Raw genomic sequence first — 57,671 nt, forward strand, 5'->3', positions numbered from 1 at the left:
CGAGCCAGATCCTCGGCTCCATCAAGGCCGAGGGTCAGGTCTACGTCATCAACCGCAACGGCGTGATCTTCGGCGGCGCCAGCCAGGTGAACGTTGGGACGATCGTTGCGTCATCGCTCAGCCTGTCGAACCGCCAGTTTCTTGCGGGCATCAATGCGCCGCTTAGCGGCCGGATCGGTGGCGGCGCGGATGTAGATATGCTGCCGGCCTTTGGCGACATTCCCCTGACGTCGGATCCTGACGCGCCGGCCGCGGCGCCAGCCGGTAATGTGGAAGTACTGGCCGGGGCCCAGATCACCAGCGGCAAGCACGGGCTGATCGGCTTGTTCGGGACCAACGTGACCAACAGCGGCACGCTGGCGACCGACGCTGGCCAGGTGCTGCTGGCCGCCGGTGAGCAGGTGTGGCTCGTTCCGCAGAACGCCGATAGCGGCATGATCGGCATGCGGGCCTATGTCTCGGCGTTGCCCAACTACTTCACGCCCGGAATCGATGACCCGCTACTGTTCGAGAAGCTTGCCGCGCGCACGGCGCAGGTCGGCATGGTGGCCAGGAACGACGGCCTGATTACCGCCGACGCCGGCAACATCACGGTTGTCGGCTCGACGGTGAGGCAGAACGGCATCCTGCGCGCCGTCACCACCTTGGACTCGCCGGGCAGCATTATGATTGCCGGCGAGGATTCGGTGCTGTGGAGTACTTACGGCGCCATCAAGCGGCGTGGCGGGACCGTCGTCTTCGGCGAGGACAGCATAACGCAGATCGTCATTGATCCGAGCGGCGCCGTCGGCACCGGCGGGTCGGCCGGGAATTCGTCGGCCCTGCGTATCAGCGGCGCGATCGTCGAGCTGAATGGAAAAGCCGGCGCCGGCGGAAACGACCTCCAAGGCGCCTATCTCCAGGCGCAGGGCGGCAAGATCGACATCGATTTACGTGGCGTCGAGTATAGCTTCGCCGGCCTCAATGAAGGCTTCGGCGCGACGCCGGCGGGGCCCGCGGTCGGCACCCGTTTCCTGATGCATGCGGGTTCCGTTCTCGACGTGTCCGGTGTGGTCGATGTCGAGGTGCCGATGGAGCGCAACTCGGTGGCCGTCGAGGTGCGCGCCAACGAGCTGCGCGATTCGCCCCTGCAACGCGGCGGCATCCTGGTGGGAGAGACCGTCTATGTCGATCGGCGCGTCAGCGGCACGCGCGAGGACGGCACAGTCTGGTACGGCAGCGAGGTCATCGACGCCAACGAGTACATCGCCAACGCTCCGACCTCGATGGCCGAGCGCGCCGTCAAGGGCGGCAGCGTGACCATCCATGCCAACGAAGTCGTGGTCATGTCGGATGCGGAGATCAACATCGCCGGCGGCTCGCTGCGCTACCTCGACGGCTATATCAAGACGACGCAGCTTCTCGGTGCCGACGGCCGCCTCTACGATATCGGCAGTGCACGGGCCGACATGCGCTATGTCGCGATCGGCGGCGGCTTCGTGCGCGACCACGCGCGTTGGGGCGTCACCCAGGTCTGGGCACCTCTGCTCGGGGATGGAACAGCCGGACGGTTCGAGAAAGGCTACGTCGAAGGCGCACAGGCCGGGACGCTGGAGATCCACGCGCCCGCCCAGGTGCTGGATGGGAACATCTATGCCCATGCCATCAAGGGGGAGCGTCAGCTCACTGCGCCGCCCAAGGGCGGCACTTTGAAGATTGGCTCATTGTCGCTTCCGGACGGATATTTCAACGCCAACGACCTTCTGCTCCAGGCCCGGGTCGCGTCACTGCCGAGCGACTTTTCGCTCACCACCCCGCTGCCGGTGGACCGGTCCTCCACGTTGCAATTGTCCACCGACCGGTTCAACGAAAGCGGCTTGTCGACGGTCGAAGTCCACGTGAACGGCGACATTACTTTCGCCTCCGATGTCGACCTGCGCCTTCAACCCGGCAGCTTGCTGAGCGTTTACAGCGAGACCGGCGGCAATTCCGTCATCGTAGACGGCTCGATCCGTGTGGCCGGAGGCTCCGTCACTATCGGCAGCAAGGATACATTGACGGTCAAGGGAAGCGCCACGATCGACGTGAGCGGCCAGTGGACCAACGAATTGTCCTCGCTCAGCGCTGTACCGCGTGTCGTGAACGGCGGCGTTATCTCCCTCACAGCCGACAGCGGTCTGACGTTCGAGTCCGGGTCGGTCCTGGCCGCGGACGCAGGGGCAACGGTCGGCCTTAAAGGCGTCAAGGCCGGCACGGCGGGTTCGATCACGCTGGCAGGCGCGACCGTCGCCGGCCTGAACTCCGTCGCCATGAGCGCCTACGGTCTGGCAAGCTCCGACCAGGTGCCGCTTGCGCCGGCCGGAGGGATGCTCAACCTCGTCGGCCTGCCGGCGCTATGGATCGGTTCGGATGGTGCGACGCCGGGCGGCAACGCTCTCGGGTTGGATCCGTCCTTCTTCGACCGCGGCGGCTTCAGCCGGTTCGCATTCAAGCTCGCCGGTATCGAAGACGGTGTGACCTTCGCGCCCAAAGTGCGGACCAGAGTCCTGACGTCAGGCTACACGTCGCACGCATCTGCAGATTCCATCTCGGCCGTTGCCGCCCCGGCGATGCTCTTCCCGAGCCAGCGCCGCGGTGTCGAGCTCAGCATGGAGACCTCGGGCAACTTCGAACTTGGAGCCAATACCACCATCGCTCCCGGCATCGGTGGCAGCGTTATCCTCAATGGGACCGGCGACGTTGCGATTGCCGGCAAGATCGACACACCGGCCGGATCGATTTCGATCAACGGCAACAACGTCACGCTGGCCTCCACGGCGCAGTTGCTGGCGCGCGGCGCGACCCGCATCATCACAGGCACGCGCGGATTGCGCAGTGGCGAGGTGCTCGGCGGCGGCACTGTCGAGCTCAACGCGCAGGGCGAGGTCACCACGGAAGCCGGCTCGCTGATCGATGTCTCCGGCACCAGTGGTGTGATCGATATCCTCGAACCGCCCCAAGGCATGCCGGGGCCGATATATCGACCGCTGTCGCTCGCCAGCAACGGCGGATCGATCTCCATTACGGGCAGCCGCGGAAAGGTGGAAGGAACGCTGATCGGAAAGGCGGGCGGACCGGGCGCTTCGGGTGGAACGGTGAACTTCGGGATGCAGCCGTCGTCCGAGCTGGCACCGCTTGCGCAGCTGCAGGCAGTGCTCGGCGGGCTCGAGCCAAGTTGCTACGGACTTGGCAGCGGCACCTGTTCGGGCGATTTCAGCGATTGGCAGGAGGCCATCGGCTTCGATGTCGGGCTGATCCTGTTCAATCCTGACCCTGACGCCGGACAGGAATATATACCAATCGTTCTTACGCAAGCGCTTGTGGACGCCTTGTCGCCGAGCCCGGTCGGCAACATCATTCTTTCACGTACGGCAACCGGAGAGGGGCGTGCGATCAATCCCGCCGACTACGGTCTGAGCCCGGAGGCGCTCGTCCGCCTAGGTGACGCGTTCGGTATTGATTTTTCGCAGACCTTCGCGCCGATCAATTCGCTCGTGGTCCGACCGACGTCCTTTGAAACCGGTGGCTTCGCCAGCCTGGCGGCAAGAGGCACCAACGTCGAACTGGACGGCGTCAATGTTGCGCTGTCGAGATCCATCCAGGTCGAAGGCTCGCTGATCAACCGCAACGGCTCGACCTCGCGCCTTGCGGCGCCGCTTATCCAGATTGGAGGCTTGGGCATCCCTGGCCCGGCCGCAGCGCTGGCGGGGAAGCTCACGCTCGAGGCATCGCTAGTCGACATCGGCCAGGCCGGCATCCGTGGCTACGCGCAGACGAACATCGAGACGACGGATCTACGCATGGGCGGCAATTACACCACACCGTCGCGTCTCGATGTCGACGGCGATCTCGTCATCGCCGCCGGACAGGTCTATCCGACGACGCAGACCACCGCGACCATCACCGCCGGACAGTCCATCACCATCCTGCCCAACGGCAATCCGCCGCCACCGCTGTCGGCGGGCGGAACGCTGACGCTCAGCGCGCCGATCATCGATCAGCGCGGCACCTTGCGGGCGCCGTTCGGCGAGATCGTGCTCGACGCAACCGATACGCTGACACTCGGCGCCGGCAGCATCACCTCGGTATCGGGTGCCGGCCTGACCGTGCCGTACGGCTATATCGTCGACCAGACACTCTGGTACGCGGGCAATCCCAATGCCCCGATTACCTCGCCCCCCGAGAAGCGGGTCACGTTGAGGGCGCCGAACGTAGACATGCAGGCGGGCGCCGTCGTCGACCTGTCGGGCGGCGGCGACCTGCTCGTTTACCAGTTCATCCCGGGCTCGGGCGGCTCGTCAGATTACCTGACCTACGGCAACGCGATGGCCATCCTGCCAGTGAGCCAGGTCTCGGCCATCGCCGGCCAGCAGATCATTCACCTCGCCGGTGGCAATGGCGTGCCGGCCGGCGACTACGTCGTGCTGCCGGCGAGCTATGCACTGCTGCCCGGCGCCTACCGGCTACAGGCGATGGCAGGAAGCAACGGTCAGCCACTCTATGACTTCACTGGGAGCGCACGCTTGCCCGATGGCTCGGTGGTTGTCGCGGGCTGGGGCTCGATCGGCGGCACCGATGTCCGCGATCCCCGCACGCAGGCCTACAAGGTCTCGCCGTACGCGACCATCAGCCTCTATTCCGAGTACAAGGTCTGGACTGCCAACACGTATTTTGCGTCGACCGACTTCGTCGAAGCAATGCGCCGCCAGACCGGCCTCGAAGTGACGGCCGTTCCGCGCCTGCCGATGGACGCGGGCGCCCTGCAGATCGAGGCCACCCTTTCGGCGACGCTGAACGCGACGCTGCGCGGCTCGGCGGAAGCGGGAGGTCGCGGGGCGGCGGTCGATATTTCAGCGGCCAAGATTGCCGTCGTCGGCGGAGTCGACGCCTCGAGCTATCGCGCGGCCGACTATCTGGTGATCGATGCCGCAGCCCTATCGGCGCTCGGTGCCGAGAGCCTCTTGCTGGGCGGCAAGCGGCGGCAGACCGTGAGCGGTCTCGAAGTCGACGCCACTGCTGGCAGCATCGTGGTGGCGACCGACGGCACTGAGGCCAACGCGCTGACGGCGCCGGAGATCCTGCTCGCGTCCGAGGAATCTATCCATATCGCCGATGGCAGCTTGATCGAGGCGGGCGGCTCGGTCGGCACAGGATCGGGCAATATCCTGTTTACGCCCGCAATCGCGGCGGTGAAAGACGCCAGCGGCAACATCACCTCGCCGGCGCGCGACTATGGCGCCTTCGTGCGCGTGTCGAACGGCGAGGTGGTGGGCGTTATCCGCGACGGCGCGCAGCGCACCCAAGGCACGCTGGCGGTCGGTGCGGCAACCTTGCGCGGCAAGGCCATCATCCTCGATGCAACCGAGACGACCACCGTGTCGGGCAGCGCGGCGCTGCTCGGCCAGGTGCTCGACGTCTCGAGCGGTCGCATCAGCATTGGCACCCCAGCAGGCACCCCGGACGGCCTCGTCCTGTCCGGCGGCTCGCTCGCCGCCCTCATGAGCGCAACCGATCTGCGCCTGCGCAGCTATAGCTCGATCGACTTCTACGGCGACGTGGCACTGGGCGGTCGCAACGCCAATGGCGCCTTCACGCTCGCCAGCCTGCGTTTGGATGCTGCAGCACTGAACAGCAGCACCGGCTCCAGCGTCACCGTGGCGGCGGGCGAGGTCGTATTCACCAACACGCTGAGCGGCACCAACGCCAGTTTGGGCGGGACGGGCGGAATCCTTGGCATCGCGGCGGACACCCTTGCGCTCGGCACGGGCAGCAAGGTGATCACGGGGTTCGATACGATCCAAGTCTCGGCCAGCACGGCGATCGTCGGCCGCGGCACAGGCTCGATCGATTTCGGGACCGCCGATCTCGCTTTCAGCGCGCCTCGATTGACAGCCGAGAGCGGCGCGTCGCAGGACTGGACGACCACCGGCGCCTTCACGCTGACGGGCACGGCGGCGAGCGGTGGCTTCGAGACATTGGGCGCCCGCCTGGCGATCACCGCCGCATCGATAACGCAGAGCAGCCTGATCGACCTGGCGGCCGGATCGTTGACGTTGCGGGCGACGGCCGGGGACGTCACCCTGACGTCGGCTTCGGTGACGCGGGCACCGGGCTTCTCGCGTGTCTTCTACGATCAGCAAGCCGACATCGCCGGTGGCACCGTTGCACTGGTGGCCGACCAGGGGCGCGTGTGGGCGCAGGCAGGATCGCTGATCGACGTCTCGCGCAGCGGCAACGGTTCAGCCGGTACGCTGTCGATTACGACCCCGCAGCATGAAGCACGCCTCGATGGCGACCTGCGGGCGGGTAGCGGCGGCAACTTTACGCTCGATGCGAGCGCCGTCAGCGCCTTCGGCACGCTCAGCGCCAAGCTGAGGCAAGCCGGTTTCGACGGCGACCTGAGCCTGCGCCTGCGCGCCGGTGACGTGACCCTCGACGGCGATACGCATGCGCGCAGCTTTGCCCTGGCGACGGACGCCGGCAGCATCACCGTGACGGGGGTAATCGATGCCAGCGGCACGGGGGGCGGGACGATCCGGTTGTCGGCGAAGCAAGACCTGCAGGTCGCGAGCGGCGCGGTGCTTCGGGCGAACGCCAGCGACGCGCAGAAGACCTCAGGTCTCATCGAGCTCGTTGCGGCGGAAGGCAACATGAGCCTGCAAGCCGGCGCGATGATCGAGACGGTGGGCGGCCGCAACGGCAACGGCGAGATCCGGCTCCGCTTCCGGCGCGACGACACCGACGGCAGCGTCAAGCTGGTAAACGCGGCGGCGACGATGACGGCGGGGAAGATCCTTGCCGAGGCCTACCGAGCTTACGACACGACCTCGGTGGATGCCCAACTGCCGGGCGCGTTTGCCGATGCGGCGAGCTTCATGTCGACCTATGCGGCCGCAATCGAGGCGAGCCTCGGGCGCGGTGGCGACGCGACATTCCATCTGGTGCCCGGCATCGAGCTGTCCTCGAACGGCGATCTTACATTGACCTCCGCCGTCGATCTTCATGCGGCGCGCTACGATGGCGAGGCCGGCGTGCTGACGCTTCGGGCGGGCGGCAACCTGGTGCTCAACGCCAGCCTTTCGGACGGGTTCGGCAGCGCGGCGGCTGATGCTGCGGTTGGAAGCGATCCCGCCTCGTGGTCCTACCGCCTCGTCGGCGGCGCCGATCTGGCGGCCGCGAATCCGCTCGCAGTCCGCCCGATCGGGACGCTCGCTGGCGGAGCATCCGGCAATATCGGACTCGGCAGTGGGGCAATCGTGCGCACCGGCACCGGCTCGATCTCGCTCGCCGCAGGCAACGACGTGGTGCTGGCGGACAAGACATCGGTCATCTATACGGCGGGCGCGCGCATCGCCGATCCTTCGCTGGGGGGCACATATACGGGCAACGCGTACAATCCGGTGTTCACGCAGGGCGGCGGCGACGTGCGCGTCACCGCGCAGAACGACATCAAAACGCTGGTCGCGAGCGACCAGATGATCGTCGACTGGCTGTGGCGGGATGGCGCAGCCAATATCATGCCTCCCGGTGCAGACGGAAATAACGATGGCTCTTTCCTGGCCGATCGCCAGACCGCGTGGTGGATCAACTTCGGGGCGTTCCAGCAGGGCATAGCCGCGCTCGGCGGCGGCAGTGTCATGGTCGAGGCTGGGCGCGACATCGTCAACGTCTCGGCCTCGACTCCGACGCAAGGGCGCATCGGCGGCGGCCGCACGGCGGATGAGGCGAAAACCGTCGCCATCACCGGCGGCGGCGATCTTACCGTCAACGCCGGCCGCGACGTCGTCGGCGGCGTCTACTATGTCGATCACGGCACCGGCGCCATCACGGCCGGCGGTGCGATAACCTCGAATAGGACGGCAATCTATACTGATAACACCAGCATCACGCCCGTTGGCCGCAGTGTGCCCATTCGCACGGTCCTGGCCATGGGCGATGCCGCCCTGAAGGTCACGGCGGGCGGCACGATCGACATCGCGGCCGCGGGCAATCCGACATTGTGGGCGCAGTCCTACGATCAGGTCGGGGACGGCGAACGCAGCTACTTCTCGACCTATGGCCAGAACACGGATCTGGCTCTGCTGTCGGTCGGCGGCGACGTCAATCTCTGGAACACACCGCTCCATCTGCAGACCGCCACCCCAGCCTGGCGGAACTACGATTCGGCAGGCTACAGCGAGATCGAGAACGCGATGCGGCCGCTCGTGCACTACCCTGCGCACACCAAAGCGATTGCGGCTGCCGGGAGTATCAATGTCGAAGGCGGCATGGTGATCTATCCGTCCGCCACGGGGAACCTCGATCTCTGGGCGCAGGATTCGGTCAATCTCAAGCTCACCGGACCGGGCGGCGTCATGGCGGATGGCGCGGTCTATTGGAACCTGGTCATGTCTCCGGTGGATCCCGAGCTGATCGGGTCGGTGTCGCGGCCGCTCGCACGGATCATCGAAGGTTCGGTGCTGTGGGGAATTCCGTCCGACTATGGGAGCGGTGACCTGTGGGGGTACTACCCTGAAGGCAGAGGCGACTATCGCCCGCGCGGCCTGTTGCATGAAGCTGACGACGAACCGAGCCGCTTCTATGCCAATTCCGGGGATGTCACGGTCGGTCTTCCTGGAGCGGTCATCCGGGCGCAATACTATCCTGAGCCAATCAGGGTGCGGGCCGGCCGCGATATCAATAATTTGGAAGTCCGCGCGCAGAACAACCGTAGTTCTGACCTAACTCTGATCTCGGCTGGTCGGGACATCAATCTCGGCCGCGGTCGTGTCTCCATCGATGGACCGGGTTTCGTATTGGTCGAAGCAGGCCGGGACGTCTACCTCGGGAGTGGAGGCGGCATCGAGACGGCAGGCAACGGCGAGACGTCGGGTGGCGGGGCCCCGCCGTCATATTCCAACCCTGCGTTGCCGCGCGAGGGCGCCGACCTGCTCGTGCTCGCCGGCACGGCCGACGACCCGCGCTATGACGCGTTTGTCGCCGCCTACCTCGATCCCGCCAATGTCGCGGCGATGCCGTCCTACCTGGTTGCAAATGGCCAGCCAATCTACCTCGACGAGGTCGTCGCCTTCATGCGCCAGGTCACCGGCGATCCGATGCTGTCCAGCCCCGCCGCCTTCGCGGCATTGCAGGACCCGCGATATGGCGAGTACCGCAAGATCCTCATCGACCGGATTCTGTCGCGCGAGCTGCGTGCGGCAGGACGTGGATATCTTGCCGGCCTCGGCGATGCGGGCCTCGGCTTCGAACGCGGATACGCCGCCATAGCTACGCTGTTCCCAGGCGCGGAGCAGAAGGGCAACACTGCCTGGCAGGGCGATGTCATCATGGACCGGTCGATGATCCGCACCTATCGCGGCGGCAATGTCGACATTCTCGCACCGGGTGGCGGGCTGCAGGTGAGCGCGCTGTCCTCGAACGCCGTCGGCGACAAGAACGGCATTCTCACCATCAACGGTGGCGAGATCCGCATTATGACCGGCACCGGCACCATCATCAACAAGTCGCGCGTGCTCACCGCGCGCGGCGGGGACATCACGATCTGGTCGACCTTCGGGGACATCGACGCCGGCAAGGGTCGCAAGTCATCGCTCACCAACCCCGCGAGCACCTATCTGCTCTCGGCCGACGGCACCGTCGCCTATCGGATAAATCCGTCTTTCACCGGCAGCGGCATCTCTACCCAGAAGGGTGCTCCGGATGCGGCGATCTCCGATGTCGATCTCTACGCGCCGAACGGCATCATCAATGCCGGCGACGCCGGCATAAGCGTGAGCGGCAACATCTTTATCTGGGCGCCGGAGATCATCAACGGCGACAACATCCAGGCCGGCGGGGAGATTAAGGGGCTGCCAGAGCCGACGACGGCGGCAGCCACGCTGACGGTGGAGACGAAGAACGAGGGTGCTGAAGCCGCTGGGGATGCCACCCAAATGCCCCCCAACGACCAGCCGGCCATCATCATCGTCGAGGTCATCGGCTACGGCGGCGGCGATGAGCCGGACCAGGAGCGGAAACAAAAGATCAAGGATCAACGCAGCCGTCTCGACACCTACGATCCAAACAGCGCCGTGCACATGCTCGGCAACGGTACGCTGAGCGATGAGCAATCGCAGAAGCTCTCCGCTGAGGAGAGGGATCGATTGAACGCGTTAGCAGCGCAGTGAGAAGCGCGTCCTGCAGCGGACGTTCCGATGCTCAGGGATGTCCGGTCGTCCGATGGTGCCGTGGGCGTCGCCGGATCTGGCCGAGGCTGACGATAGCGAAGTGCGGTCAGAAGTCCGCTCACAGGTGCTGGGCCGACGTCGGCTGCGTCCGGCACCAAGTCTGCTTGTGGCCCTAAGCCGACATGCAGCGCGCTCATCGCGACATCAGCTTCTGTATACATGCGGACTTCAGCGCACGGCGGTTCGGCCGCAACGGGAGCCCACAGCGATCGCGCGTCCGATCACTCGCAAGTGCTGGCTCAGGTCGGACGCGAGGATAGACCGCACTCGACAAACGAGGGAGCTCTCGCATTCACGCGCTTGTGAATCCCGCCTATCTACGCCCACCTACGGCTGTCTACGACGGCCTCAATACCCTCAAAATCGAACCTAGAAATCCCAGACGCTCCATGCATTCTATCGACCGTGCAACGGCAATGAGAAAGCGGAGACAGCGGAGTAACGCCACACCATTCGGCACGTAGCCGAGAGGCTATTGGTGACATCGTCGGGAGCTAGGGAGAGCGCGTCAGCAGGCGCAGTCCGGGCTGGGGAACTCTGGAAGATTAGATCGGTGGTGGAGCCGAGGGGAATCGAACCCCTGACCTCTGCAGTGCGATTGCAGCGCTCTCCCATCTGAGCTACGGCCCCGGGCAGTTCGGCGGCATTTAGAGGGCCACCCCGAATCTTGTCAAGAAATGGCCTGTCCGCGGCTTGCCCAGCAGCTTGCCGCCCACCCCGGGCGACGCTACACGTCTGGTTTGCCACGCTGGATGGAGGCGAATTCCCATATGATCGAGCTACTCGTCTACTTGCTCACTTTCATCAGCTACCTGATCCAGCTTTACGTCTACGTGATCATCGCCAGCGTAATCCTGAGCTGGCTCATGGCCTTCGGCGTCGTCAACCCGTACAACCCGACTGTCCGGGCCATCTGGCAAGGGATTAACGCAGTCACCGAGCCGCTGTTGCGTCCCATCCGCAATACTCTGCCAAGCCTCGGCGCCATTGACATATCGCCCATCGTGCTGCTGCTCGCCTGCTTTTTCGTGCAGGGTCTGATCAGCCAGGTACTAATTCCGGTCATCGTAGGGGCGCCTTGACCATCGCCGAGCAACCGTGGCGGGCAGGAAAAGGGTGCGTCATCGTGCGCGTGCGCCTTACGCCGAAATCGTCGATAGAAGGCGTCGACGGCGTCATCCCGAGCGCGGAGGGGCAGGCGCTGGCCACCCGCGTCCGCGCGGTGCCGGCCGAGGGCGAGGCCAACGCGGCGGTGGAAAAGCTCATCGCCCGCTGGCTGGACGTGCCGAAGAGCTCGGTGCGCGTGACTGCGGGCGGAAAATCCCGCATCAAGTCGCTCACCATCAGTGGGGAAACGGATTGCCTCGAGCGGCGCCTCATGGCCAAGCTCGCCGGGGCTTCATGACTGCTGGCACAACGATCGATCCGAGGGAGGACGCTTTTCTATGACTGCTTACGCCATTGACGGCAAAGCCATCGCCGCCAAGGTGCGCGCCGATGTGGCCGCCGACGTCGCGCGCCTCAAGGCGCAGCACGGTTTCGTGCCCGGCCTCGCCGTGGTGCTGGTGGGCGAGGACCCGGCGAGCAAGGTCTACGTGCGCAACAAGGCGGCGCAGACCGTCGAGACGGGCATGCAGTCGTTCGAGCACAAGCTGGCCGAGGATACGCCGGAGCAGGTGGTGCTCGACCTCGTCGCCAAGCTCAACGCCGACCCCAACATCAACGGCATCCTGGTGCAGATGCCGCTGCCCAAACACATGGACTCAAACAAGGTGCTGGAGCTGATCGACCCGATGAAGGACGTCGACGGTTTCCATCCGATGAACGTCGGGCGCCTGTCGATCGGCGAGCGGGCGCTGGCGCCGTGCACGCCCGTCGGCTCGATCATCCTGGCGAAGTCGGTGAAGCACGACCTGTCTGGCCTCGACGCGGTGGTCGTCGGCCGCTCCAACATCGTCGGCAAGCCGATGGCGCAGCTTCTGCTGCGCGAGAACTGCACGGTGACCATCGCCCACTCGCGCACCAAGGATCTGCCTGACGTGGTGCGCCGCGCCGACCTCGTCGTCGCCGCCATCGGCAAGCCGGAGTTCGTGAAGGGCGACTGGATCAAGCCGGGTGCCATCGTCATCGACGTCGGCATCAACCGCATCGTCAAAGAGGACGGCAAGGGCAAGATCGTCGGCGATGTCGAATATGCGAGTGCCGCCAAGGTGGCGGGCGCGATCACGCCGGTGCCGGGCGGCGTCGGCCCGATGACCATCGCTTGCTTGCTGAAGAATACGGTCGAGGCGGCGCTGATGCAGCGTGGCCTGAAGGCGCTTGCCGCCTAAATCCAGGCAATAGGGCAGCAGGCAATGGGCACTAGTGGGGGCGGTATGCCATTCGGCGGCTGCCCTCTCTTTGTTCACTTAACCGTTGACCGCACCGACTTGATGAGCGCGTTGAGCATTTTTCCAACCCGCTCCGACTGTTCGAGTAAGCGAGCTGCCTGCTCACTGTCGAAGGCTCCAACTCTTTGTGCGAGCAGGATGTGCGTGTCGAGTTCGTTCAGCGAGCCGCGAGCGACCTTGAGAAATTGAACATAGGAGCCCGGGCTGTTCCGACCGTATCCTTCGGCGATGTTGGCTGGCACAGAAGCTGCCGCGCGAATCGCCTGATCCGCCAAAGCGAACCTCCAACGTGATGGCGCATCTGCGACGGTGCGGTATGTGGCCTCCGCCAATCCCATAGCCTCCTGCCAGACGCGCAAGTCGCGGTGAGATACGATCGTCTGCAGGCGATTGCCCAATGCCCACTACGCTGCGCTCCGCTGTCTCAGCGTCTCGCCGCGATAGCTCAGCGCCTCGGCGACGTGCATGCGGCCGATGCCTTCCTCGCCATCGAGATCGGCCAGCGTACGCGCCACGCGCAGCGTGCGGTGGAAGCCGCGCGCCGAAAGCTGCAGGGCATCCGCCGCCTGACGCAACAGCGCGGCGCCGTCCGCGTCCGGTTGAGCGACGTCTTCGAGCATGCGGCCCGCGCACTCCGCATTCGTGCGCATGCCCTTGGCGCCGAGCTTGAGGAACCGCGCCCGCTGCACCTCGCGCGCCCGGCTCACGCGGGCGCGCACCTCTGCACTCCCCTCTGTTGGTGACGGCAGGATGAGGTCTGCCGCGCTCACCGCCGGCACCTCGATCTGCAGATCGATGCGGTCGAGCAGCGGCCCGGAGATGCGCGCCTGGTACTCGGCGGCGCAGCGCTCGCCACGCCGGCAGGTGACCCCAGGGCCACCGCCGCCGCACTTGCACGGGTTCATCGCCGCGACGAGTTGGATGCGCGATGGGTATTGGATGCGATGGTTGGCGCGCGCGATCACCGTCTCGCCGGTCTCGAGCGGCTGGCGCAGCGCGTCGAGCACGCCCGGCTGGAACTCGGGGAGCTCGTCGAGGAACAGGACGCCCAGGTGCGCGAGGCTCACCTCCCCGGGGCGGGGGCGCGTGCCGCCGCCGACCAGTGCCGCCATGCTCGCCGAATGATGCGGCGCGCGGAACGGGCGCTCGGTGGCGAGCTTGCCGCCCATCAGCTCGCCGGCGAGGCTGTGCACCATCGAGACGTCAAGCATCTCCTCCGGTGTCAGCGGCGGCAGGATTGACGGCAGCCGCGCCGCCAGCATCGACTTGCCGGCGCCTGGAGGTCCGATCATCAAGAGGTTGTGTCCGCCGGCGGCGGCGACTTCGAGCGCTCGCCGGGCGCTTTCCTGTCCCTTGACGTCGGCGAGATCGGGACGCTGCGATGGCGTGGAATCGAGCGCCGCCTTCGGGCGCGCCAGCGTCTGCAGCCCTTTGAAGTGATTGACCAGCGACAGGAGGTGCGGCGCCGCCAGGATGTCGACGTCCTCGCCGGCCCATGCCGCTTCCGAGCCGCAGGCAGCCGGGCAGATGAGACCCTTGCCCATGGCGTTGGCGCCGATGGCGGCAGGCAACGCGCCCGGCACGGCGCGGATCGAGCCGTCAAGCGCCAGCTCGCCGATCGCCGCGTAGCCGGCGACCGCGTCAGGCGCCACCGCTTCCATCGCCACCATCATGGCGAGCAGGATCGGCAGATCGAACTGGCTACCTTCCTTCGGCAGGTCTGCGGGCGCCAGGTTCACCGTCACGTGCTTGTACGGAAGACCGAGGCCGACGGCGTGCAGGGCGTTGCGCACGCGCTCGGAGCTTTCCGCCACCGCTTTGTCGGGGAGGCCGACGATGACGAACGCGGCCTTGCCCGGCGTGATGCGCACCTGCACCTCGACGGGTCGCGCCTCGATGCCGACGAACGCGAGGGTGGAGATTTGGCCGTACATTGCCCGCCCATAAGGCCGCTACGGCCTATGCAACCTTAACGTTAGCCGGGCAAGCGTTCAAGAACATTATGGGAACACGAGGCGCTCCGGGCGAGCTACCTCCCGCACGTATGCAAACGCGACTTTCACCCATGCGACGTCGCGCACCGGCTCTGCAGGAGCGGCGCGAACCAATATCGGCCTCGGGGCGTTCGCCAGCTTGAGGAGGACCCCGCCAATGAAATCAGCACTCGCGATTGTGACCGCCTTGATGCTGCTCAGCGTTCCGGCTTCCGCCGATCCTCGGGACGAGGACGACCGCCACGGGCGCCGCGACTACCGCGTGCACGTCAGCGACGACGAATACGAGGAAGAGTTCCGGGTGGGCAACTGCAAGGTCGAGCGCGAATGGGAGCGCGACGGCGACTACAGGGAGGAGCGTGAGTGTGACCACGACGACTGACCCCGGCCTGTTGGAGGTAGGCAAAGCCTCCTCGAACTGGTTTGACCTTATCTTTGTCGTCCAGGCGCGGGCCTGATAAGGTGTGCTTTGCCCCCTCCTTCAATCAGGGCACGAGAAATCCAATGGACCAGAGAATAATTCTGCTGATAGTTGCGGCGATCATTGTGCTGGGTATCGGTTGGTACGCAACCCAGACTCCGCCGGTGACTTCGCCAGCCGCGACGCCGCCTCCGGCGACAACACCGACGACGCCCCCGGCTCCGTAAGCCGGCTATCATTTGAGAGCGGCGTCTAAGCCGGCACGGGCAATGGCCGCACGGCCAGGATCGTCGTGTTGTCCTGGTGCGGATCGCGGATCGCCTCGACGGCGCGGATGAGCGCGTTGGCGACCGACTCGGCGCCGTCGTCGGCGTAGGCCGAGACGATGCGCTGGATCTCCGTCATGTCGAGCGTCTGCACGCCGTCGCTGGCGAGGATGACGTAGTCGCCGTCCTCCAACACCAGCGGCCGGCGCGAAACATCGACGAGGTCGAGCTCATCGCCGGTGACGGCGGAGCGCAGCATGTGCCGGCGCGGGTCGGTCTTGGCCTGCTCGGGCGTGATGCGCCCCAACGCGGCGAGCCGGTCGAGTTCCGGCGCCAGCGAGTGGTCCTCGTTCAACAGCGCGATCTCGCCGCGCCGGAACAGCAGCAGCGGACTGTCGCCGACACTGACCCACTCGACGCCCTCGTTGGTGAACACCGCGGCGACGAGCGTCGTGCCCATGCCGGCGAGCATGGGGTTGGCCCGCACCTGCGCGGCAATCGAATCGTTGGCAGCAGTGAGCGACTTCAAGAGCCGCTCCGGCCGCGCGCCATTGAGACCGGAGTAGGCCGAGATGAAGCTGTCGCACACCATGCGGCTCGCCAACGCGCCCGCGGTATGCCCACCCATTCCGTCGGCGAGCACGGCGACGAGCCGCGTCTGGTTCGCAGTCGGCAGCACGTCGCCGGTTCCGGCCGCCCTATCCTTGGGCGGCCAGAAGGCGCTGGAGTCTTCCTGATAGTCGCGCGCACCCTTGGTGGCGCGCGAGGCGTGATCGAACGGCTGCATCAGTCCTTGGCATCGGTCAGCTCGGCCCAGTCGAATTCCGCCCCGCAGAACGGCACGAAAACGAGCTGCGTGCGCCCGATCGTGATCACGTCCATCTGGTTCAGCTCGACCGCGCCGGTGGGGCGCTTGTCGTTGATAGAAACGACATTGGTCTTAGCTAGGTTCGGCACGAAAAGAAAAGATCGTGCGGCCGAATCATACCGGATATAGGCCTGCTCCTCCGAGGAAATCGTGTCATCGCCGAAATCCAGGGGGATGCGCTGGGTCGTGGCGCGGCCCAGGGTGTTGTTACCCTCGAAAATCGGGCGGAAGCTGCCCATTCCGGCGCCGCCGACGATGACCAGCCAGCCCACAACCGGGTCCTGCTCGAACTCGCCACGCTTCACCTGCACCTTGCCGCGCACGAGCTGGGTCCGCGGCGAACCCGTCGTTTCAACCTTCGGTGGGCCGCCGCGCACGACGCGCGTGGTCGGCGGGCTGCCGAACTCGAGATGCTTGTCCTGCGGCTTGAGCGAGGTCTGGCCCTTGACCTCGCGCGCGGCCTCCGCAGCGCTAAGGCCTGCAGGCGTAGGCGCGGCGGCGGGAGCGGCTTCGGGTTTCACCGGCTCGGCGGCGGTTTTCGGCGCCTCGGCCTTGGGCGCGAGCTGCGTCGCCGGCTCGACCGGAGCGGGTGCGGGGCCCCGCTGGGTGTCATCGCGGCTCGCGGCCGCCAGTGCATCCTTGAGCGAGCCGAGGAAGCGGCCTGACTTTACGCCCTGCTGAGACATGGTGACCTCCGTTGCGCCTTGGCGTTCTTCCGACATGTGCAGTCTCCCTTTTATGATCAACGCCAAGGCCCGCCAAATCTTGTGCAGCCGCGCCTCGAAGGTTGCGGCGTGCATGGGTCAAATGGGCCGGGCGTCGAATTTCAGTGCCACTTCGCCGATGCCGATGACATCGCCGGATTTCAGACTTCTCTCGCCGACGCGCTTGCCGTTGACCATCACGCCGTTGCCGTCGGCTCCGGACAGGTCGGTAATGACGACTTCGCCGTCGGTGCTGCGCCGGATGACCGCGTGATAGCGGTGCACGGTCTTTTGCATCAGGCAGACGTCGTTGTCGGCCTCGCGGCCGATGCGCAGCATGGTGCGGCCGATGACATAGCGATGCCCGCCGATCTCGACCCAGGCCTCGGTCGGCCAGGACGACAGCTCGGTGCGCGCCGTCACGTTGCGCGCGGTGCCCTCGGTGCGGCGCGCCGAGCGCGCGAGGCGCACGGTCGCATCGGGAGAGCGGCGCGATTGCCGCCGCAGCATGAACCCTGCGAAGGCCAGCGGCGGCAGCGCCATGAGAGCGGCGAGGACGAGCATCAATGCCGGCGCTCGCGTGTAGCTATCGCCGAGCCACGCGTTCAGTTGCAGCCAGGTGTCGGCTGCCGGCGTTGCCAAGGTCACGAGGTCGGAGATCAACACGGCGCGTCCCGGCTCACTTGTGGGCGCTGCTGCTGCAACATGGGTTTGAGAGATCGCGGCGGCGGCAATCGAGGGCTTCATCAGTGGCGACCACGGCGATCTCATGGTCTTCTTCTCGGATCAAATCAAAGTGCAGCCTCGGGCGGCATGACGGCGAGAACATGGCATTCAGAGCGGCAGCTCAGATTTGTTCGCAAGACTTGCATGCTCTATCCGCCGCCACATTTGCCCGCCATAAGTGTGTCGGAGGCGGTACGGCAAATTGACGGACGGCGCGCGGCGTTGCATGTGAGCCGAAAGACCGACGTCACGGAGAGCCATGACGAATCTCATCGCGCTGCCAAGCGGAACCGAGCTGGTCGGCGATTATCGCATCGAGCGCGTGCTGGGCGCCGGCGGCTTCGGCGTGACCTATCTCGCCGACGAGATCGCTCTCGCGCGCATGGTGACGATCAAGGAGTATTTCCCGAGCGATATCGCCGCCCGCAATGGCGGCATCGACGCGGCGCCCCGTTCGCAGGATTGCGCCGGCGACTACCGCTGGGGCCTCGACCGCTTCATCGAGGAAGCGCAGACGCTCGCCAAGTTCGATCACACGAATATCGTCCGCGTTTACCGCTACTTCCGCGCGAACAACACGGGCTACATGGTCCTCCACTTCGAGGAAGGCCAGAGCCTCAAGGCCTGGCTCAAGAGCCTGGGACGCGCCCCGCGACAGAAGGAGCTCGATGCGATCCTCGGGCCCCTGCTCGACGCGCTCGAGCTGATCCATAAGGCCGACTTCCTCCATCGCGACATTGCGCCGGATAACATCATCATCCGCAAGTCGGGCGACCCGGTGCTCATCGACTTCGGCTCGGCGCGCGGCGAGATCGCCTCGCACACCAAGACCGTGTCGGCGCTCGTCAAGCCGGGTTACAGCCCCTACGAGCAATATGCCGAGACAAGCCGCCAGCAGGGGCCGTGGACCGACATCTACGCGCTCGCCGGTACGCTCTATCACGCGGTAACCGGCAAGCGACCGCCCGATGCCCCCTCGCGCATGGTCAAGGACGAGCACGTCCCGGCGCGTGAGGCGGCACTTAGTTCCTACCGCACCAACTTCCTGAAGGCGATCGACAAGGCGCTTTCTCTCGGCGTCGATGCCCGGCCTCAGTCGATCGCCGCGTGGCGCGCCGAGCTTCTCGCACCCGATCCGGTGCGCACGAGTTGGCTCGGACGCGCCGGCGATCGCGGGAAGAACCGCAACAAAGAAAAGGAACCCGAGTTCGCCGAGCCTGTATCGGCCGCCGCACCGGCACCTGCGCCGGCAGCCATCGCCGCGACGGTGGCGGTTGCACCAACGGTCCCCGTCGCGCCTGCGTCGGCCACTCCCCCCCCGCCCGATGCGCCGGGTCCGAAGGGTGGCCTGCTCGATTTCCTCGAAGGGTTGCGCAAGAAGCCGGATGGAGAGGGTGCGCCGATCATCATCGCCGCCGCCTCGACGCCGGTCGCCGTACCGGCACCGGCCGCGAAGGTCGAACCGCCGCCCGCCGTTCTGAAGAAGAAGTCGCAGTCCAAGAAGCCGATCCCCAAGGAGCGTGCGCTCGTCGTCGTCAAGTCGCCCGGTCGGGCGCGCCCGCGCCGCCTGAAGGGCAGCCGCCCCAGCCTGCTGCCGATCATGTTCAAGCTGCTGGTCGGCGTCGGCGTCGCCAGCGCTGCCGTCGCTATGCAGGACCGCTTTCCGCAGTTCGAGAGCCGCGGCTCGGCGACGACGACAACCGGAGCGACATCCGGCATCACGACCGGAACGACAGCCCCGGTGCAGCAGCAGGCGCAGACGCCAGCGCCGGTGATCGTCACCCCGATTGCCGAGATCGACGCCCATCGCGGGACGGTGACCCGGGCCGCCTACACCGCCGATGGCCGGCGCATCGTCACGACCGGCGCCGACGGCACGATGAAGCTGTGGGACGCCAACTACCGGAATTTGGTGCGTACCATCGAGCTCGACGATGGCCCGGCGACGGCGCTGGCGCTCAACGGCTCGCGGGCGCTCACCGGGCACGCCAACGGCAAGGTTGTGCTGTGGGACATCGACCGGGCCGAGAAGATTGCCAGCGTGCAGCGCAACGAGGCGAACATATGGGCCGTTGCATTCGTGGGTGACGGCGACCGGTTCGCCACCGCCAGCCACGACTGGAAGGTGACGCTGTGGGATGCCCGCCAGGCAGCGGCGCCGCTGCAGGTGCTCGATGGGCATGAGAACGCCGTGCAGGCGCTCGCCTATTCCCCGCAGCAGCTCTTGCTTGCTTCGGGGAGCGCCGACAAGACCGTGCGCCTGTGGAGCCTCGACACGCTCGCCATGAAACGCGCCTACAAGGGCCAGCGCGACTTCATCACCTCGGTCGGATTTTCGCAGAACGGCAAGTTGCTCGGCGCCGGCGCGCTCGACGGGCGTATCCAGATCTGGTCGGTGCTGTCGTCGCGGCGGCTGCGCACGCTGACCGGTCACCGCGGACGGGTCGCCGACGTCGCCTTTGCGCCTTCGGGCGAAGAGCTCGCCTCGGCTGGCGAGGACGGCACCGTGCGGTTGTGGGACCTGCGCCGCGGGCGCATCCTGCGCGCCCTCACCGGCCACATCGGCGGCGCCACGTCGGTTGCCTTCTCGCCCACCGGCGAGCAGATCGCCTCCGCCGGCGTCGATGGTCGCGTGCGCATCTGGGCCGTGCCTCCCGGACAGCTCGCTCGGGAATAGGCCGCCCTTTCCGCGCGTTAGTCGGCAGAATACGCACGCGCGGAATTTATATGCACAGCTTGTCACCGGGACCGGCCGCCGCAGCGCGCCGTTCTCGACGCCGTCGCCGAAGCGGGCCACAATGTGCGCGGAATGAAAACAAGAAGGACGAAGCCGGTGCCATGGAACTAGACCCCGTCCTCTTGGCCCGCATTCAGTTCGGCTTCACCATCACCTTCCACATCATCTTCCCGAGCTTCACCATCGGGCTCGCGGCGTTCATCGCCACGCTGCTCGTGCGCTGGCGTATGACGGGGCGCGACCACCTGCACCGGCTGGCGCGCTTCTGGACGAAGATCTTCGCCGTGTCGTTCGCCATGGGCGTCGTCTCCGGCATCGTCCTCTCCTACCAATTCGGCACCAACTGGAGCAATTTCTCCGTCGTCGTCGGCAATGTGCTCGGGCCGCTGCTCGGCTACGAGGTGCTGACCGCCTTCTTCCTCGAGGCGACGTTCCTCGGCATCATGCTGTTCGGCTGGAATCGCGTGCCGCCCAACATCCACGTGCTGTCGGCGGTCCTCGTGGCGATCGGCACGTCGCTGTCGGCATTCTGGATCCTTGCCGCCAACAGTTGGATGCAGACGCCCGCGGGCCACGAGGTGATCAACGGCATCGCCTACCCGGTTGACTGGCTGCAGATCATCTTCAACCCGAGCTTCCCCTACCGCTTCGCGCATATGTTCACCGCCGCCTACCTGACGACGTCGCTCGTCGTGCTGGCGGTGGGCGCACGCTATCTCTTCAAGGATCGCTACCCCGAGGAAGCGAAGACGATGATGCGCATGGGCCTCGGCATGGTGGCGATCCTCGCCCCGCTGCAGGTGCTCATCGGCGACCAGCACGGCCTCAATACCTTGAAGCACCAGCCGGCCAAGGTGGCCGCCATCGAAAGCCATTGGGACGGATCGGAGCCGGGTGCGCTAGTGCTGTTCGCCATTCCCAACGAGAAGGAAGAGCGCAACGACTTCGAGATCGCCATTCCCTATGGCGCGAGCTTGATCCTCACCCACAAGGCCGACGGGCTGTTCCCCGGCCTGAAGGAATTCGCGCCGACCGACCGGCCGCCGGTGTTCCCGGTGTTTCTGTCGTTCCGCCTGATGGTCGGCATGGGCGTGCTGATGCTGCTGATCGGCTTCGTCGGCGCCTGGCTGTGGTTCAGGGGTAAGCTCTTCGATACGCGCTGGTACCTGCAATACGTGCAATACGCCTGGCCGCTGGGCTTCATCGCCATTCTGGCCGGCTGGTACACGACCGAGATCGGGCGGCAGCCGTGGATCGCCTCCGGCATCCTGCGCACCGCCGATGCCGCGTCGCCCGTATCGGGCGGGGCGGTATTCACGACGCTGGTCCTGTTCGTCATCGTCTACGGCATCGTGTTCTCGATGGGCATCTACTACATCAACCGGCTGATCGAGTACGGCCCCAAGGGAAGCGCGGCCGAGCCGCCCGCCGGCCTGCCCAACCGTCCGCTCACCGCGGCCGAGCCGGCAGCGCAAGAAGCGATCGAGAGGACCTGACGCATGGACGCGATCGCCTTCTGGCTTCCGGTGGTGTGGGCCGCGATCATCGGCATCGCGGTGGCGCTGTACGTGATCCTCGACGGGTTCGATCTGGGGCTCGGCATCCTCTTCCCGTTCACGCCGGAGGAGGAGCGCCGCGACGTGATGATGAACTCGGTCGCGCCCTTCTGGGACGGCAACGAGACGTGGCTGGTGCTCGGCGGCGGCGGCTTGCTGGTGGCGTTTCCGCTCGCCTATGCGGTGATCATGCCGGCGCTCTACCTGCCGATCATCATCATGCTGCTGGGCTTGATCTTCCGCGGCGTCGCCTTCGAGTTCCGCTGGACCGCAAAGCCGAGCCACCAGTTCTGGGACAACGCCTTCGCCTACGGGTCGATCGTCGCCACGTTCATGCAGGGCGTGGTGCTCGGCGGTTACGTGCAGGGCATCAACGTCCAGAACAACCAGTTCGCCGGCGGCACCTTCGATTGGCTCGCGCCGTTCCCGCTGTTCACCGGGCTGTCGCTGCTCGTCGGCTACGCGCTGCTCGGCACCACGTGGCTGGTGATGAAGACCGAGGGCGAGCTCGCGGTGAACGCGCGCCGCTGGGCGCAGTATCTGCTCCTCGCCGTGCTCGTCATCATGGCGATCATCAGCCTATGGACGCCGCTCGCCTTCGAGCGCATCGCCGACCGCTGGTTCACCTGGCCGAATATCCTCTATCTGTCGCCGGTGCCGCTGCTCACCGCCCTCGCCGCCTTCACCTGCTGGTGGGGGCTGACGACCGGACGCGAGGTGGTGCCGTTCATGGCGGCAGTGTCGCTGTTTCTGTTGGGCTTCATCGGGCTCGGCATCTCGACCGTGCCTTACCTGGTGCCCCCGACGCTGACCTTCTGGGACACGGCAGCGGTGCCGAGTTCGCAGATCTTCATGCTGGTCGGAACGCTGATCATGCTGCCGATGATCCTCGGCTATACTGTATTCGTCTATTGGACGTTTCGCGGCAAAGTGCGCGAAGGAGAAGGCTATCACTGAGAGCCGGCGCGCGATAGGCAGGCGGCCAAAGCCCTGCCATCTTCTCGTGCACGTTCGCCGGCGCGGCGCGATGAGCTTCTTGGCAAGCGGCAACGTCGCCTATCTCAACAAACTGCTTCGGAGGCCGCATGCTCGGCTGGCGCAAGCGTAACGACGGCTTTGAATGGCGCGAGTACGTGCGCACGACGATCCTCGTGCGCCGCAAGCACCGTCGCGACCGCGCCGGTGAGGCGGGCAAGGCGGCCGTCGAGAACATGAAGGCAGCGGGGCAGCGCGGCGTTGCCGCCGGCGCCGAAGGGGCAAAGGCTGTCGGCCGCGGAGCCATCAACGTCGGGCAGCAGGGCGCTGCCATCGGTGCCGCCGGCGCCAAGGCGATGGGGCGCGGGGCGTACTTCTACGGCCGCGAGGGGGCGAAACTGGGCGCCGTCGGCGCTCGAGCAGCCGGCAGCAAGCTGCGCGCCAGCATTCCGATCGCGGCTGAGTATCTCCGCCGCTTCGGGGCGGCTCTCTTTGCGGTGCTCGCCTATAGCTGGGCGGTCATCAGCACGCTTGCCGGGATTGTCTACGACTACGCCGGTCCGTTGCTGGCGCCGATCGGCCGAACGCTGCGGCAGCCGAGCATCCGCTTGCCGCTGCTCATCGTCGGCGCCGTGGCGCTGGCGGGCGGCATCATCCGCGCCTTCGCCAATGGATTCGAGCGCGATACGGTCGTCGCCCTCTCGATCGGCATCGTCGTGCTCGGTGCGCTGGCGCTCGCGCACGGGGCATCCGCGATCCCGGCGTGGCTGACATCTCCGTTTGCCGGTCTTGGCGGTCGCGTGCGCGGCGGCCTCGCCGGGAGCGCCGCCAGCCCCGTTGTGCAGACCGCTTTCGCGGCCTGCGTGCTCATCCTGCTCGCTGCCGGTGCGTGGACGATGTGGGCACCTTCGACCAGTGGCAGCATGACGACGGCGAGCCTCAGGTCCGAGCGCGCCGCGCGGGCAGCACCAACGCCAGGAGAAATCGAAGGCCGCGGTAGCGCGGTCACCGGCGACACGCTGCGCGTCGGCGCCACACTCGTGCGCCTCGAGGGCATCGAGTCTCCCGAGCCGGACCAGGCCTGCATCGGCGCCGACGGCCGCGAGTGGTCATGCGGGCGCACTGCGCGCCAGGCGCTGAGCGGCATCCTACGCGCGGGGCGCGTCACCTGCGAAGTTTCCGATCCCATCGACGGCACCGCCACGGGCGACTGCAAGGTCGACGGCCGCGATGTCGCCGGCGAGCTCGTCAGCGCCGGCCACGTCTTCGCGGTGCACGGGATTTTCTCGTCCTACGGCGGATTGGAGGATGAGGCGCACGCCAACAAGGCCGGCATCTGGGCCGGCCAGGCGAGGCGCCCGTCGGAGTACCGGCAGCAGAAATGGGAAGAGGCGAAACGCGATGCGCCCGACGGCTGCCCGATCAAGGGAAGCGTGCGCGGCAGCCGCCGCTATTACATCGTGCCGTGGGCGCGTGGGTACGAGCGGGTGAAGGTCAGCGAAAGCCGCGGCGAGCGCTGGTTCTGCTCGGAAGCCGAGGCGCGCGAAGCCGGCTTCAGGCCGTCCGAACAATCCTGAAACGAATGCCAGAAGTGCAAAAGGAAAGCCCGCGCTCCGGGGGAAGAGCGCGGGCTGCGATGCGTGACGCCGCTTAGGGGGGACAGGTGGGAGGGCGCCACGTTCGAAGTCTCATTCAATACTACAGTGCCCAATTTTGCAAGGTATTCCGCGGGCGTTTCCTTCAACAGTTAAGAAACAACTTACAATGGCGTAATGTTTGTAGTTGGCTTCCCCATTCATTGCGTCGCAACAACTGCCGAATGCCCAGTATTCATCGCGCAAAGGTGTCGTCCGTTAACGGATGATCGCTACTGCTCGCGGTCAATAGGCCGCACCGCAACCTCCGACAATCCGCTGCTGCGCACGACAGTTATCGCCACCTCCTTGTCGATGCGGCGCTCGTCCAGCATGCGAAATAAATCGTCAACGCCTGTAACAATCTCCGCATCTAGACGAACGACGATGTCGCCCACGCGCAAGCCTGCCAGCGCCGCCGGGCTGCCATCTTGCACTTCGCGCACACGCACCGCGCTCGCCTGCGAAAGCCCGGCCTTGTAGGCGAGGCGCGGCGGCAGCGGCATCTGCTCGGCGACGATGCCGATGCGCGCGCGGCGTACGCGCCCGTGAGCGAGGATTTGCGTCAACGCGTGCAAGGCCGTGTTCGAGGCGACCGAGAAGCAGATGCCCTGGGCGCCCATGATCACCGCCGTGTTGATGCCGATGATCTGGCCGGCCGAGTTCACCAGCGGTCCGCCGGAGTTTCCCGGATTGAGGGCGGCGTCGGTTTGAATGACGTCGCCGATCAGCCGGCCGCTCTGCGCACGCAGCGAGCGGCCGACGGCGCTGACGATGCCTGCCGTCACCGTCGACTGGAAGCCGAGCGGGTTGCCGATGGCAATGGCGATCTGACCCTGGCGCACGCTCTTGGAGTTGGCGAGGCGGGCGGTCGGCAGCGTTTCTCCCGTTTCGCCGCGCAAGACGGCCAGATCCGTGTCGGGGTCGCGGCCCAAGGCACGAGCGCCGAACTTGCGTCCGTCCGACAGCGACACGGCGATCTCGCGCGCGCCGTCGATGACGTGGTTGTTGGTGAGGATCAGGCCGTCGGGCGACACCACGACGCCCGAGCCGGTGCCCTCCGAGCGGCGCCCCTGGCGCACGCCTGTTACCTCGACGTGGACGACGGCCGGGGCCACCGCATCGACGGCATCGACGACGGCGCGCGAATAGGAATCGAGTAGCTCGTCATCGAGGTCGGCGGAGGTTGCGCCCGCGGGCGGGGCACCGCTCGCCGGCTGCGCCGAACCCAAAAATCCCAATACATTGCGCATGCTAGTCTCCCCTTCGACGGCGAGCGCCCCTGTCCGGAGGCGTGACGCCGTCAGCTCATATGGGGAGCGTGGGGAACGGTTGAGAAGGGTGGCGTCAGCGCCGACTACTTCCAGGCGATATCGAGCGGTGAAAGGCGCAGCAGGCCGGGCATCTCGGGTGAGCGCCGGTAGCCGGCGGCTGCAAGCACGCCCATCAGCGACGTCTTGTCGTCGCTGCGCAACACAATGCCGTCGGCGTCCAGGGTCAGGGAGCCATCGACCCACAGGCGCACGGCGCCATCCGGCTCGCCCGGCTTGTTGAGCACGACTTCCAAATCCATGCGGATCCAGCGGTCGAGAGGAAGTGGGCGTCCGCTCGACTGCACGCGACGGTCCTCTCCGCCGGGAACGGTCGCCATCAGCATCGGCTGGCCCTCGCCGCTCCACTCGGGTGTGACTGTCAGGCGGACGTTGCCCTCGCGCGGGGAGGTGCCCCGCTCCCCGCCGATCACTCCCGGAAGGAAGCCGCCGCCGCCGTAGTGAAAATCGGCGGGCAGCCAGACGCTGTAGCTCATGCAGGCGGACGTCGCGGCCTCGATACCCGGCGGCGACCAGTGAAATTCGATGCCGTTGCGCACCGTGTCGGTCTTGTCCGCATCGCCGGGAAGCTTCCGCAGCTTGACCTCGAGAGCCTCGGGCGATGGACCGCCGTCGACGACGACCACCGCGGCGTTGTTGACGACGCCCAGGTCGCGCAGTCCGGCGCGCGCCTGCAATTCGGCGGCCGTCAGCGGCTTGCCCGAAGCGGACTGCAACGAGAAGCGCCTTGCGGCCGGATAGCGGGCGGTGCACGACTGCGACTGTTCGGTGTTGAAGGCGGACCAGACGACGTAGCCGACGACAAAGAGAACGAGGAACGCGCCGCCGGCATTGATCAGCAGATTGAGGTTCTTGCCGTGCATGGAGGGCGTCGATCCCAACGTCGTTTCGCCCGGCGGTGCCGGCGCAACTCGTCTTGGAGTATACCTTTCCCGTTAAAATTGGCCTCAGTGCCGAGGGATCGGCTTCGTGTAACGCCGGTAGCGCGGTCCGGCGGGGGATTGTTCCGGTGGGCTTTTGTTGCCGCGCATACTGAGCTAATAAGCACCGGCTACGAACGATTTGTCGGTGCGCGTCTTCGCCAACGAGGGGAGAGGTTCATGACGATCAGGCTGGCTCTGGCAGGCCTCGTCTTGGTGGCCGCGGGGGCCATCTCGATGCCGCAAGCGCGCGACGCAAGCGTGCTGCCGCTGGGCAAGAAAGTCCTTGAAGGCGGCAGGACCGCTTCGCCCCTGGTTGAGGTGCAGCAGAAGCGCCGTGGACGCCGGGTCAATACGCGCGAGACGGCGCCGGAAACCTCGGCTATCCCGCCCGGCAAGGCCGTGAACGGCGAGGTGCTGTTCGGCGTGCAGGACGTCGGCTTCCTCGTCGACCGCGACGTGATCCGCGTCGGTGCGGAGATCGGCAAATTCGACCGCATTCGCCTGCGCGTGCTGAAGAACGAAATTTTCGTCACCGACCTCAAGGCCGTGTTCGCGGACGGGCAGACCGAGACGCTGCTCACCGACGCCAAGATTCCGGCCGATCGCAAGACCGAGTGGATCCCGCTGAAGCACAAGGGCTTCATCAAGGAGATCCAGCTCGTCTATCGCTCCAAGCCCGACTTCAAGGGTCAGGCGCGCGTCGAGGTGTTCGGCGAATACGAGACCGGCTGGCTCGGCCCGAACGGTGAGGGTCGCAAATACAACGACGGCTGGGTGCTGCTCGGCACCGACACGGCCGGCTCGATCGGTTTCGACAAGGTCAAGATTCCCGTCGGCCAGAACGACGGCGGCTTCAAGCAGCTGCGCGTCTCGGTCAAGGACCGCGACGTGACGATGACCAACCTCGCAGTCGTCTATTCCGACGGCGCCAAGGACGAGGTCGAGAGCAAGCGCATCAAGATCGAGGCGGACGCCGCATTCGGCCCCGTCGATTTGAAGCAGGCCGCGACGATCAAAGAGATCGAGGCGACGTGGCGCTCACGCGCGATCGCCACTTCCAAGCGCGACCGCGCCTACGCCACCGTGCAGGTGTGGGGCAAGCACTGAACTTGGTGATGTCTTGAATGCAAAAAGGGCGGCGCTTGGCGCCGCCCTTTTTCGTTTGCAGATCGGATATCGGATCAGCCGAAGGCGCCGAAGTGGTGCGAGATGCCGGTGCCGATCTCGCGGATGAGCTCGTAGGCCTCTTCCATCGGCGCGAGGATTTCCGTCTCCACGCGGCCGTAGTCGTCGATGCCGTGCGGGCGGTAGGTCGCCTTCTCCGCGTAGCGGCCGCCGTCATCGTCGCCTGCCTCCATGCGCCGCGGGAACGCCTGGCGCATTTCCGCGACGACCGCCGGAACGTCGAGCATCAGCGCCATCTCGAACAGCTGGCGATGCGAGATCTCGCGCGTGGCGAAACGCGGCATCTGCGCGGCGAGGATGAAGACGCGCATGATCAGCGCCAGGCGGATCGCCTGCAGGAGGTCGAGCTCCAGCCGGGTATCGTCGGGGATCTTGCCGCCCTCGATGCCGATCTCCTCCAGCATCGCGTGCAGCTCGACGGCGTCGAGACGCAGGTGGTGCACCAGGCTGTTGATCTCACCGTTGCGGTCGTCGGAGAGCAGCAGGTTGGCGAGCGCGCGGAAGGCCGGGTCGAGGTTCGCCTCGCGACCCCATGAGGCGCGCCAAGCCCAGAAGCCCGGATCGAAGACGATGGCGTTGGCACCCATGGCGTTGAGGCTGGAGAGCTGCTTGCCGCGCGCGATCATCTCCAAAAGCGGCCGCAAACGCTGGGAATTTCGTGCGAGTTCGATGAAGCGCTCGCGCTCCGAGCCGACCGCGGCGCCGAGACCGGCGACGACATTCGCCACGTAGCCAAACTGCTGCAGGATGGCGTTGTTGGGGATGGCACGCATGCGCGAAACCGCGCTGCGGTCGATGGCGCCTGCGGCGTCCATCTGCCGCTTCACCGGACGCGAGCCGGTCTTGAACAAGATATTCGGGCCAAAGGCGCTGAGCACGGCGCGATAGCCCGGATGCTCGAACAAGTGCTCCTGGTAGGCGCGCAGGCGGCCGATGAAGTCGAGGCGCAGGTCGGTGTCCTCGTAGAACGGATCCTCGGCCTCGGCCGGCACCTCACCGTCCATGATGACGGTGGCGAGCGCGCGCGTCGTCAGGCGGCGGTTGGCGAAGAACAGATAGCCGTCGCCGCCCTGAAAGCTCGTCTCGTGCTTGATCGGAATGCCGTGCTGGGCGAAGCGGCGGCGGGATTCGTCGGAGAACACGTAGTGCAGGCGGGTGCGCATCTCGCCCGGATGTGCGCCGCGGCCCATCGACTCGCCGTGGGTGGAGAAGATGAGGGTCTCGATGCCCTTCACTTCGGAACCGCCGATCGCTTCGGCGACGCCGTGGTGCAGGCGCTCGATGGCCAGCGTCGCGGCGATCTGGCCGACGAAGCGGCCGGCGTCGGAGAAGCCCGTCTGCAGCGACAGGCGGCGGCGCTTGCGCACGTAGTTGATGTAGGCCTTTTCCTCGAGCAGGCGCTCGACGATACGCGCGGCAGTCTCGAGGCCGAGCGGCGTCTCGAACAGCGGCGACACGTCGGTGATGTGGTCGACACCAAAGAGCGTGGCGAAGAAAATGGCGATCAGCACCGTCGCCGGGGATTCCGTCTCGGCGATGAGGAAGCGGACCGGCGTCTCGCGGTCGACGTGCTTCTGGATCTGGGCGATGAGCGCAAACTGGCGGATGGCGGTCGCCGTCTCGAGGTCGAGCGACTCGAAGTTGACGGTCTCGTTGCGCGCCGTCTCGATCATGCCGACGATACGCGCCAGCGCCTGGCTTTCCGACAGGTCGCGCGTCCACGGCTCGTGCACGAAGGCGCGGAAGGCGTTGTTGAGCTGCACGGCGTTGATGCGCAGGTGGATGTGCGCGGTGCCGAGACCCGTCGCCTCCATCAGGCCGGCGAGCACGGCAACGCCGCGCTTGCCCTTGCCGTCGGGCAGCGCGTCGATGAGCTGCCGGAACAGGCTGACGATCGGCTCGATAGTGGTGATGTTGTAGCCGTCGGCGCGGGTGATGACGTTGGCCGCGTCGGCGAGCGGCGTGCTCGTAGTCATCACCTTGTTGAGCGCTTCGATTTGCTCGTCGACGGCGGCGATGGTGAGGTCGAGCTTGCCGGTCACCTGGCGGGAGAGACGCTGCGCCTCTCCGTCCGCCGGGAGGTCGTTCTTCACGCCGATGAAGCGCTCGCGGATGTCCGCCAGCGAGGCGCGCTTCTCCTTGAGGCGCAGGATGAACGACTTGCGCCAGTCGATGTCGGTGCGGCCGTCAAGGTCGTAGCCAACCCAGCAGGCGAAGGTCGCGAGCTTCGGGCGCAGCGTATAGGCCTTGTCGCCGAAGCGATGCACGGCGGCGGAGAAGAAGCTGTCGAGCAGCTCGACGTAGGCGTTGCGCAGGTTCTGGATGGCGTTCTGGGCGCGGCCGTGCTCATAGCCGAGATCGATGTTCTCGTCCGGGCGATGCGGCACGCCGATGCGCGTATTCGGGTCGACCTCGTCAGCGACGGCAATCTCGACGATGCGCTTTGACAGCGCGTCTGATAGGCCGAACGTCGGGTGGGCGGTGAGGACGATGCCGGTACGCGGGCGCTCCCACCGGGCCTTGAAGGCCTCGAAGTCGGTGGCGGCAGCGGCGTTTTCGACGAAGTCTTCGAATTCCTTGTAGGTCGTGCCGCGGTCGACGAAGCCGACGCGCTCGCGCAGGTGAAGGGCACGCTGCACGCAGGCGCGGTCCATGAGGCGGCCGGCGAGCGCCTTTACCTCGTCAATGCTGATCTCGCCGGCTTCAAGGCGCCGCGATAGGTTGAAGGCGAGGCTGACGATGGGATTGAGCGCAGGCGAATCGGGGATCTGCGTGCGCATGGCGCGCAGCTCATCGCGCAGCCGGAATTCGTCGAGCTTTCCGGAAGCGGCCGGCTGCACGTCTTTAGGCATTCATAGTCTCCACGTTTCGCATTGCCGCCGCCAGCAACGGTGCGCCGATCCGTGAAGAGCTCGGGGTCGCCGGGGGAACGAGGCCCGCCCCTCATGGGCGGGCCCCAAGCTTTCTTTAAGCGACTTTCTTCAACGAGTTCAGAACACCCGCAATCGTCGCACCCATTTCGGACGGGGTGGGCGCAATGGTCACGCCGCAGCCTTTCAAGATCTCGACCTTCTCCGGCGCGGACTCGCCGAACGCGGAGATGATCGCGCCGGCATGGCCCATCTTGCGGCCCTTCGGCGCCGACAGACCGGCGATGTAGGCAACGACCGGCTTCTTCATGTGGTCGCGGGCGTACTGGCCAGCCTCGGCCTCCTGCGGACCGCCGATCTCGCCGATCAGCAGCACCGCGTCGGTCTCCGGATCCTTCTCGAAGTGCTCGAGAATGTCGCGGAACGAGGAGCCGTTGATCGGGTCGCCACCGATGCCGACCGAGGTCGACACGCCGATGCCGAGCGCCTTCATCTGCGAGGCGGCCTCGTAGCCGAGCGTGCCCGAGCGGCCGACGATGCCGACGCGCCCGTTGAGGTAGATGTGGCCCGGCATGATGCCCAGCATCGCTTTGCCCGGAGAGATGGTGCCGGCGCAGTTGGGGCCGGTGAGCACCATGCGGTTCTCCTTCTTGTAGCGCCGCATGTAGCGCTTCACGCGGATCATGTCCTGCGCGGGGATGCCGTCGGTGATGCAGACGCAATACTTGATGCCCGCATCGGCGGCTTCCATGATCGCGTCGGCCGCGAACGGCGGCGGCACGAAGACGATGGAGGCCTCCGCCTTTGTCTCCTGCACCGCGCCCTTCATGGTGTTGAACACCGGACGGCCGAGGTGCGAGGTGCCGCCCTTACCGGGGGTCACGCCGCCGACGACGTTGGTGCCGTAGTCGATCATCTCCTGGGCGTGGAAGGTGCCGATGCGCCCGGTGAAGCCCTGGATGAGAACGGGGGTGTTCTCGTTGATGAAAATTGCCATGTGAGCGTTCTCCCTAGGCGGCTTTGGCGGCCGCGACGGCTTTTTGCGCCGCTTCAGCCAGTGTTTCTGCAGTGATGACCGTGAGGCCGCTCTGATCGAGAATGCGGCGGCCTTCCTCGACGTTCGTGCCGGCGAGGCGGACGACGACCGGCATCTTGATGTTGAGGTCGTGCACGGCATCGACGACGCCCTTGGCGACCCAATCGCACCGATTGATGCCGGCGAAGACGTTCAGCAGCAGCGCCTTGACCTTCTTATCCTTGAGCACCGCCTTGAACGACTTGGCGACGCGCTCCGGAGAAGCGCCACCGCCGATGTCGAGGAAGTTGGCGGGCTCGCCGCCGGCCAGCTTGATCATGTCGAGCGTGGCCATGGCGAGGCCGGCGCCGTTCACGACGCAGCCGATGTCGCCGTCGAGGCCGACGTAGGCGAGGCCGCGGTCGGAGGCGTAGGTCTCGCGCGGGTCTTCCTGGCTCTTGTCGCGCAGCTCGGCGATGTGCGGGCGGCGGAACAGGGCGTTGTCGTCGAACGACATCTTCGCGTCGAGCGCGAGGAGGTTCTTGTCCTTGGTCACGACCAGCGGGTTGATCTCGACCATGGTGGCGTCGAGGTCGCGGAACGCGCGGTAGCAGGCCATGATCGTCGGGACCAGTTTGTTGATCACCTCCGGGTCGACGCCGAGGCCGTAAGCCACTTCGCGAGCCTGGAACTGCTGCATGCCGACGGCCGGATCGACCGTCACGCGGATGATCGTGTCGGGCTGCTTGGCGGAGATCTCCTCGATCTCCATGCCGCCCGCCGCCGAGGCGACGACCATGATGCGCTCGGTAGCGCGGTCCATGACGAACGCCAGGTAGATCTCCTTGGCGATGTCGGTCGCTTCCTCGATGTAGAGGCGCGACACCAGCTTGCCCTGCGGGCCCGTCTGGTGCGTAGCGAGCTTCTTGCCGAGCAGAGCCTCAGCGGCGCGCTCGATCTCGTGGTCGGTGGCGCAGACCTTGATGCCGCCGGCCTTGCCGCGGGCACCGGAGTGGATCTGGGCTTTGACGACCCACTTGCTGCCGCCGATCTCGGTGGCGCGGTAGGTGGCCTGCTCGGGGCTATAAGCGATGCCACCGCGAGGAATCGGCACGCCGAACTTCGAGAGAAGTTCCTTGGCCTGGTACTCGTGGATATCCATTGTCTCTTATTCCTTGCTTGGATCGGTTGCTCAGGCGGCCTTGGAGCGGGCAGCTTCGCCCTTCTTGATGGCGGCAGCGGTGGCGAGAAGGTTGTTCGCCATCTTCTCCGAAGCGGCGTCGATCATCTTGCCGTCGAGCGAAGCAGCGCCCTTGCCCTGCGCCTCGGCCTCCTTGAGGGCAGCGAGAATGCGCTCGGCGCGCTCGATTTCCTTGGGGGTCGGCGAGAACACTTCGTTGGCAAGCTCGATCTGCGAGGGATGGATTGCCCACTTGCCTTCGATGCCGAGCGCCGCGGCGCGCTTGGCGCCCGCGGTGTAGCCAGCCGGATCGGAGAAGTCGCCGAACGGACCGTCGATCGGACGCAGGCCGAAAGCGCGGCAGGCGACGGTCATGCGCGACAGCGCGAAGTGCCACTGGTCGCCCGGATAGTCGGGGTTGAGGCCGCCGATGACCACGGTGCGCGCCTTGTTGAAGGCGGCGTAGTCGGCGACGCCGAAGTGCATGGCCTCGAGACGGCTGTTGGCCGACGCGATCGATTCAACATTGGCCATGCCGAGCGGGGTCTCGATAAGCGCTTCCATGCCGATCTTGTTCGGCAGGCCCTTTGCGACTTCGATCTGGCTGACGAAGCTTTCGATGGCGTAGACGTCGGCGTAGGTGCCGACCTTAGGAATGAGAATGGTGTCGAGCTTGGCACCGGCCTGCTCGACGATGTCGACCACGTCGCGGCAGCAGTAGTGGGTGTCGAGGCCGTTGATGCGCACCGACACGGTCTTGCCGGCGCCCCGCCAATCGAGGTCGTTCAGCGCCTGAATGATGTTCTTGCGTGCCTGCTCCTTGTCCGGCGGAGCAACGGCGTCCTCGCAGTCGAGGAACACGTAGTCGGCGGCGCTGGCGAGCGCCTTCTCGATCATCGTGGGGTTGGAACCCGGGACGGCAAGCTCACTGCGCTGCAGGCGGGACTTGCGGAGGGGATATAGCGTGTAGCTCATCTAGGCGTTCCTCTGGGACGGTTTTTGATTGACCCTACGGTTCGCCTCGACCACCGGCCTTCGGCAAACCACTTACTGCTCAGTAAAACAGAGCGGCGCCACATACGCGGCGCCACTCCAATGCGATCTAGCTGGCGAGCCTCAGCTTCGGCTCCGCGCGGCTGGTGGCGGATGCCTTGGTAGTGGAGCGGAAGTACTCCGCCGCCGCGCCGCTGCCCGAGCCCGGAACGACGTCGATGCCGCAATCGCGCATCGCCATCTCCGCTCCGAACAGCGCACCGCCGATCATGACCTCATCGAGCGCACCCAAGTGGCCGATGCGGAAGACCTTGCCGGCGACCTTGTTGAGGCCGACGCCGAACGAAAGGTTGTAGCGATAGAAGGCCGTCTTCACGACCTGGGCGCTGTCGACGCCTTCGGGAACGAGGATCGCGCTCACCGTGTCGGAGTGCCACTTCGGGTCCTTGGCGCACAGCTTGAGGCCCCAGGCACCGACCGCCTTGCGCACGCCTTCGGCGAGGCGGTGATGACGCGCGAACACGTTGTCGAGGCCCTCGCCGAGCAGGAGGTCGAGCGAGGCGCGCAGGCCGCGCAGCAGCTGCGTCGCCGGCGTGTAGGGGAAGTAGCCGTTGTCGTTGTTCTTGATCATGTCCTCGAAGGAGAAGTAGCACCGCTCCATCTTCGACGTTTTGGCGGCTTCGAGCGCCTTGTTGCTCACGGCGAGGATGCCGAGGCCGGTCGGCAGCATGAAGCCCTTCTGCGAGCCGGAGACGCAACAGTCGACGCCCCACTCCTCCATGCGGAAGTCGATGCAGCCGACGGAGCTCACGCCGTCGACGAAGAGGAGCGCGGGGTGCTTGGCGTCGTTGAGCGCCTTGCGCAGGCCGGCGATGTCGGAGGTGACGCCGGTGGCGGTCTCGTTGTGGGTGGCGAAGACGGCCTTGATCTCGTGGTTCTTATCGGCGGTGAGGATCTCGGCGTACTTCTCGACCGGAACGCCCGTGCCCCATTCCTCGTCGAGCACCTGCACGTTGAGGCCGAGGCGCTGCGCCATGTCGACCCAGAGCAGCGAGAACTGGCCGAAGCGGCTCATCAGAACTTTGTCGCCGCGATTGAGCGTGTTGGAGATCGCCGACTCCCACGCGCCCGTGCCCGACGACGGAAACAGGAAGACGCGGCCGTTGGTGAGCTTGAAGGCCTTCTTCACGTCCTCGAAGAGCGGCAGCGTGAACTTGGGAAACTCGGGCGAGCGCATGTCTTCCATGCGGATGTCCATCGCCGAGCGCACGGCCTCGGGAATCTTCGTCGGTCCGGGAATGAAGAGATGCGTCGTGACGAGCATAAAGTGCTTCCTCCGAGTCGCCGTCTTGCGTGGTGCGGCCTAGTTGGCGCCTGTGCGCGAGCCCCGTCGTCGCGCCCGGCGACGGATTGTTCTTGCTGTTGCTTGCGGCTGGGCCGGAAGCATCTATTTACACTGCTGTCTTTGCAACACCCGTTCGGGCAGCCGCGCAGCGCTCTCGGGTAGTGGTGTGATTGGCCAAGTGGGTAGTCGCTCCTACCCACCCTGCCCAACGAACGCGCAGCCTGCTCCTCGCAGACGAAACCGCACGCGTCGCCGCGACCGAAACCCGCGGAAACATTAGCGGCTTAGCTCGACTGTGCAATGTGCAAAAAAGCGCGCACGCATTGTGCAGCGCGTCATCGGCGCAGCGTCTCAGCGCTGATCCATCGTCGTCTGCATGTAGAGCGCGACGGCCATCGCGCGATTGGAGACGCCGAGTTTGTCGTAGAGGTTCTTGAGGTGATACTTCACCGTGTTGCGCGAGATGCCGATGCGCGACGCGATCTGCAAGTTCGTCCAGCCGTTGGCGAGCGCCGTGAGCAGCTCGCGCTCACGCGACGTCAGCTCAGCGAACGGATCGGTGTTCAGCGTCTGCAGGTCGAGGTAGGGCAGCGACATGCGTCCGCGCGCGACCGCGGCGATGGTGTCGACGAGCACCGACGGCTCGTCGCTCTTGGAGATGAAACCCCAGGCGCCAAGGCGCACGGACTGGCGCAACACGTCTCTTCCAGGCTCGCCGGTGTAGATCACGATGCGCGTCGGCAGATGCCGGCGCTTCAACGCTGACAGCACCTCGCCCCCGGTCATGTCGGGCAGCGACCAGCCTATAATACCGATGTCGGTCGGGAACTGCTCGACTGCGGCGACGAACGCGGCGCCAGTGGCGTGCGCTTCCAGCACCTCGAAGCGGCCATCCCGATTGATGAAATCGCGCAGGCCCGAACGCACGACCGGGCTCTTGTCCGCGATCATGATCCGGGGGCGCGCATCGCCCTGCTTTGCCGACGAAAGCTGGTCAGTCATTGCCGCTTTGGTAGCAACGAACTTGAAGGAAACAGTCAAGAGTAGCCGGTCTCCCCAAGCCTTGCGTCTACACCTTGCCGCAGCCCTTGGCGTGCGCCGCGTCGGCGCAATCCTTGTGCTCGACCTCGACGGTAGCATGCACGACGCCGAACGCCTGCTTCAGCCGTGCCTTGATGGCAGCTGCAACTTGCTCCGGAGGCACGGTATCGCAGGTCTGGGCGTGCAGCGTCATGACGCGGCGGTTTTCGCTCAGCGACCAGGCGTGCACGTGGTGGACGGACTGCACGTCGGGGACGTTGGCCTCGAGATCCTTCTGCACCTCGCGCACGTCGAGGCCGCTCGGCGCGCCTTCGAGAAGGATGTGGCCGGACTCCTTGGTGATGTACCAGGCGCTGCGCAGGATCAGGAGCGTGATGACAATAGACAGGATCGGGTCGATCGGCGTCCACCCGGTCTGCAGGATGACGAGCGCGGCGATAATCGCCGCCACCGAGCCGAGCAGATCGCTGATGACGTGCAAGAGCGCGGCGCGGACGTTGAGATTTGCCTCGCCCCCGTGGCGCAGGATGAGCAGCGTGGCGACGTTCACGCACAGGCCGACGGCGGCGATGACGAGCATCGGGGCGCCGAGCACTGCGACGGGCTCGTAGATGCGTTCGATCGCCTCGTAGCAGATCATCGCCGAAATGAAGAACAGCGCGAGCCCATTGCTGAAAGCGGCCAGCACCTCGAAGCGCTCGAAGCCGTAGGTGCGCTTCCAATCGGCAGGGTGGCGCGCGAAACGGACGGCCAGCCAGGCGAGAATGAGGGCGGCGGCATCGGTCAGCATGTGCCCGGCGTCGGCCAAGAGCGCGAGAGAGCCGGAGATGATGCCGCCGGCGGCCTCGGCCACGAGCGTGATGGTGGTCAGCGCCGCGGCGAGAAGCAGGCGCCGCTCGTTGCGTTCGCCGGCCGAGTGGCTATGTCCCGCATGGCTGTGCGAGTGCCCGGCGTGCGCACCGTGAGAGTGGTCGTGTCCCATGCATTGCTCCTTGCCGGCTCACCTATAGCATCGCTCGCACGGGGCGATTTGTCCGGCAGAAAGTATGGTGAGGCTCGGGCAAACGGACGCGGCAAGCATCCCTCGCCCACCGGTCCTCGACGCAGCAAGCGGAACCTCAGTGTCACCCACCACGCGCGTGGCCGGTGCTGGTGCTGCTCGGCGTGTTCGCGGTGCCGGGCCACATGACGCTGGTGCGCGGCCTCGCGGTGAGCGACGCGTCATTCGCGATGACCCTGGATTTCAGTCGCCTGCCGTTCTCGGTACTGGTCGGCTATCTCGTCTTCGGCGAGCTGATCGACGGCTGGACTTGGGTCGGCGCCATCGTCATTTTCGCCGCCGCGGCCTTCGCCACCCACCGCGAGGCCAAAGCTCGCGCGCGCCCGCGCCGGAGCCGCGCCGGCGGTCCGGCAGGAAGCGACCGTCTGACCTCGCAAGCTCCGCACGCCGGGTGGGGGCGGTTCGCTTCTGTTAACGGTTTGGCTTAGCTGCAGTGCGGCATTGGCGTCCGGTCAAAAGTCGAGACTTGCGCGCCGCGCATGAACCGACAATATCGGCGCGGGAAATATTAAGCGGCCCGACGGATGCGGCCATAGGCGCCGCCAATAAGACGCTTTTGCTGGAGGAACGAGCCCCGTGACCATCAAGTCTGACATTGAGATTGCCCGCGCCGCGACGATGAAGCCGATCGCCGAGGTCGCCGCCAGAGTGGGCATCCCGGCCGACGCGATCGTCCCCTACGGCAATACCAAGGCCAAGGTCTCGTTCAAGCACATCGACAGCCTGAAGGACGGCAAGGACGGCAAGCTGATCCTGGTCACGGCCATCAGCCCAACGCCCGCCGGCGAAGGCAAGACAACGACGACGGTCGGCCTCGGCGACGGCCTCAACCGCATCGGCAAGAAGGCGATGATGTGCCTGCGCGAGCCGTCCCTCGGCCCGTGCTTCGGCGTCAAGGGCGGAGCGGCCGGCGGCGGCTACGCGCAGGTGGTGCCGATGGAGGACATCAACCTCCACTTCACCGGCGACTTCCATGCGATCACGAGTGCACACAATCTGCTCTCGGCGCTGATCGACAATCACATCTACTGGGGCAACAGCCTGGGCTTCGACACGCGCCGCATCGCCTGGAAGCGCGTGCTCGACATGAACGATCGCGCGCTGCGCGAGATCGTCAACTCGCTGGGCGGCGTCGCCAACGGCTTCCCGCGCACCGACGGCTTCGACATCACGGTCGCCTCCGAGGTGATGGCGATCCTCTGCTTATCGCTCGACCTGAAGGACCTGGAGCGCCGCCTCGGCAACATCATCGTCGGCTACACGCGCGACAAGACGCCGATCCGTGCCCGCGAGCTCAAGGCCGACGGCGCCATGACGGTGCTGCTCAAGGACGCGTTGATGCCGAACCTGGTGCAGACGCTGGAGAACAATCCCGTCTTCATCCACGGCGGCCCGTTCGCCAACATCGCGCACGGCTGCAACTCCGTGCTGGCGACCAAGTCGGCGCTGAAGATCGCCGACTACGTGGTGACGGAAGCTGGCTTCGGTGCCGATCTCGGCGCCGAGAAGTTCTTCGACATCAAGTGCCGCAAGGCCGGCCTCAAGCCGGACGCGGCGGTGGTCGTCGCCACCGTGCGCGCGCTGAAAATGCACGGCGGCGTCGCCAAGGATAATTTGAAGACCGAGAACGTGCTCGCGGTGAACAAGGGCTGCGAGAACCTGAAGCGCCACCTCGAGAACATGGCCAAGTTCGGCGTGCCGATCGCCGTAGCCATCAATCGCTTCGTCACCGACACCGACGCCGAGATGCAGGAGGTGATGAAGGCGGCCGAGAGCCTCGGCGCGCGCGCCTTCGTCTGCACGCACTGGGCCGACGGCGGCGCCGGCACCGAGGCGCTGGCCCGCCATATCGTCGAGTTGGCCGACGGCGGCCGGTCGGCGTTCAAGCCGCTCTATCCGGATGACATGACCCTACGCGACAAGGTCAAGACCATCGCCACCGAGATCTACCGCGCCTCCGACATCGCCTGTGACGCTTCTGTCGAAACCGCGTTCAAGGACCTCGAGGCGGGCGGCTTCGGCAAGCTGCCGGTGTGCATGGCGAAGACGCAGTACTCGTTCTCGACCGACCCCAACAAGCGTGGCGCGCCCGAGGGCCACATCGTACCGGTGCGCGAGCTTCGCCTGTCGGCCGGCGCCGAGTTCGTCGTCGTCGTTACCGGCGAGATCATGACCATGCCGGGCCTGCCGCGCGTGCCGGCCGCCGATTCCATCCGCCTCAACGCGGACGGCCAGATCGAGGGTCTGTTCTGATCTATTAGGGGCGGCCAGCACCCCTCCCCGATTTGCCATTTCTCAAGGCAAATGCCCGCAACTAAGGCAGCGATCCGTGTACGATTTGCTGCCACTTCTCGTAGTTTGCGGGCATGATGCGGCTTGGGTTGGCAATCGGGGCTGAAGTTGCGGCAAGAGCAGACGCAGAAGTCCATCAAGGCCGAAGCGGCGGTACGCAAGGCCTTCGATGAAATGAACGGCACCGGCAACGGTGTGCGCGCACCCTATCACGCTGTGTCGGAGTGGCTCGGAACGCAGCCGCTCGACGGTCTCAAGCAAAAGCTGCTCGAGGCGGAGACCATGTTCCGCCGCACCGGCATCACCTTCGCTGTCTACGGCAGCGAGGAAGCCGCCGAGCGGCTCATCCCCTTCGATATCATTCCGCGCATCATATCGGCCGAGGAATGGCGCCGGCTGACCGCCGGCATCGAGCAGCGCGTGCGCGCGCTCAATGCCTTCATGTACGACATCTACCACCGCCAGGAGATTCTCAAGGCGGGCAAGGTGCCGGAGGAGCTGGTGATCGCCAACTCCGCCTTCGTGCCGGAGATGATGGGCGTCGAGCCGCCCCTCGGCATCTACAGCCACATCATCGGCATCGATATCGTGCGCACCTCGGAGAACGACTTCTTCGTCCTGGAGGACAACACGCGCACCCCCTCGGGCGTGTCCTACATGCTCGAGAACCGCGAAACGATGATGCACATGTTCCCCGACCTGTTCGCCAAGAATCGCGTGGCGCCGGTCGAGGACTATCCCGAGAACCTGCTGAAGACGCTGGAGAGCGTCGCCCCGCGCGGGCTCGATCGCGAGCCGACGATCGCGCTGCTGACGCCCGGCCAGTACAACAGCGCCTACTTCGAGCACTCGTTCCTCGCCGATCAGATGGGCGTGGAGCTCGTCGAGGGGCACGACCTGACCGTCATCGACGGCTCGCTGCAGATGAAGACGACGCAGGGGCCGCGCCAGATCGACGTGCTCTACCGGCGCATCGACGACGACTTCCTCGATCCGCTCGTGTTCCGCGCCGACTCTGTGCTGGGCGTGCCCGGCCTTTTCGATCTCTACCGCTCCGGCCGCGTGACGATCGTCAACGCACCTGGCGGCGGCATCGCCGACGACAAGGCGATCTACAGCTACATCCCCGAGATCATTAAGTTCTACACCGGGCGCGCGCCGATCCTGCAGAACGTGCCGACCTACAACTGCCGCAGGCCCGACGATCTCAAGTACGTGCTCGAGCATCTGTCAGAGCTGGTGGTCAAGGAAGTGCACGGCTCCGGCGGCTACGGGATGCTTGTCGGCCCGACCGCCTCGGGCGCCGAGATCGAGGCCTTCCGTCGCAAGCTGGAAGCGAACGCCAGCAACTACATCGCCCAGCCGACGCTTGCGCTTTCGACCTGCCCGACGCTCGTCGAGGCGGGGGTCGCGCCGCGCCATCTCGATCTACGGCCGTTCGTGCTGTTTGGCGACGAGGTTCGCCTCACCGCCGGCGGCCTGACGCGCGTGGCGCTGCGGGCCGGCTCGCTCGTCGTCAACTCGAGCCAGGGCGGCGGCACCAAGGACACCTGGGTTCTGCAGGATTAAGAGCAAGCAAGAAGCGGACGCAGCACATCGCATGCTAGGACGGACGGCCAACGACCTTTACTGGCTGGCGCGCTACGTAGAGCGGGCCGAAAACATGGCGCGCCTCACCGAGGTGGGCTACCGCATCGTCTTGCTGCCGCGCGACGGCGACGGCACGCACGAGGAATGGCGGTCGACGCTCGCTAGCGCCGGCTGCGCGCAGGGGTATTTCGCCAAGCACGAGCAGCTCACCACGCGCGACGTGATCAATTACCTGCTGTTCGACTTCTCCAATCCGTCGAGCGTGAAGTCGTGCCTCGCTGCGGCACGCCGCAATGGCCGAGCGCAGCGTACCTCGCTGACACGCGACATGTGGGAGAGTTTGAACTCCGCGTGGATGGAGTTCTCCAACATCAATCCGTCGAGCGTTACGGCCGGCGAGCTGCCGCGCATTCTCGACTGGGTGCGCTCGCGCTCGGCGCTCTATCGCGGCGCTCTGCTCAACACGATCCTGCGCAACGACACGTTCTACTTCAGCCAGCTCGGCACGTTCCTGGAGCGGGCCGACAACACCGCTCGCATCCTCGATGTGAAGTATTACGTGCTGCTGCCGCAGATCGAGATGGTCGGCGGCGGCGTCGACAATGTGCAGTGGGGGGCGATCCTGCGCTCGGTCTCGGCGCACCGCAGCTATCGCTGGGTCTACAAACAGAACTACCGGCCGTGGAAGATCGCCGAGTACCTGATCCTCAATCAGGCCATGCCGCGCTCGCTGCGCTCCTGCTACGACGAGATCAACATATCGCTGACCGACATCGCCGAGCTCTATGGCGCGAAGCCGGCTTGTCACGAGACGGCTTCGTCGACGCGCAGGTTGCTGGCGCGGGGCAACATCGACAACATCTTCCAGTCGGGGCTGCACGAGTTCATCGAGGACTTCATCGTCCGCAACAACCGCCTGGGGAACGAGGTCGCCGAGGCATACCACTTCACCGGCTAGCGGGGGTCACGATCAGTGCTCGTCTCCATCGGTCATGTGACGCGCTACACATTTGCGTCGCCGGCGAACTACAGCATCCATACCCTGCATCTGACACCGCCGACGTTCGAGGGGCAGCGCGTATTGAGCTGGCGCGTCGAGATGCCGGGGATCGATAAGGCCGTCCGCTTTCGCGACGCCTTCGGCAACGTCTCGCACCTGGTCTCGATCCCGGGGCCGCATTCCGAGATCACCATAATCGCGCGCGGCACGGTCGAGACGCACGACAAGGCCGGCTTCGTGCGCGGGTTGACCGAGGTGTCGCCGACCCAGGTGTTCAAGCGCGAGACCGAGAAGACGGCGCCCGACGACGCCATCCGCGAGATGGTCGCGGACCTCAAGGCGCCAGACCGGATCGACCGGCTGCACGAGCTGATGCAAGTCATCGGCGAGCGGGTGAAATACACGGTCGGTGCGACCACTCCCCACACCAGCGCTGCCGAGGCGCTGAAGAACGGTCGCGGCGTCTGCCAGGACCACGCGCACGTCTTCATTGCCGCGGCTCGGCTCCTGGGCTTCCCGGCGCGCTACGTCAGCGGGTATTTCGTCACCGGCGGCGAGTACGGCTCTGAGGCCCAGCACGCGTGGGCTGAGGTGTTCATCGACGGCCTGGGCTGGCTCGGCTTCGACCCCGCTAACCAAATGTGCCCGACCGACCGCTACGTAAGGCTCGCCTGCGGGCTCGACGCCGCCTCGGCCGCGCCTATTACCGGCAACCGCCGCGGCGGTTTCGACGAGGTCCTTGACGTCTTCGTGGAAGTCCAGCAGCAAAGCAGCGCCCAGCAGCAGTAGCCCGGTCAACGGGCCGTGCGGGGTCTGGAAAGCGCTCGGGGACTGAAGATGACCTACTGCGTGGCATTGCGGCTGAATCGCGGGATCGTGTTCGCGGCCGACACGCGCACCAACGCCGGCGTCGACAACATCGCCCAGTTCCGCAAGATCCACTACTGGTCGAAGCCGGGTGAGCGCGTGCTCGTGCTGCTCACCGCCGGCAACCTGTCGCTCACCCAGTCCGTCGTCAGCCTCATCAACGAGCAGCTCGCCGGCAGCGAAGAGGATCCCGAGGCGCCGAGCCTCTTCAACGTGCCGACGATGTATCGCGCCGCGCGCCTCGTCGGCGACGCCGTGCGCGCCATCCGCGCGATCGACGGCCCGGCGCTGGAAGCGACAAAGACCGGGTTCACAGGCTCCTTCATCCTCGGCGGCCAGATCGGCAGCGAGCCGCCGCGACTCTTTCAGGTCTACTCGGAAGGCAACTTCATCGAGGCGACCGACGAGACGCCGTTCTTCCAGATCGGCGAGCACAAGTACGGCAAGCCGATCCTCGACCGCGTGGCGCAGCCGACGATGCGTCTCGGCGAAGCAGCGAAACTGGTCCTGCTCAGCTTCGATTCGACGCTGCGCTCGAACCTGTCGGTGGGCATGCCGATCGACATTCTGCTCTATGAGCGCGACAGCCTGAAGCTGCACCGCGAGAAGCGCATCTACCAGGACGACGAGTACTTCAAGAAGCTGTCGGCGTCCTGGTCGGAGGCGCTGCGTTCAGCCTTCACCAAGATCGAAGAATTCAACGTTTAGGCCGCGGCGGTGCGCTTACGCCGCAATTGTCACGTAACAGTGGTTGAGCTAGCGCGATAGCGTGTTGCGCTGATGGGGTTCCGGATCGGCCGTGGCGGGACAGTGTCCCACCGGCTGAAGCTGCGGAGGATGTCTTGAACATTTGCATGATTGGCGCCGGCTACGTCGGCCTCGTGTCTGCCGCCTGCTTCTCCGAGTTCGGCTGGACGGTTACCTGCGTCGACAAGGATCCGCAGCGCCTCGCCGAGCTGAAGGACGGCAAGTCGCCGATCTACGAGCCGGGCCTCGACGATCTACTGCAGCGGAACATGGCGGCGGGGCGCCTGCTGTTCACCGACAATCTCGGTCCCGCGGCGAAGAACGCCGACGTGATCCTGCTCGCGGTCGGCACGCCGATGCGCCGCGGCGACGGCTACGCGGATCTCTCCTACGTGTACGCGGCGGTGGAAGAAATCGCGCCGCACCTGAAGGGCTTCACGGTCATCGTGACGAAATCGACGGTGCCCGTCGGCACCAGCCGCGAGATCGAACGGCGCCTGCGCGCTGCGCGTTCCGACGGCGACTTCGCCATCTGCTCCAATCCGGAGTTCCTGCGTGAGGGCTCTGCCATCCAGGACTTCATGCATCCCGACCGCGTTCTGGTCGGCACCGACGACGAACGCGCCAAGGACGTCATGGGGCGCCTCTATCAGCCGCTGGCGCTGCGCAGTGCGCCGGTGATGTTCGTCGGTCGCGAGTCGGCGGAACTCGCCAAGTACGCGGCGAATGCCTTCCTGGCGTTGAAGATCAGCTTCATCAACGAGATCGCCGACCTGTGCGAACAGGTGGGCGCCGACGTGCAGGAGCTCGCCTCGGCGATCGGCAAGGACCGTCGCATCGGCGACAAGTTCCTGCATCCGGGGCCGGGCTACGGCGGATCGTGCTTCCCCAAGGACGTGTCGGCGCTCATTCGCACGGCGCGCGAGAACAAGTCGCCGGTATCGCTCATCGAGCAGGTGCAACGCGTCAACGACGAGCGCAAGATCGCCATGGCGCATCGTGTCGAGGCGGCCGCCGGCGGATCGGTGCGCGGCAAGACGATCGCCATCCTCGGCGCCACCTTCAAGCCTAACACCGACGACATGCGCGATGCGCCGAGCCTCATCATCGTGCCGATGCTGCAGGAGCGCGGCGCCACCGTGCGCGTCGTCGATCCGCAGGGGCGCCGGCAGGCCGAGCCGCTGCTGCCGGGCGTGACGTGGAGCGAAAGTGCGCTCGAGGCGGCGGCAGGGGCCGACGTGCTCGTCACCGTCACCGAGTGGAACGAGTTCCGCGCCCTCGACCTGAAGGCGGCGAAGGCGAAGATGCGCGGCGACGTGCTCGTCGACCTGCGCAACGTGTTCACCGCCGAGCTGGCGCATGCCGCAGGCTTCCGCTACTCCGCCGTCGGCCGCAAGCCGGAAGAGATAGACCTCGCGCCCGCGCCGCTGGCGCTCCGAGCCTGACCGCCGCTCTTGCGCAGGATGATCTGTACACCGGGGCGCGGCGCTAAGAGATGCGGTTCGTCAGGCGCGAGGACCGGCTTCGCCAAATGCTGCTGCAGCCGTTGGGCGCTGGTGCGGGCCGCCTTTACCCCCCGCCAATGCATGAAGACCAACTCCAGCGGACCAATGACGCGCGGCATGATGATCGACGCGGCGAGGATGCTGGCCGGAGCGCACGCGCCCGTCATGGCGAGGTAAACGCCCAGGCCCAGCGTCGCCGATTGCAGCCCCGGGCGCAGGGCGCGGATGATCGCGGTCGCTGCCATTGCGGGACGTGCGGCGGCGTCCTGCTCGCGCCGCAGGCGCGCGTTGCGGCGAAACCAGTCGCGCGCGTGAGACCGGCTCGCCGGCGCAGGGGTGAGTCGCCGGCGCTTCTCGGCGCTTCGCGCGGCGCAGAGCTCAGGGATGCGACTCAAGTGGGCGGCGGTCAGCAGGCAGCCGACGATCGCTAACGCGGCGACACTGGCAAGTACGCCGAACAGTGGGTGCAGCGCGAACATGGCAGCAGCGTAGAGGGGCAGCCACGGGAGATCGCACAGCGCTGGCGGGCCCTGACCGGCAAGGAACGCGCGCACCTGGTCGAGGTCGCGGACCTGCGTGGCTCCGAGGCGGCGCGCCGTTCGCGCGGCGAGCTTGAGGTCGACGCGGCGGGCACAGCGGGCAAAGACGCGCTGACGCGCAATGTCGACGGCCGCACCGCAGGCATAGAGCGTCAGCATGATTGCGGTGGCTGCCAGCAAGGCGTTGAAATCGTGCGCCGGGAGAACGCGTCCGTGCAGCAGCAGCATGTACAGGGGGCCGGCCAGCGCCAGCGCGTTGATGCCGGCGGTGCACGCGGCTACCGCCATGAGCTCGCGGCGTCCGAGCAAGGACCGGTACGGCAAAGTTTTCCCTTTGCCGTTCGTGGGTTGCGCGGCTTCATGGCGCCGCCGAGAGGTTGGAGGCATTCCAGCTGCAGGACGGTGAGAGCAGGACGAATGATATACTACTTTAGGTTGAAATAGGTCGTCGCGCCGGTCAAGCGCTCGTCTTGGAATGCACCCAGAAATTCTTGCGGCTGGTGATGCGGCAGCAGACGCGCCCATAAGCAATAAACAGGCGCGCCCTCGATCAAGCTGCGCGGCTCATGGCATAGATCGAGGTATGCGGCCGAAGACGGCCCGGAATATCAGCGGCGGCACATGCCGCAAGGGAACGGCCCGAGGATGGATCAGCCACAGACGCTAGCGGCGTATTTCGCCGGTTGGGCGGCCGACCGGCCCGCCCGCCGCGCCGTGGCGGCGACTGTCGGCGCGCTGGCCGAGGTGGCAATCGAGCTCACCGATCTGCTCGGGCAGGGCGCGCTCGCCGGACCCCTCGGGCGTTCGACGGGCAAGCCGGGTGAAGGCGACGAGCAGAAGGAGATCGATGTCCTCGCCAACAACCGCATCGTCGATGTGCTGCGCGGCGCTCCGGTGGCGGCGGTGGCGTCCGAGGAGATGGACGCGCCGCTTTTGCTCGAGGAGAAAGCGCCGCTGCTGGTGGCCGTCGATCCGCTCGACGGCTCCTCCAACATCGACGCCAACGCCTCGATCGGCACGATTTTCACGGTGTTGCCGGCACTTGAGCACAACGCCGAGCCGTCCGCCTTCATGCAGCGGGGCGTCAACCAGCTCGCCGGCGGCTTTTTCGTCTATGGCCCGCAGACCGTGCTCACCGTTACCGTCGGCGCGGGTACGCAGATTTTCACGCTCGACCGGCGCAGCGGAACGTTCCTGCTGACGCACGCCAAGGTCGAGATACCGCTGCGCACGAGCGAGTACGCGATCAATGATTCCAACACGCGCCACTGGGACGATCCGATCCGCACCTATGTCGAGGACTGCCGGCGTGGCAAGGAAGGGCCGCGCGGTCGCGACTTCAACATGCGCTGGACCGGCTCGCCGGTAGCCGACATCTATCGCATCGTGTCGCGCGGCGGGATTTACCTCTATCCGGGCGACAAGCGCCGCGGTTTCCGCGACGGGCGCCTGCGCCTGATCTACGAGGCAAACCCCATGGCCTGGGTCGTCGAGCAGGCAGGGGGGGTGGCGTCCACGGGGCGCGAGCGGCTGCTCGAGGTGACGCCGACGTCCCTGCACCAGCGGGTGCCGATGATCGCCGGCTCGCGTATCGAGGTCGAGCACGCGGTGCGTCTGCACGATGGGTTGCAGAGCCGCGGCGAGCGTTCGCCCCTGTTCAGCCGACGGGGCCTGCTCCGGTTCTAAATAAATCAAGAATTATAAGGCAGTCTCGCCCCTACCATGTCAGCCAAGCACCCCATCATCTCGGTCACGGGCTCCTCCGGCGCCGGCACCACCTCGGTGCGGCAGACGTTCGAGAACATTTTCCGCCGCGAGCACATCACGGCGGCGTTCATCGAGGGCGATGCCTTCCACCGGTACGGGCGTGCCGAAATGGAGCAGGCCATCGTCGAGGCGCGGCTGAGGGGTAACAACAACTTTTCGCACTTCGGCGAGCAGGCGAACCTCCTGTCCGAGCTCGAAGAGGTGTTCCGCACGTATGGCGAAAGCGGTCGCGGCCGCACACGTCACTACATCCACGACGAGCACGAGGGGGAGCGCCGTGGCAGGGGCGTCGGAACCTTCACCGACTGGGAAGACCTGCCGCGCGGGACGGACCTCTTGTTCTATGAAGGCCTGCACGGGGCCGTCGTCACGCCGACGGTGGACGTGGCCAGGCATGCCGACCTCAAGATCGGCGTCGTACCGGTCATCAACCTCGAATGGATACAGAAGCTCATTCGCGACAAGTCGGCGCGCGGGTACTCGCACGACGAAGCCGTCGAGGCGATCCTGACCCGCATGCCGGACTACGTGAACTACATCTGCCCGCAATTCACCGAGACCGACATCAACTTCCAACGCGTGCCGACGGTCGACACGTCGAACCCCTTCGTGGCGCGATGGATACCGACGCCGGACGAGTCAATGGTCGTCATCCGCTTCCGCGACCCGCGCGGCATCGACTTTCCCTACCTGCAATCGATGATCCCGCAGAGCTTCATGTCGCGCGCCAACTCGGTCGTCATTCCCGGCGGCAAGCTCGATCTGGCGATGCAGCTCATTCTGACGCCACACATTTTGACGCTGGTCGAGCGCAGGCGCCGCACGACCTAGCGGCGCTTTTGCACAGGGTGCCAGCACGGCAAGACGCGCACGGCGTCGGTCGCTAGAATAGCGTTACGGCAACGGGCCGCTTGAGGACTTGGATAACATGGCTCGCTCAGTGACGATTGCTCCTTCGATCCTGTCGGCCGACTTCAGCCGGCTGAAGGAGGAGGTCGCGACGGTGGAGGCCGCCGGTGCCGACTGGATCCATCTCGACGTGATGGACGGTCACTTCGTGCCCAACATCACGTTCGGACCGCCGGTGGTGAAGGCGCTGCGCCCGCACTCGAAGAAAGTCTTCGACGTGCACCTGATGATCGCGCCGGCCGACCCGTATCTGGAAGCGTTCGCCGAGGCGGGGGCCGACATCATCACCGTGCACCCCGAGGCGGGGCCGCACCTTGATCGCACGCTTCAGTCCATCAAGGCACTGGGCAAGAAGGCGGGCGTGGCGCTCAACCCGTCGACGCCCGAGAGCGCCATTGCCTACGTGCTCGACCGTCTCGATCTCATCCTCCTGATGACCGTCAATCCCGGTTTCGGCGGGCAGAGCTTCATCCCGGCCGTGGTCGACAAGATCCGCCGCGTGAAGGCGATGATCGGAACGCGGCCGATCGACATCGAGGTGGACGGCGGCGTAACGCCGGAGACCGCACCGCTCGTCGCCGCGGCGGGCGCCAACGTGCTCGTTGCCGGCTCGGCGGTGTTCAAGGGCGGCACGCGCGACAGCTACGCGGCGAACATCGCCGCCATCCGCAAGGCGGCCGACGCCGCACGCAAGGCCGCGGCGTAGCCACGCGAGTTATCCTCGCCGTCCACTGCCGTGCCTATCCTCGCGCAACGAACCAGTTGCGAGGATCGCGTGGACTCAACGCCCAACCTCGGCCTGCCGTACATCATGGCGGCCCAATCCCAGAAGCACGTCACCCACAACGAGGCGATCCGCGCCCTCGACGCCGTGGTCCAGCTCAGCGTGCTCGACCGCCATCTCGGCGCGCCGCCATCCTCCCCTGCCGAGGGCGCCCGCTACATCGTTGCCACCAGTCCGAGCGGCGGGTGGAGCGGGCAGGCGGGTAAGGTCGCGGCGTATCAGGACGGCGCGTGGATGTTCTACGTGCCGAGCGAGGGTTGGATCGCCTGGGTGGCCGACGAGGACATCGCCGTCGTGTGGACGGGCTCCGCGTGGGGCTCGCTGGCGACGGGCGAAGGCGGCGGCGGTGGGGGCGACGGCGACTTCGAAACGCTCGGTATCAACGCGACGGCCGATACGACGAACCGGCTCGCCGTGTCATCCGACGCCACGCTGCTCAATCACGACGGCGACGGACATCAGCTCAAGATCAACAAGGCTGAAGTAGGCGACACGGCTAGCCTGCTCTATCAGACCGGCTTCTCGGGGCGGGCCGAACTTGGCCTCGCCGGCGACGACGACCTCCACTTCAAGGTGAGCGCCGACGGAGCGACGTGGAAGGAGGCGATCGTCATCGATCGCGGCTCGGGCGAGGTGTCGTTCCCCTTCACGTCGCTCGGCGAGGGCGGGAGCGGCGCGCCGACGGACGGCGAGTACATCGTCAAGGCGGCGAGCGCCGGCCTGTCGGCGGAGCGCGTTCTGACCGACACGGCGACGGTGACCTGGGACTACGCGACCGGCGGGCAGGCCAAGGCCAGCGTGCCGAACGCCGCGATCACCTATGCCAAAATCCAGGACGTCTCGGCGACGGATAAGCTGCTTGGGCGCGCCTCGAGCGGCGCCGGCGACGTTGAGGAGATCGCCTGCACGGCGTTTGCCCGCTCGGTGCTCGACGACGCCGACGCGGCGACGGCGCGCACGACGCTGGGCTTAGCCATTGGCACCAGCGTGCAGGCCCATCACGGCCATCTCTCCGACATCGCGGCACTCGACCCCGAGGACGGCGAGGCGATCGTCTGGGACGGCGCTTCCGGTCACTTCACGACTGCGACCGTCGAAGGTGGCGGGGGTGGCGGCGGCGCGCCGACCGGCGCCGAGTACATCCTCAAGGCCGCGCACGGCAGCTTGTCGGCCGAGCGTGTGTTGACCGATACGGCATCGGTCACCTGGGACTACACCACCGGGGGGCAGGCGAAAGCGAGCGTCGCTGGGTTCGACGAGTTGCTGCTGTCGCACTCGCTGCTGACGCTGCAGGTGGCGGACCTCGCCAACACGGCGATCTTCACCTCGAACAATCGGGTAGCCGACAGCTTCGACGCGCTGACCTACGTCGATACGGCCGGCACTACCAATCTCGACAGCGGAACGGCCGGCGTCCTGAAGCCGACGGTGGCAAGTCCATCGCTGATCTCCACAGGCACCGGCAGCGTCGTCGGCAACATGACGACCCGCGGCGGCACCGCCGCCTCGTCGGATGGGACCACGAGCCAGGCGGCGTCGGCCTCGTCGGGCATCACCGCCACGTCCGGCTTCGTCGGCAAGGACTGGGGCAGCGGTAACTCGAAGACCATCGGCCGCTTTCGCGTCTTCAGCGCCAACAACACCGAATGGACCGTCAACAGCGGCGGCAACATCACCATCGAGCTGCGCGGGCACTCGTCGGCGCCGTCGACCGGCCCTGAGGGCACGCTGCTGTACACGTCCTCAGCGGTCAACACCGGGACCGGCATCGTGCACGACGTCTCGTCGGGCATCACGGCCTCGACGGCCTACCGCTACCATTGGATGCGCATCTCGCACGATCTGGGCGGCGGCTTCGAGCTGGTCGTGGCAGAGGTGCAGCTCTACGAGGCGGGGGTCACCAACAACCTGACGGTACGCTCGGCGGCGTTCACCGCGGCGTCTGCGCCATCGGCGATGAAGGGCGTTATCCGCGTCAAGGAAGTGGACGCGGCGACGGCCGGCACCGACTACACGCTCGAATTTTCACGCGACGACGGCACGACCTGGTCGGCGGCGACGCTCACCGAAGTGTTCACCGCGCCGGGCTCGATCCGCGTGTGCGAGACCAACCTCGTCGACGTCACCGGCCAGCCATCGGGCACGGCGCTGCGCTGGCGGTTCAAGACGCTCAACAACAAAATGGTCGAGCTGCACGACGCGTTTCTCTACTGGCAATGAGCCGAGCGTCAGATCTTCCAGCCCGAATGAATGGCGGCGACGCCGCCGGTGAGGTTGCGGTAGGTGACGCGCTCGAAACCTGCCTCACGCACCATGCGTGCGAACACTTCCTGGTTGGGGAACTTGCGGATGCTCTCCACCAGATAGCGGTAGGGCACCGCCTCGCCGGCGATCGCCTGGCCCAGGCGCGGGATGACTTCGAAGGAGTGGAAGTCGTACAGCCGGTCGAGGATCGGCACCTGCACCTCGGAGAACTCCAAGCACAGGAAGCGGCCGCCGATCTTGAGCACGCGGTAGGCCTCGCGCAGCGCCGCGTCGATGTGCGTCACGTTACGGATGCCGAAGGCAATGGTGTAGGCATCGAAGGACCGGTCGGCGAACGGCAGTGCCTCGGCGTTGCCCTCGGTGAAGGCGATCCGCTGCTCGAGCCCGGCCTCGGCCACGCGCCGCTGGCCGACGGCGATCATCTCTGGGCTGATGTCGCACAGCATCGCCGTCGCGTTGGGGCCGCTGGCGCGCGCATAGCGCAGGGTCACGTCGGCGGTGCCGCCGGCGACGTCGAGCAAGCGGAACGGCTGCTCGCCGCGCGGCGGGTTCAGCTGGGCGATGAGGTCGTTCTTCCACAGGCGGTGCAGGCCGCCTGACATCAGGTCGTTCATCAGGTCGTAGCGGTCGGCGACAGCCGCGAACACGCGGTTGACGAGGCCTTGGCGCTCGTCGGCGGAGACGTCGCGGTAGCCGAAGGACGTGGAGGTGTCGGGGGATGTATCGGTCATGGCGCGAGCATAGCTAAGAGGGGTCGACCGCGCTATGCTGGGGGTTCCCCAATGTTTCTCGCGTGATAATCCCCCGACATGCCCGAGCTGCCTGAAGTCGAGATCGTGCGGCGCGGCCTGGAGCCGGCACTGACGGGCAAGGCCTTCGCGCAGGTCGAACAGCACCGGCCAGACCTGCGATTTCCGCTGCCGAAGAACTTCCCAGGGGAACTCCGTGGGCGGAAGGTGGAGCGGCTGGAGCGGCGGGGAAAGTACCTGCTGGCACGCCTTTCAGGCGGGCGTGTGCTCCTCATGCACCTCGGTATGACCGGCTGTTTCACCGTGCATGAACCGCAATCCACACGCAAAATGCCGCCGATGGTTAACGATACCCGTGGCGGCAAGCATGGCGCGCACGACCACGTCGTTTTCCATATGCGGGGCGGCGGCAGCGTCACCTACAACGACCCGCGTCGCTTCGGCTTCATGATGCTCATCCCCGAGAAGGACCTCGACGAGCATCCGCTGCTGCACCACCTCGGCGTCGAGCCGCTCGATGGAGGGTTGACGCCCGAGTATCTGGCGCAGCGGGCGCGCGGCAAGAAGCTCACTCTCAAGCCGTTTCTCGCCGATCAGCGCATCGTCGCCGGGCTGGGGAACATCTACGCCTGCGAGGCGCTCTACCGGGCACGACTGTCGCCGACGCGCGGCGCCGCAACGATCGCGACGTCGACGGGCAAGCCGACCGCACGTGCCGTCGCGCTGGTGCAGGCAATCAAGGAGGTGCTCGCGGATGCGATCAATGCCGGCGGCTCCTCGATGCGCGACTATCGCAACGCCAATGGCGAGCTCGGCGCCTTTCAGCACAAGTTCTGCGTCTACGACCGCGAGGGCAAGCCGTGCCTGCGCAAGGGCTGCGGCGGCACCGTGCGCCGCATCGTGCAGAGCGGCCGCGCGACCTTCTACTGTCCGCGCTGCCAGCGCTAGGCGCGCGTCGGCTCGAGCGCGCGCCGGCGGCGATAGGTGTAGAGCGAGACGAGCGAGATCGCCGCCACGGTGAGGCCGCCGGTGAGGAAGACGACGTTGGCGGCCCAATCGGCCTTCTCGGTCGCGAGCTTGCCGGACGACACGAGATAGGCGAGCGCGATAACGACGGCCGCGAGCTGCAGCCAGGTCATGACGAGCAAGATATTGAGCGACCGCGCTTGCGCCTGGCGGTCGCGGCCGCTCGCAAGCTGGTGGGCGAACCACAACGTTGCCAACGCCAAGAGCGCCATTCCGGCGCCGTACTGCCACCAATGGCGCCAGGCGAGCCCGGTCAGCGAGTAGATCGCGAACATCGCGGTCGCGCCCCAGGCATAGACGAGCGCCGTCAACATCGTGTTGCTCCACGCCCACTCGAAGTCGGCGGCCGGGTTGGCGGGTGAGCGCCACAGCGGGGCGTTGATGCGCAGCAACGCAAAGAGCACCTGGACGGCGAACAGTCCGGCGGCAAGAGCGAGCGTCGCTGTCGAGTCACGCGCTGCCGCCAGCACGCATACAAAAATGCTGAGCGCGAAGGCGAGCAGCAGCGTCGGCAGCATGGATCGAAAGGACATTCCAGTACTCGTCATGGCATTGCGACTACGTGCGCCGTGCGGCAGGGCCCCACAGGGCATTGGCGCTGATCGCTGCCAGTGCGGCGGCACCGAAGAAGAAGATCGCGTTCGCCGCCCAGTCGGGCTCGCTGGGATCGCGCGGCATCTTCTTGTCGATGATCATGCCGATCATGGCGATCGCCATGCCGACAAGCTGACCGATGGTGAGATAGCGGGCGATGGAGAGCAGCGTGTTGTCCTGGCGGCCGGCGGCGGCGTCCTTCGACATCATTGACGCGAAGAACAGGCACAGGCCCGCGACGGCGCCACCGGCGAGCACGTACTGCCACCACTCGTGCCAGCTCAGCACGAAGCGATAAGTGAAGAGCATGCTGAGCGCCGCCCACGCCCAGACGAGCGCCATAGAGTTGGCCGTCGTACTGGCAAGCGCGGGCTCGCCCCCACCGGCGGCGACGACGCGGCGGCGCTCCCAGACGGCGAGCAGTATGAAGACGAGGCAGACCACGGCCGTCACGGCCATATGCCCGACTTGCCCGCTGTTGGCGGCCGCGACGGTGACCGCGGCGGTCCCCGCCGCCAAAGCCACGACCCAAAGCCAAACCGAATTCATTCCGCCCCCGTGCCTCCCCGCCGCGTTCCGATGTACCGCCAAGAGAGCCTGGAGTTGCGGTTCTGGCAAGCCCGGCGGGCCTTTACGGCGGCGCAACCGCCCGTTGACCCTACACTTTGCGGCGTCTATAGGATCGCGACTTGGCCGCTCGGAGCTTCATGTTTCGGGCGGCTAGCGCATTTGAAGATGCGCTGCACAGAGTGGCAGCGGCCGCGGCCCGACGATGGCAGGGCGGGTGATACAGAGGAACTACGACATGGCGAATACGAAGTCTGCAAAGAAGGCGGCCCGTCAGGCAATCCGCCGCACGGAAGTGAACAAGTCTCGCACCACGCGCGCGCGCACGGTTGTGCGTTCGGTCGAGGAAGCCATTGCATCGGGTGACAAGGATGCTGCAGCGAAGGCGCTGCGCGACGCCGCGCCGGTTCTCGCGCGCACCGCGCAGAAGGGCGTCATTCACAAGAAGACCGCGAGCCGCAAAGTTTCGCGTCTCTCCGCGCGCGTCAAAGCGATGGCGAAGTAAGCTCGCGACTGCTCGGGCCACTCCAAATCGTGGTGCGGTATGTTCGCAACAGCATCACCGCACCATCCACCGTCAGCCCACGAGTCTTAAACAGACCTAAGTGACGGATTCCGCGACGCAGATGCGTCGCGGTCGCGGGTCAAAACCCGCAAGGCGCTCAGACGAGCGCGACATCGGCGCAAATGGAAAATGACGTTTCGACGACGTATCAGAGGACAAGTTTCTCTGATCGTCGACGCGCGCGTGCGAGCCCGATAAATCATGAACTTGCTCAGCCCGATATCCACAAGTGCTGTGGCGAACTCACAGGATATCCACTGGTTCGGCGTGCTCGCGCACACCTCTGCAACCAGGCGCGTTGCCGCCTCTTACCCTTGCTTAAGGCAGAGTTAAGGGTTACGGTTCTTGAGGTCGCCGCGCTTGGGTTTATCCAGCGTTCCAGCGCAGGTCGCCGCCAGGTTTTGTACAGTATCGCGTCCCTGGTTTCACCGAAGCTTATGAGTGTTTCATGCGTATCTTTCTGGGCGCTTGCCTGGAGGGTCGAGGAGTAGTTTTCTCTAGTCCTCGTTGGTGAGTTGAGCAGGCCGTCTGATAGATAGTTTTTTCAGTCCGGCCTGTGAGTGGAGGCGCAAGTGCAGTCGTTGGAAGTCGTCCACATCGAGGACGTGCCTGTGGAAGAGGTCTGGGCACACCTCGCGAAGGATGCAGGGTCGGTTCTGATCGATGTGCGGACTCGAGCAGAATGGACTTTCGTGGGGCTGCCCGATCTCAATGAAATTGGGAAGCGGGTGCTCACGGTGGAATGGCAGACGTGCCCCGAGAGCAAAGTCGATGCGGGCTTCTCGGAGCGGATGACCAAAGCGCTCGATGCGGCGGGCGCCACTAAAGACAGCGAATTGTTCTTCATATGCCGATCCGGCGCGCGCAGTCGCATGGCAGCGGAAGCCATGGCGAACGTCGGCTATCGACGAAGCAGGAATGTGGCGGACGGTTTCGAGGGGCCTCTCGACGCCGATCGCCATCGAGGGCAGGTCGCCGGTTGGAAGGCGGCCGGTCTTGCTTGGGTGCAGGGTTAGCACCCGTTACCGGAAGACCTGAACTGAGCTCTATTGCGCAGCCGCGGCGGCGGAAGGCGACGGTGGAACTTTGTCCGGGTGACTTTGAGGTGCAAGTCAAACAAGTTCAATAAGTGCGGGGGTTTCACACATGCAGACGATTCAAAAGGCGGAACGTTCCGTTGCAGGCGGCTTTGCGGGCGCAGCCACCAACGGTCTTGAAGATCGCACGGCAACCACACCCACTGCCGGTCCCTCACCGGCGCTCACCACCACCAATCCCGACGAACAGCGCGGCCACAAGGTGCGGGCCATGCTGCGCGCGCGGCTCGGCGACGACATCTTCACCAGCTGGTTCAACGCGCTCGACTTCGAGAGCTTCGAGTCCAGCACGGTCAAGTTCTCGGTGCCGGTGAAGTTCCTGCGCACCTGGATCCAGTCGCACTACTCGGAAGATCTGCTCGCCTGCTGCCAGGCCGAGTTCAAGGGCGCCGAGAAGGTCGAGGTCGTTCTGCGCCAGCCCGGCAACAATGCCGGTGCGCGCATGGAGGCCGAGGCTGCGGCTGCTGCTGACACTACCAATGCTGCTCGCAACGGTAGCGCGCAGTCTGATGCCGGCCAGCGCGGTCCGATGTTCATCGCGGCCGTTCCGGCGGCTGGGCGCACCAGCGTCGGCGGCTTCGAAGGCTCGCCGCTCGATCCGCGCTATACGTTCGAGAGCTTCGTTGTCGGCTCTTCGAACCGCATGGCGCATGCCGGTGCGACGCAAGTTGCGGAGACGGCTCTGGGCGAGGCACCGGGCTTCAACCCGCTCTACATCCACTCGCCGGTCGGTCTCGGCAAGACGCACTTGCTGCATGCCATCGCCTGGGAGGTGAAGCGCCGCTCGCCGAACGCGCAGGTGCTCTACCTGACGGCCGAGCGTTTCCGCTACCAGTTCGTCGAAGCACTGCGCAGCCAAGATCCGCTGGCGTTCAAAGAGAAGTTCCGCGGCATCAACGTGCTGCTGATCGACGACCTCGAGTTCATGCACGGGGAGCGTACCGAGCAGGAGTTCGACCACATCATCAACTCGCTGCTCGACGGCGGGCGGCAGGTCGTGGTGGCTTCGGCACGTGCTCCCAACCACATCGAGCGTCTCAACGAGCGCATGCGCTCGCGGCTGCAGCGTGGCCTCGTCACCGAGATCGGCACGCTCGACCACGAGCTGCGCTTGAAGGTGCTCGAGAAGCGATTGGCCGAGAAGCGGGCGAGCGACCCGTCCTTCACGCTTAGCCGCGATATCCTGGCGCTGCTTGCCGAGCGGCTCACGGAGAGCGGTCGCGAGCTGGAAGGGGCGATCACCCGCCTCTACGCCACGTGGCAGTACATGCGCACGGCGATCACTCCCGACGTTGCCGAGACTGTGATCCGCGATCTGGTGCAGGGGCTGGAGCCCCGTCGCATCAAGAT

At 66.0% G+C, this 57,671-nt stretch carries 42 protein-coding genes, 1 tRNA gene and 1 pseudogene (1 of these 44 running past the window's edge); 25 read left to right on the forward strand and 19 right to left on the reverse strand.

Features of this window, described 5'->3' with window-relative positions:
* The first annotated feature begins 8 nt into the window (after nt 1-8).
* Nucleotides 9-10,184, forward strand: a complete 10,176-nt coding sequence (locus GIW81_RS12215; protein ID WP_324615104.1) for a filamentous haemagglutinin family protein — start codon at nt 9-11, stop codon at nt 10,182-10,184.
* A 614-nt stretch (nt 10,185-10,798) separates the two neighbouring features.
* Here GIW81_RS12215 and GIW81_RS12220 read toward each other — a convergent pair.
* Nucleotides 10,799-10,874, reverse strand: a tRNA-Ala gene (locus tag GIW81_RS12220).
* A gap of 140 nt (nt 10,875-11,014) precedes the next feature.
* Between GIW81_RS12220 and GIW81_RS12225 the strand changes: the two genes are divergently transcribed.
* From GIW81_RS12225 to folD, 3 genes are read left to right on the forward strand one after another with little or no spacing between them, the layout of a single operon-like run.
* A complete protein-coding gene (locus GIW81_RS12225; RefSeq protein WP_154739675.1) occupies nt 11,015-11,326 on the forward strand; it encodes a YggT family protein in 312 nt (103 codons plus the stop codon).
* Nucleotides 11,323-11,649 (forward strand): DUF167 family protein, encoded by a 327-nt coding sequence (locus GIW81_RS12230; protein WP_154739676.1) that lies wholly within the window; start codon nt 11,323-11,325, stop codon nt 11,647-11,649. Before GIW81_RS12225 ends, GIW81_RS12230 begins: the two co-directional genes overlap by 4 nt.
* 40 nt (nt 11,650-11,689) lie before the next feature.
* Nucleotides 11,690-12,574, forward strand: coding sequence for a bifunctional methylenetetrahydrofolate dehydrogenase/methenyltetrahydrofolate cyclohydrolase FolD (folD, locus tag GIW81_RS12235; RefSeq protein WP_154739677.1), 885 nt, complete (start codon nt 11,690-11,692; stop codon nt 12,572-12,574).
* A 74-nt stretch (nt 12,575-12,648) separates the two neighbouring features.
* Here the strand turns inward: folD and GIW81_RS12240 are convergent, their stop codons facing one another.
* The gene (locus GIW81_RS12240; protein WP_324615021.1) at nt 12,649-13,032 is read right to left on the reverse strand and encodes a four helix bundle protein; all 384 of its coding nucleotides are present in this window, start codon (nt 13,030-13,032) and stop codon (nt 12,649-12,651) included.
* A 6-nt stretch (nt 13,033-13,038) separates the two neighbouring features.
* A complete protein-coding gene (locus GIW81_RS12245; RefSeq protein ID WP_154739678.1) occupies nt 13,039-14,568 on the reverse strand; it encodes a YifB family Mg chelatase-like AAA ATPase in 1,530 nt (509 codons plus the stop codon).
* A 217-nt stretch (nt 14,569-14,785) separates the two neighbouring features.
* Here GIW81_RS12245 and GIW81_RS12250 point away from each other — a divergent pair, with 217 nt between their 5' ends.
* Nucleotides 14,786-15,010: a hypothetical protein gene (locus GIW81_RS12250; RefSeq protein WP_154739679.1), complete on the forward strand. Its 225-nt coding sequence runs from the start codon at nt 14,786-14,788 to the stop codon at nt 15,008-15,010.
* A 291-nt stretch (nt 15,011-15,301) separates the two neighbouring features.
* Here the strand turns inward: GIW81_RS12250 and GIW81_RS12255 are convergent, their stop codons facing one another.
* From GIW81_RS12255 to GIW81_RS12265, 3 genes are all read right to left on the reverse strand, one after another.
* Complete coding sequence (locus GIW81_RS12255) at nt 15,302-16,102, reverse strand: PP2C family protein-serine/threonine phosphatase (RefSeq protein WP_154739680.1); 801 nt, start codon at nt 16,100-16,102, stop codon at nt 15,302-15,304.
* Nucleotides 16,102-16,905, reverse strand: a complete 804-nt coding sequence (locus GIW81_RS12260; RefSeq protein WP_154739681.1) for an FHA domain-containing protein — start codon at nt 16,903-16,905, stop codon at nt 16,102-16,104. The genes GIW81_RS12255 and GIW81_RS12260 overlap by 1 nt, the downstream gene beginning before the upstream one ends.
* An 81-nt stretch (nt 16,906-16,986) precedes the next feature.
* The gene (locus GIW81_RS12265; RefSeq protein WP_154739682.1) at nt 16,987-17,658 is read right to left on the reverse strand and encodes an FHA domain-containing protein; all 672 of its coding nucleotides are present in this window, start codon (nt 17,656-17,658) and stop codon (nt 16,987-16,989) included.
* A 214-nt stretch (nt 17,659-17,872) separates the two neighbouring features.
* Between GIW81_RS12265 and GIW81_RS12270 the strand changes: the two genes are divergently transcribed.
* The 4 genes from GIW81_RS12270 (at nt 17,873) to GIW81_RS12285 (ending at nt 24,458) form a co-directional block, all read left to right on the forward strand.
* Complete coding sequence (locus tag GIW81_RS12270) at nt 17,873-20,290, forward strand: serine/threonine-protein kinase (protein WP_154739683.1); 2,418 nt, start codon at nt 17,873-17,875, stop codon at nt 20,288-20,290.
* Nucleotides 20,291-20,451: 161 nt separating this feature from the next.
* Entirely contained in the window at nt 20,452-21,846 is a 1,395-nt protein-coding gene (locus GIW81_RS12275; protein ID WP_154739684.1) for a cytochrome ubiquinol oxidase subunit I, read from the forward strand.
* 3 nt (nt 21,847-21,849) lie between these two features.
* Nucleotides 21,850-22,863, forward strand: coding sequence for a cytochrome d ubiquinol oxidase subunit II (cydB, locus tag GIW81_RS12280; RefSeq protein WP_154739685.1), 1,014 nt, complete (start codon nt 21,850-21,852; stop codon nt 22,861-22,863).
* A 128-nt stretch (nt 22,864-22,991) separates the two neighbouring features.
* Nucleotides 22,992-24,458 carry a thermonuclease family protein gene (locus GIW81_RS12285; RefSeq protein ID WP_154739686.1) on the forward strand — a complete coding sequence of 489 codons (1,467 nt, stop codon included), beginning with the start codon at nt 22,992-22,994 and terminating at the stop codon, nt 24,456-24,458.
* Between the two features lie 290 nt (nt 24,459-24,748).
* On the opposite strand, the gene GIW81_RS12290 is transcribed toward GIW81_RS12285, so the two are convergent.
* Nucleotides 24,749-25,768 (reverse strand): S1C family serine protease, encoded by a 1,020-nt coding sequence (locus tag GIW81_RS12290; RefSeq protein ID WP_154739687.1) that lies wholly within the window; start codon nt 25,766-25,768, stop codon nt 24,749-24,751.
* A 104-nt stretch (nt 25,769-25,872) separates the two neighbouring features.
* Nucleotides 25,873-26,727, reverse strand: a complete 855-nt coding sequence (locus GIW81_RS12295; RefSeq protein ID WP_210251941.1) for a polysaccharide lyase — start codon at nt 26,725-26,727, stop codon at nt 25,873-25,875.
* A gap of 219 nt (nt 26,728-26,946) precedes the next feature.
* On the opposite strand from GIW81_RS12295, the gene GIW81_RS12300 reads away from it, so the two are divergent.
* Nucleotides 26,947-27,876, forward strand: a complete 930-nt coding sequence (locus GIW81_RS12300) for a DUF2541 family protein (RefSeq protein ID WP_154739689.1) — start codon at nt 26,947-26,949, stop codon at nt 27,874-27,876.
* A 74-nt stretch (nt 27,877-27,950) separates the two neighbouring features.
* On the opposite strand, the gene GIW81_RS12305 is transcribed toward GIW81_RS12300, so the two are convergent.
* From GIW81_RS12305 to GIW81_RS12335, 7 genes are all read right to left on the reverse strand, one after another.
* Nucleotides 27,951-30,806, reverse strand: a complete 2,856-nt coding sequence (locus tag GIW81_RS12305; protein ID WP_154739690.1) for a phosphoenolpyruvate carboxylase — start codon at nt 30,804-30,806, stop codon at nt 27,951-27,953.
* Nucleotides 30,807-30,921: 115 nt separating this feature from the next.
* Nucleotides 30,922-31,821: a succinate--CoA ligase subunit alpha gene (gene sucD, locus GIW81_RS12310; RefSeq protein WP_154739691.1), complete on the reverse strand. Its 900-nt coding sequence runs from the start codon at nt 31,819-31,821 to the stop codon at nt 30,922-30,924.
* A gap of 13 nt (nt 31,822-31,834) precedes the next feature.
* Nucleotides 31,835-33,001, reverse strand: coding sequence for a malate--CoA ligase subunit beta (locus GIW81_RS12315; RefSeq protein WP_154739692.1), 1,167 nt, complete (start codon nt 32,999-33,001; stop codon nt 31,835-31,837).
* 30 nt (nt 33,002-33,031) lie between these two features.
* Entirely contained in the window at nt 33,032-33,994 is a 963-nt protein-coding gene (locus GIW81_RS12320; RefSeq protein WP_154739693.1) for an HpcH/HpaI aldolase/citrate lyase family protein, read from the reverse strand.
* 127 nt (nt 33,995-34,121) lie between these two features.
* On the reverse strand, nt 34,122-35,336 hold the full coding sequence (locus tag GIW81_RS12325) for an aminotransferase class V-fold PLP-dependent enzyme (RefSeq protein WP_154739694.1): 1,215 nt from the start codon (nt 35,334-35,336) through the stop codon (nt 34,122-34,124).
* Between the two features lie 372 nt (nt 35,337-35,708).
* Nucleotides 35,709-36,359, reverse strand: coding sequence for a response regulator transcription factor (locus GIW81_RS12330; RefSeq protein WP_154739695.1), 651 nt, complete (start codon nt 36,357-36,359; stop codon nt 35,709-35,711).
* Between the two features lie 67 nt (nt 36,360-36,426).
* Nucleotides 36,427-37,380, reverse strand: coding sequence for a cation diffusion facilitator family transporter (locus tag GIW81_RS12335; RefSeq protein ID WP_154739696.1), 954 nt, complete (start codon nt 37,378-37,380; stop codon nt 36,427-36,429).
* A 149-nt stretch (nt 37,381-37,529) separates the two neighbouring features.
* On the opposite strand from GIW81_RS12335, the pseudogene GIW81_RS12340 reads away from it, so the two are divergent.
* From GIW81_RS12340 to GIW81_RS12370, 7 genes and pseudogenes are all read left to right on the forward strand, one after another.
* A pseudogene (locus tag GIW81_RS12340) lies at nt 37,530-37,886 on the forward strand (EamA family transporter); the annotation flags it as partial.
* 190 nt (nt 37,887-38,076) lie between these two features.
* Nucleotides 38,077-39,711: a formate--tetrahydrofolate ligase gene (locus GIW81_RS12345; RefSeq protein WP_154740739.1), complete on the forward strand. Its 1,635-nt coding sequence runs from the start codon at nt 38,077-38,079 to the stop codon at nt 39,709-39,711.
* 213 nt (nt 39,712-39,924) lie between these two features.
* On the forward strand, nt 39,925-41,319 hold the full coding sequence (locus tag GIW81_RS12350) for a circularly permuted type 2 ATP-grasp protein (protein ID WP_154740740.1): 1,395 nt from the start codon (nt 39,925-39,927) through the stop codon (nt 41,317-41,319).
* 31 nt (nt 41,320-41,350) lie between these two features.
* Entirely contained in the window at nt 41,351-42,298 is a 948-nt protein-coding gene (locus tag GIW81_RS12355; RefSeq protein WP_154739698.1) for an alpha-E domain-containing protein, read from the forward strand.
* A gap of 15 nt (nt 42,299-42,313) precedes the next feature.
* Nucleotides 42,314-43,129: a transglutaminase family protein gene (locus GIW81_RS19380; protein ID WP_324615023.1), complete on the forward strand. Its 816-nt coding sequence runs from the start codon at nt 42,314-42,316 to the stop codon at nt 43,127-43,129.
* A gap of 48 nt (nt 43,130-43,177) precedes the next feature.
* A complete protein-coding gene (locus GIW81_RS12365) occupies nt 43,178-43,915 on the forward strand; it encodes a proteasome-type protease (RefSeq protein ID WP_154739699.1) in 738 nt (245 codons plus the stop codon).
* Nucleotides 43,916-44,049: 134 nt separating this feature from the next.
* Nucleotides 44,050-45,399, forward strand: a complete 1,350-nt coding sequence (locus GIW81_RS12370) for a UDP-glucose dehydrogenase family protein (protein WP_154739700.1) — start codon at nt 44,050-44,052, stop codon at nt 45,397-45,399.
* Here GIW81_RS12370 and GIW81_RS12375 read toward each other — a convergent pair.
* Entirely contained in the window at nt 45,330-46,286 is a 957-nt protein-coding gene (locus GIW81_RS12375) for a type I secretion system permease/ATPase (protein ID WP_154739701.1), read from the reverse strand. The genes GIW81_RS12370 and GIW81_RS12375 overlap by 70 nt on opposite strands.
* Nucleotides 46,287-46,643: 357 nt before the next feature.
* Here GIW81_RS12375 and GIW81_RS12380 point away from each other — a divergent pair, with 357 nt between their 5' ends.
* From GIW81_RS12380 to GIW81_RS18910, 4 genes are all read left to right on the forward strand, one after another.
* On the forward strand, nt 46,644-47,684 hold the full coding sequence (locus GIW81_RS12380; RefSeq protein ID WP_154739702.1) for a class 1 fructose-bisphosphatase: 1,041 nt from the start codon (nt 46,644-46,646) through the stop codon (nt 47,682-47,684).
* Nucleotides 47,685-47,720: 36 nt separating this feature from the next.
* Entirely contained in the window at nt 47,721-48,596 is an 876-nt protein-coding gene (locus GIW81_RS12385) for a phosphoribulokinase (protein WP_154739703.1), read from the forward strand.
* 97 nt (nt 48,597-48,693) lie between these two features.
* The gene (gene rpe / locus GIW81_RS12390; protein WP_154739704.1) at nt 48,694-49,380 is read left to right on the forward strand and encodes a ribulose-phosphate 3-epimerase; all 687 of its coding nucleotides are present in this window, start codon (nt 48,694-48,696) and stop codon (nt 49,378-49,380) included.
* Between the two features lie 69 nt (nt 49,381-49,449).
* Nucleotides 49,450-51,678, forward strand: coding sequence for a DUF2793 domain-containing protein (locus tag GIW81_RS18910; RefSeq protein ID WP_324615024.1), 2,229 nt, complete (start codon nt 49,450-49,452; stop codon nt 51,676-51,678).
* An 8-nt stretch (nt 51,679-51,686) separates the two neighbouring features.
* Here the strand turns inward: GIW81_RS18910 and ubiE are convergent, their stop codons facing one another.
* Complete coding sequence (gene ubiE, locus GIW81_RS12400) at nt 51,687-52,454, reverse strand: bifunctional demethylmenaquinone methyltransferase/2-methoxy-6-polyprenyl-1,4-benzoquinol methylase UbiE (RefSeq protein ID WP_154739705.1); 768 nt, start codon at nt 52,452-52,454, stop codon at nt 51,687-51,689.
* Between the two features lie 78 nt (nt 52,455-52,532).
* On the opposite strand from ubiE, the gene mutM reads away from it, so the two are divergent.
* Nucleotides 52,533-53,420 (forward strand): bifunctional DNA-formamidopyrimidine glycosylase/DNA-(apurinic or apyrimidinic site) lyase, encoded by an 888-nt coding sequence (mutM, locus tag GIW81_RS12405; RefSeq protein ID WP_154739706.1) that lies wholly within the window; start codon nt 52,533-52,535, stop codon nt 53,418-53,420.
* On the opposite strand, the gene GIW81_RS12410 is transcribed toward mutM, so the two are convergent.
* Entirely contained in the window at nt 53,417-54,031 is a 615-nt protein-coding gene (locus GIW81_RS12410) for a hypothetical protein (protein WP_154739707.1), read from the reverse strand. The genes mutM and GIW81_RS12410 overlap by 4 nt on opposite strands.
* A gap of 25 nt (nt 54,032-54,056) precedes the next feature.
* Nucleotides 54,057-54,641 carry a hypothetical protein gene (locus tag GIW81_RS12415; RefSeq protein WP_154739708.1) on the reverse strand — a complete coding sequence of 195 codons (585 nt, stop codon included), beginning with the start codon at nt 54,639-54,641 and terminating at the stop codon, nt 54,057-54,059.
* A gap of 256 nt (nt 54,642-54,897) precedes the next feature.
* Between GIW81_RS12415 and rpsT the strand changes: the two genes are divergently transcribed.
* From rpsT to dnaA, 3 genes are all read left to right on the forward strand, one after another.
* A complete protein-coding gene (gene rpsT / locus GIW81_RS12420; RefSeq protein ID WP_154739709.1) occupies nt 54,898-55,164 on the forward strand; it encodes a 30S ribosomal protein S20 in 267 nt (88 codons plus the stop codon).
* Between the two features lie 632 nt (nt 55,165-55,796).
* Nucleotides 55,797-56,240 (forward strand): rhodanese-like domain-containing protein, encoded by a 444-nt coding sequence (locus tag GIW81_RS12425; protein WP_324615025.1) that lies wholly within the window; start codon nt 55,797-55,799, stop codon nt 56,238-56,240.
* A gap of 292 nt (nt 56,241-56,532) precedes the next feature.
* Nucleotides 56,533-57,671: the 5' portion of a chromosomal replication initiator protein DnaA gene (dnaA, locus tag GIW81_RS12430; RefSeq protein WP_229309402.1), read on the forward strand. The gene runs 277 nt beyond the window's last position; 1,139 of the gene's 1,416 nt are visible here — the first part of the coding sequence; the start codon lies at nt 56,533-56,535; its stop codon lies off the right edge, out of view.

The sequence above is a fragment of the Hyphomicrobium album genome (assembly GCF_009708035.1).
Classification (GTDB): Bacteria; Pseudomonadota; Alphaproteobacteria; order Rhizobiales; family Hyphomicrobiaceae; genus Hyphomicrobium_A; species Hyphomicrobium_A album.

What these genes read in the sequence shown, in the direction of transcription:
- GIW81_RS12225 (WP_154739675.1), top strand. Translation starts at nt 11,015, where the DNA reads ATGATCGAGCTACTCGTCTACTTGCTCACTTTCATCAGCTACCTGATC.
- folD (WP_154739677.1), top strand. Translation starts at nt 11,690, where the DNA reads ATGACTGCTTACGCCATTGACGGCAAAGCCATCGCCGCCAAGGTGCGC.
- GIW81_RS12245 (WP_154739678.1), bottom strand. Translation starts at nt 14,568, where the DNA reads ATGTACGGCCAAATCTCCACCCTCGCGTTCGTCGGCATCGAGGCGCGA.
- GIW81_RS12250 (WP_154739679.1), top strand. Translation starts at nt 14,786, where the DNA reads ATGAAATCAGCACTCGCGATTGTGACCGCCTTGATGCTGCTCAGCGTT.
- GIW81_RS12255 (WP_154739680.1), bottom strand. Translation starts at nt 16,102, where the DNA reads ATGCAGCCGTTCGATCACGCCTCGCGCGCCACCAAGGGTGCGCGCGAC.
- GIW81_RS12260 (WP_154739681.1), bottom strand. Translation starts at nt 16,905, where the DNA reads ATGTCGGAAGAACGCCAAGGCGCAACGGAGGTCACCATGTCTCAGCAG.
- GIW81_RS12265 (WP_154739682.1), bottom strand. Translation starts at nt 17,658, where the DNA reads ATGAGATCGCCGTGGTCGCCACTGATGAAGCCCTCGATTGCCGCCGCC.
- GIW81_RS12270 (WP_154739683.1), top strand. Translation starts at nt 17,873, where the DNA reads ATGACGAATCTCATCGCGCTGCCAAGCGGAACCGAGCTGGTCGGCGAT.
- GIW81_RS12275 (WP_154739684.1), top strand. Translation starts at nt 20,452, where the DNA reads ATGGAACTAGACCCCGTCCTCTTGGCCCGCATTCAGTTCGGCTTCACC.
- cydB (WP_154739685.1), top strand. Translation starts at nt 21,850, where the DNA reads ATGGACGCGATCGCCTTCTGGCTTCCGGTGGTGTGGGCCGCGATCATC.
- GIW81_RS12285 (WP_154739686.1), top strand. Translation starts at nt 22,992, where the DNA reads ATGCTCGGCTGGCGCAAGCGTAACGACGGCTTTGAATGGCGCGAGTAC.
- GIW81_RS12290 (WP_154739687.1), bottom strand. Translation starts at nt 25,768, where the DNA reads ATGCGCAATGTATTGGGATTTTTGGGTTCGGCGCAGCCGGCGAGCGGT.
- GIW81_RS12300 (WP_154739689.1), top strand. Translation starts at nt 26,947, where the DNA reads ATGACGATCAGGCTGGCTCTGGCAGGCCTCGTCTTGGTGGCCGCGGGG.
- GIW81_RS12305 (WP_154739690.1), bottom strand. Translation starts at nt 30,806, where the DNA reads ATGCCTAAAGACGTGCAGCCGGCCGCTTCCGGAAAGCTCGACGAATTC.
- sucD (WP_154739691.1), bottom strand. Translation starts at nt 31,821, where the DNA reads ATGGCAATTTTCATCAACGAGAACACCCCCGTTCTCATCCAGGGCTTC.
- GIW81_RS12315 (WP_154739692.1), bottom strand. Translation starts at nt 33,001, where the DNA reads ATGGATATCCACGAGTACCAGGCCAAGGAACTTCTCTCGAAGTTCGGC.
- GIW81_RS12320 (WP_154739693.1), bottom strand. Translation starts at nt 33,994, where the DNA reads ATGAGCTACACGCTATATCCCCTCCGCAAGTCCCGCCTGCAGCGCAGT.
- GIW81_RS12325 (WP_154739694.1), bottom strand. Translation starts at nt 35,336, where the DNA reads ATGCTCGTCACGACGCATCTCTTCATTCCCGGACCGACGAAGATTCCC.
- GIW81_RS12330 (WP_154739695.1), bottom strand. Translation starts at nt 36,359, where the DNA reads ATGACTGACCAGCTTTCGTCGGCAAAGCAGGGCGATGCGCGCCCCCGG.
- GIW81_RS12335 (WP_154739696.1), bottom strand. Translation starts at nt 37,380, where the DNA reads ATGGGACACGACCACTCTCACGGTGCGCACGCCGGGCACTCGCACAGC.
- GIW81_RS12345 (WP_154740739.1), top strand. Translation starts at nt 38,077, where the DNA reads ATGAAGCCGATCGCCGAGGTCGCCGCCAGAGTGGGCATCCCGGCCGAC.
- GIW81_RS12350 (WP_154740740.1), top strand. Translation starts at nt 39,925, where the DNA reads ATGAACGGCACCGGCAACGGTGTGCGCGCACCCTATCACGCTGTGTCG.
- GIW81_RS12355 (WP_154739698.1), top strand. Translation starts at nt 41,351, where the DNA reads ATGCTAGGACGGACGGCCAACGACCTTTACTGGCTGGCGCGCTACGTA.
- GIW81_RS12365 (WP_154739699.1), top strand. Translation starts at nt 43,178, where the DNA reads ATGACCTACTGCGTGGCATTGCGGCTGAATCGCGGGATCGTGTTCGCG.
- GIW81_RS12375 (WP_154739701.1), bottom strand. Translation starts at nt 46,286, where the DNA reads ATGGCGGTAGCCGCGTGCACCGCCGGCATCAACGCGCTGGCGCTGGCC.
- GIW81_RS12380 (WP_154739702.1), top strand. Translation starts at nt 46,644, where the DNA reads ATGGATCAGCCACAGACGCTAGCGGCGTATTTCGCCGGTTGGGCGGCC.
- GIW81_RS12385 (WP_154739703.1), top strand. Translation starts at nt 47,721, where the DNA reads ATGTCAGCCAAGCACCCCATCATCTCGGTCACGGGCTCCTCCGGCGCC.
- rpe (WP_154739704.1), top strand. Translation starts at nt 48,694, where the DNA reads ATGGCTCGCTCAGTGACGATTGCTCCTTCGATCCTGTCGGCCGACTTC.
- ubiE (WP_154739705.1), bottom strand. Translation starts at nt 52,454, where the DNA reads ATGACCGATACATCCCCCGACACCTCCACGTCCTTCGGCTACCGCGAC.
- mutM (WP_154739706.1), top strand. Translation starts at nt 52,533, where the DNA reads ATGCCCGAGCTGCCTGAAGTCGAGATCGTGCGGCGCGGCCTGGAGCCG.
- GIW81_RS12410 (WP_154739707.1), bottom strand. Translation starts at nt 54,031, where the DNA reads ATGTCCTTTCGATCCATGCTGCCGACGCTGCTGCTCGCCTTCGCGCTC.
- GIW81_RS12415 (WP_154739708.1), bottom strand. Translation starts at nt 54,641, where the DNA reads ATGAATTCGGTTTGGCTTTGGGTCGTGGCTTTGGCGGCGGGGACCGCC.
- rpsT (WP_154739709.1), top strand. Translation starts at nt 54,898, where the DNA reads ATGGCGAATACGAAGTCTGCAAAGAAGGCGGCCCGTCAGGCAATCCGC.